This is a genomic window from Athalassotoga sp. (assembly GCF_049965695.1).
GTDB lineage: Bacteria > Thermotogota > Thermotogae > Mesoaciditogales > Mesoaciditogaceae > Athalassotoga.
On the sequence record NZ_JBMFWB010000001.1, the window covers coordinates 57,672 to 115,342 of the forward strand.

55 protein-coding genes, 3 tRNA genes and 2 riboswitches (2 of these 60 cut by a window edge) are annotated in these 57,671 nt (G+C 40.5%); of the genes, 26 read left to right on the forward strand and 32 right to left on the reverse strand.

The window, feature by feature from the left end:
* The 9 genes from ACP5NR_RS00295 to ACP5NR_RS00335 all read right to left on the reverse strand — a co-directional run.
* Positions 1-133 carry the 5' portion of a 16S rRNA (uracil(1498)-N(3))-methyltransferase gene (locus ACP5NR_RS00295; protein ID WP_428005296.1) on the reverse strand. Its footprint begins 545 nt before the window's first position, so 133 of the gene's 678 nt are visible here — the first part of the coding sequence; its start codon is at positions 131-133; its stop codon lies off the left edge, out of view.
* The gene (serS, locus tag ACP5NR_RS00300) at positions 134-1,408 is read right to left on the reverse strand and encodes a serine--tRNA ligase (RefSeq protein WP_428005297.1); all 1,275 of its coding nucleotides are present in this window, start codon (positions 1,406-1,408) and stop codon (positions 134-136) included.
* Between the two features lie 27 nt (positions 1,409-1,435).
* Entirely contained in the window at positions 1,436-2,611 is a 1,176-nt protein-coding gene (locus tag ACP5NR_RS00305; RefSeq protein ID WP_428005298.1) for a YncE family protein, read from the reverse strand.
* A gap of 39 nt (positions 2,612-2,650) precedes the next feature.
* The gene (gene tpiA / locus ACP5NR_RS00310; protein WP_428005299.1) at positions 2,651-3,382 is read right to left on the reverse strand and encodes a triose-phosphate isomerase; all 732 of its coding nucleotides are present in this window, start codon (positions 3,380-3,382) and stop codon (positions 2,651-2,653) included.
* Positions 3,383-3,402: 20 nt separating this feature from the next.
* Positions 3,403-4,605, reverse strand: a complete 1,203-nt coding sequence (locus ACP5NR_RS00315) for a phosphoglycerate kinase (RefSeq protein WP_428005300.1) — start codon at positions 4,603-4,605, stop codon at positions 3,403-3,405.
* 11 nt (positions 4,606-4,616) lie between these two features.
* Entirely contained in the window at positions 4,617-5,621 is a 1,005-nt protein-coding gene (gap, locus tag ACP5NR_RS00320; protein WP_428005301.1) for a type I glyceraldehyde-3-phosphate dehydrogenase, read from the reverse strand.
* A gap of 29 nt (positions 5,622-5,650) precedes the next feature.
* On the reverse strand, positions 5,651-5,974 hold the full coding sequence (locus ACP5NR_RS00325) for a YbaB/EbfC family nucleoid-associated protein (RefSeq protein ID WP_428005302.1): 324 nt from the start codon (positions 5,972-5,974) through the stop codon (positions 5,651-5,653).
* The gene (gene dnaX, locus ACP5NR_RS00330) at positions 5,974-7,362 is read right to left on the reverse strand and encodes a DNA polymerase III subunit gamma/tau (protein ID WP_428005303.1); all 1,389 of its coding nucleotides are present in this window, start codon (positions 7,360-7,362) and stop codon (positions 5,974-5,976) included. The genes ACP5NR_RS00325 and dnaX overlap by 1 nt, the downstream gene beginning before the upstream one ends.
* Positions 7,363-7,613: 251 nt before the next feature.
* Positions 7,614-8,267, reverse strand: a complete 654-nt coding sequence (locus ACP5NR_RS00335) for a DUF1361 domain-containing protein (protein ID WP_428005304.1) — start codon at positions 8,265-8,267, stop codon at positions 7,614-7,616.
* Positions 8,268-8,654: 387 nt separating this feature from the next.
* Here ACP5NR_RS00335 and prfA point away from each other — a divergent pair, with 387 nt between their 5' ends.
* The 19 genes from prfA (at position 8,655) to ACP5NR_RS00430 (ending at position 28,700) form a co-directional block, all read left to right on the forward strand.
* The gene (gene prfA / locus ACP5NR_RS00340; protein ID WP_428005305.1) at positions 8,655-9,707 is read left to right on the forward strand and encodes a peptide chain release factor 1; all 1,053 of its coding nucleotides are present in this window, start codon (positions 8,655-8,657) and stop codon (positions 9,705-9,707) included.
* Between the two features lie 5 nt (positions 9,708-9,712).
* Positions 9,713-10,615 carry a hypothetical protein gene (locus ACP5NR_RS00345; RefSeq protein ID WP_428005759.1) on the forward strand — a complete coding sequence of 301 codons (903 nt, stop codon included), beginning with the start codon at positions 9,713-9,715 and terminating at the stop codon, positions 10,613-10,615.
* 4 nt (positions 10,616-10,619) lie between these two features.
* Positions 10,620-10,835 (forward strand): hypothetical protein, encoded by a 216-nt coding sequence (locus ACP5NR_RS00350; protein WP_428005307.1) that lies wholly within the window; start codon positions 10,620-10,622, stop codon positions 10,833-10,835.
* Entirely contained in the window at positions 10,813-11,556 is a 744-nt protein-coding gene (locus tag ACP5NR_RS00355; protein ID WP_428005315.1) for a class I SAM-dependent methyltransferase, read from the forward strand. Before ACP5NR_RS00350 ends, ACP5NR_RS00355 begins: the two co-directional genes overlap by 23 nt.
* On the forward strand, positions 11,553-12,461 hold the full coding sequence (gene miaA / locus ACP5NR_RS00360) for a tRNA (adenosine(37)-N6)-dimethylallyltransferase MiaA (RefSeq protein WP_428005308.1): 909 nt from the start codon (positions 11,553-11,555) through the stop codon (positions 12,459-12,461). Before ACP5NR_RS00355 ends, miaA begins: the two co-directional genes overlap by 4 nt.
* Complete coding sequence (gene hfq, locus ACP5NR_RS00365; protein ID WP_428005309.1) at positions 12,461-12,730, forward strand: RNA chaperone Hfq; 270 nt, start codon at positions 12,461-12,463, stop codon at positions 12,728-12,730. The genes miaA and hfq overlap by 1 nt, the downstream gene beginning before the upstream one ends.
* A complete protein-coding gene (gene hflX / locus ACP5NR_RS00370) occupies positions 12,727-13,956 on the forward strand; it encodes a GTPase HflX (protein ID WP_428005310.1) in 1,230 nt (409 codons plus the stop codon). The genes hfq and hflX overlap by 4 nt, the downstream gene beginning before the upstream one ends.
* Positions 13,946-14,263: a hypothetical protein gene (locus tag ACP5NR_RS00375; protein ID WP_428005311.1), complete on the forward strand. Its 318-nt coding sequence runs from the start codon at positions 13,946-13,948 to the stop codon at positions 14,261-14,263. The genes hflX and ACP5NR_RS00375 overlap by 11 nt, the downstream gene beginning before the upstream one ends.
* A complete protein-coding gene (gene metK / locus ACP5NR_RS00380; RefSeq protein WP_428005312.1) occupies positions 14,260-15,450 on the forward strand; it encodes a methionine adenosyltransferase in 1,191 nt (396 codons plus the stop codon). Before ACP5NR_RS00375 ends, metK begins: the two co-directional genes overlap by 4 nt.
* Complete coding sequence (mnmG, locus tag ACP5NR_RS00385; RefSeq protein WP_428005313.1) at positions 15,451-17,286, forward strand: tRNA uridine-5-carboxymethylaminomethyl(34) synthesis enzyme MnmG; 1,836 nt, start codon at positions 15,451-15,453, stop codon at positions 17,284-17,286.
* A 131-nt stretch (positions 17,287-17,417) separates the two neighbouring features.
* Complete coding sequence (locus ACP5NR_RS00390) at positions 17,418-19,025, forward strand: hypothetical protein (protein ID WP_428005760.1); 1,608 nt, start codon at positions 17,418-17,420, stop codon at positions 19,023-19,025.
* Between the two features lie 14 nt (positions 19,026-19,039).
* On the forward strand, positions 19,040-20,422 hold the full coding sequence (locus ACP5NR_RS00395; RefSeq protein WP_428005761.1) for a C1 family peptidase: 1,383 nt from the start codon (positions 19,040-19,042) through the stop codon (positions 20,420-20,422).
* Positions 20,423-20,520: 98 nt separating this feature from the next.
* Complete coding sequence (locus ACP5NR_RS00400) at positions 20,521-21,564, forward strand: acyl-CoA dehydratase activase-related protein (RefSeq protein WP_428005461.1); 1,044 nt, start codon at positions 20,521-20,523, stop codon at positions 21,562-21,564.
* Complete coding sequence (locus tag ACP5NR_RS00405; RefSeq protein WP_428005460.1) at positions 21,503-22,657, forward strand: acyl-CoA dehydratase activase-related protein; 1,155 nt, start codon at positions 21,503-21,505, stop codon at positions 22,655-22,657. The genes ACP5NR_RS00400 and ACP5NR_RS00405 overlap by 62 nt, the downstream gene beginning before the upstream one ends.
* A 13-nt stretch (positions 22,658-22,670) precedes the next feature.
* The gene (locus tag ACP5NR_RS00410; RefSeq protein WP_428005762.1) at positions 22,671-23,711 is read left to right on the forward strand and encodes an acyl-CoA dehydratase activase; all 1,041 of its coding nucleotides are present in this window, start codon (positions 22,671-22,673) and stop codon (positions 23,709-23,711) included.
* A gap of 3 nt (positions 23,712-23,714) precedes the next feature.
* Positions 23,715-25,463 (forward strand): radical SAM protein, encoded by a 1,749-nt coding sequence (locus tag ACP5NR_RS00415; RefSeq protein ID WP_428005458.1) that lies wholly within the window; start codon positions 23,715-23,717, stop codon positions 25,461-25,463.
* Positions 25,460-25,969, forward strand: coding sequence for a TIGR03936 family radical SAM-associated protein (locus tag ACP5NR_RS00420; protein WP_428005457.1), 510 nt, complete (start codon positions 25,460-25,462; stop codon positions 25,967-25,969). Before ACP5NR_RS00415 ends, ACP5NR_RS00420 begins: the two co-directional genes overlap by 4 nt.
* A complete protein-coding gene (locus ACP5NR_RS00425; RefSeq protein ID WP_428005456.1) occupies positions 25,970-27,760 on the forward strand; it encodes a chloride channel protein in 1,791 nt (596 codons plus the stop codon).
* A 391-nt stretch (positions 27,761-28,151) separates the two neighbouring features.
* Positions 28,152-28,700, forward strand: coding sequence for a hypothetical protein (locus tag ACP5NR_RS00430; RefSeq protein WP_428005455.1), 549 nt, complete (start codon positions 28,152-28,154; stop codon positions 28,698-28,700).
* Between the two features lie 2 nt (positions 28,701-28,702).
* Here the strand turns inward: ACP5NR_RS00430 and ACP5NR_RS00435 are convergent, their stop codons facing one another.
* The 6 genes from ACP5NR_RS00435 to ACP5NR_RS00460 form a co-directional block, all read right to left on the reverse strand.
* Positions 28,703-32,239 carry an SNF2-related protein gene (locus ACP5NR_RS00435; protein WP_428005454.1) on the reverse strand — a complete coding sequence of 1,179 codons (3,537 nt, stop codon included), beginning with the start codon at positions 32,237-32,239 and terminating at the stop codon, positions 28,703-28,705.
* 4 nt (positions 32,240-32,243) lie between these two features.
* Positions 32,244-33,395, reverse strand: coding sequence for a C1 family peptidase (locus tag ACP5NR_RS00440; RefSeq protein WP_428005453.1), 1,152 nt, complete (start codon positions 33,393-33,395; stop codon positions 32,244-32,246).
* Positions 33,392-34,552: a PQQ-binding-like beta-propeller repeat protein gene (locus ACP5NR_RS00445; RefSeq protein ID WP_428005452.1), complete on the reverse strand. Its 1,161-nt coding sequence runs from the start codon at positions 34,550-34,552 to the stop codon at positions 33,392-33,394. The genes ACP5NR_RS00440 and ACP5NR_RS00445 overlap by 4 nt, the downstream gene beginning before the upstream one ends.
* An 89-nt stretch (positions 34,553-34,641) precedes the next feature.
* A tRNA-Met gene (locus tag ACP5NR_RS00450) sits at positions 34,642-34,715 on the reverse strand.
* Between the two features lie 4 nt (positions 34,716-34,719).
* Positions 34,720-34,796 (reverse strand) — tRNA-Met (locus ACP5NR_RS00455).
* A 10-nt stretch (positions 34,797-34,806) separates the two neighbouring features.
* Positions 34,807-34,895 (reverse strand) — tRNA-Leu (locus tag ACP5NR_RS00460).
* Between the two features lie 315 nt (positions 34,896-35,210).
* Between ACP5NR_RS00460 and ACP5NR_RS00465 the strand changes: the two genes are divergently transcribed.
* Complete coding sequence (locus tag ACP5NR_RS00465; protein WP_428005763.1) at positions 35,211-36,176, forward strand: DMT family transporter; 966 nt, start codon at positions 35,211-35,213, stop codon at positions 36,174-36,176.
* Here the strand turns inward: ACP5NR_RS00465 and ACP5NR_RS00470 are convergent.
* From ACP5NR_RS00470 to ACP5NR_RS00505, 8 genes are read right to left on the reverse strand one after another with little or no spacing between them, the layout of a single operon-like run.
* A complete protein-coding gene (locus tag ACP5NR_RS00470) occupies positions 36,110-36,490 on the reverse strand; it encodes a hypothetical protein (protein WP_428005764.1) in 381 nt (126 codons plus the stop codon). The two genes, ACP5NR_RS00465 and ACP5NR_RS00470, sit on opposite strands and share 67 nt — an antisense overlap.
* Before the next feature lie 57 nt (positions 36,491-36,547).
* Positions 36,548-37,180: a hypothetical protein gene (locus ACP5NR_RS00475; protein ID WP_428005765.1), complete on the reverse strand. Its 633-nt coding sequence runs from the start codon at positions 37,178-37,180 to the stop codon at positions 36,548-36,550.
* Between the two features lie 3 nt (positions 37,181-37,183).
* Entirely contained in the window at positions 37,184-39,070 is a 1,887-nt protein-coding gene (locus ACP5NR_RS00480; RefSeq protein ID WP_428005766.1) for a proton-conducting transporter membrane subunit, read from the reverse strand.
* Between the two features lie 5 nt (positions 39,071-39,075).
* On the reverse strand, positions 39,076-39,519 hold the full coding sequence (locus ACP5NR_RS00485) for an NADH:ubiquinone oxidoreductase (protein WP_428005788.1): 444 nt from the start codon (positions 39,517-39,519) through the stop codon (positions 39,076-39,078).
* Positions 39,520-39,523: 4 nt separating this feature from the next.
* A complete protein-coding gene (locus ACP5NR_RS00490; RefSeq protein ID WP_428005767.1) occupies positions 39,524-40,735 on the reverse strand; it encodes a Ni,Fe-hydrogenase III large subunit in 1,212 nt (403 codons plus the stop codon).
* Complete coding sequence (locus tag ACP5NR_RS00495; RefSeq protein WP_428005768.1) at positions 40,732-42,090, reverse strand: proton-conducting transporter membrane subunit; 1,359 nt, start codon at positions 42,088-42,090, stop codon at positions 40,732-40,734. Before ACP5NR_RS00495 ends, ACP5NR_RS00490 begins: the two co-directional genes overlap by 4 nt.
* Positions 42,091-42,093: 3 nt before the next feature.
* Positions 42,094-42,729 carry a hydrogenase 4 membrane component (E)-like protein gene (locus ACP5NR_RS00500; protein WP_428005769.1) on the reverse strand — a complete coding sequence of 212 codons (636 nt, stop codon included), beginning with the start codon at positions 42,727-42,729 and terminating at the stop codon, positions 42,094-42,096.
* 4 nt (positions 42,730-42,733) lie between these two features.
* A complete protein-coding gene (locus ACP5NR_RS00505; RefSeq protein WP_428005770.1) occupies positions 42,734-43,672 on the reverse strand; it encodes a respiratory chain complex I subunit 1 family protein in 939 nt (312 codons plus the stop codon).
* 18 nt (positions 43,673-43,690) lie between these two features.
* Positions 43,691-43,750: riboswitch (Fluoride riboswitch) on the reverse strand.
* Between the two features lie 114 nt (positions 43,751-43,864).
* A riboswitch (Fluoride riboswitch) is annotated at positions 43,865-43,927 on the forward strand.
* Between the two features lie 30 nt (positions 43,928-43,957).
* On the opposite strand from ACP5NR_RS00505, the gene ACP5NR_RS00510 reads away from it, so the two are divergent.
* The 6 genes from ACP5NR_RS00510 (at position 43,958) to ACP5NR_RS00535 (ending at position 50,253) form a co-directional block, all read left to right on the forward strand.
* Positions 43,958-45,481 carry a MutS-related protein gene (locus ACP5NR_RS00510; protein ID WP_428005771.1) on the forward strand — a complete coding sequence of 508 codons (1,524 nt, stop codon included), beginning with the start codon at positions 43,958-43,960 and terminating at the stop codon, positions 45,479-45,481.
* Positions 45,478-46,992 carry a MutS-related protein gene (locus ACP5NR_RS00515; RefSeq protein ID WP_428005772.1) on the forward strand — a complete coding sequence of 505 codons (1,515 nt, stop codon included), beginning with the start codon at positions 45,478-45,480 and terminating at the stop codon, positions 46,990-46,992. The genes ACP5NR_RS00510 and ACP5NR_RS00515 overlap by 4 nt, the downstream gene beginning before the upstream one ends.
* 152 nt (positions 46,993-47,144) lie before the next feature.
* Entirely contained in the window at positions 47,145-47,600 is a 456-nt protein-coding gene (locus tag ACP5NR_RS00520) for a PadR family transcriptional regulator (protein ID WP_428005773.1), read from the forward strand.
* Position 47,601: 1 nt separating this feature from the next.
* Entirely contained in the window at positions 47,602-48,549 is a 948-nt protein-coding gene (locus ACP5NR_RS00525; RefSeq protein ID WP_428005774.1) for an ATP-binding cassette domain-containing protein, read from the forward strand.
* 5 nt (positions 48,550-48,554) lie between these two features.
* On the forward strand, positions 48,555-49,646 hold the full coding sequence (locus ACP5NR_RS00530; RefSeq protein ID WP_428004957.1) for an ABC transporter permease: 1,092 nt from the start codon (positions 48,555-48,557) through the stop codon (positions 49,644-49,646).
* Between the two features lie 232 nt (positions 49,647-49,878).
* A complete protein-coding gene (locus ACP5NR_RS00535) occupies positions 49,879-50,253 on the forward strand; it encodes a S1 RNA-binding domain-containing protein (RefSeq protein WP_428004956.1) in 375 nt (124 codons plus the stop codon).
* A 3-nt stretch (positions 50,254-50,256) separates the two neighbouring features.
* Here the strand turns inward: ACP5NR_RS00535 and ispE are convergent, their stop codons facing one another.
* From ispE to ACP5NR_RS00580, 9 genes are all read right to left on the reverse strand, one after another.
* The gene (gene ispE, locus ACP5NR_RS00540; protein WP_428004955.1) at positions 50,257-51,057 is read right to left on the reverse strand and encodes a 4-(cytidine 5'-diphospho)-2-C-methyl-D-erythritol kinase; all 801 of its coding nucleotides are present in this window, start codon (positions 51,055-51,057) and stop codon (positions 50,257-50,259) included.
* 34 nt (positions 51,058-51,091) lie between these two features.
* Positions 51,092-52,522: an aminomethyl-transferring glycine dehydrogenase subunit GcvPB gene (gene gcvPB, locus ACP5NR_RS00545; RefSeq protein WP_428004954.1), complete on the reverse strand. Its 1,431-nt coding sequence runs from the start codon at positions 52,520-52,522 to the stop codon at positions 51,092-51,094.
* Position 52,523: 1 nt separating this feature from the next.
* The gene (gene gcvPA, locus ACP5NR_RS00550; protein ID WP_428004953.1) at positions 52,524-53,864 is read right to left on the reverse strand and encodes an aminomethyl-transferring glycine dehydrogenase subunit GcvPA; all 1,341 of its coding nucleotides are present in this window, start codon (positions 53,862-53,864) and stop codon (positions 52,524-52,526) included.
* Between the two features lie 88 nt (positions 53,865-53,952).
* Positions 53,953-54,324 carry a glycine cleavage system protein GcvH gene (gene gcvH, locus ACP5NR_RS00555; RefSeq protein ID WP_428004952.1) on the reverse strand — a complete coding sequence of 124 codons (372 nt, stop codon included), beginning with the start codon at positions 54,322-54,324 and terminating at the stop codon, positions 53,953-53,955.
* Positions 54,325-54,341: 17 nt separating this feature from the next.
* Entirely contained in the window at positions 54,342-55,442 is a 1,101-nt protein-coding gene (gcvT, locus tag ACP5NR_RS00560; protein ID WP_428004961.1) for a glycine cleavage system aminomethyltransferase GcvT, read from the reverse strand.
* Positions 55,443-55,471: 29 nt separating this feature from the next.
* Positions 55,472-56,167: a class II glutamine amidotransferase gene (locus tag ACP5NR_RS00565; RefSeq protein ID WP_428004951.1), complete on the reverse strand. Its 696-nt coding sequence runs from the start codon at positions 56,165-56,167 to the stop codon at positions 55,472-55,474.
* Between the two features lie 3 nt (positions 56,168-56,170).
* Positions 56,171-56,404: a putative signal transducing protein gene (locus ACP5NR_RS00570; protein ID WP_428004950.1), complete on the reverse strand. Its 234-nt coding sequence runs from the start codon at positions 56,402-56,404 to the stop codon at positions 56,171-56,173.
* A 95-nt stretch (positions 56,405-56,499) separates the two neighbouring features.
* Positions 56,500-57,216, reverse strand: a complete 717-nt coding sequence (locus tag ACP5NR_RS00575; protein WP_428004949.1) for an ABC transporter ATP-binding protein — start codon at positions 57,214-57,216, stop codon at positions 56,500-56,502.
* Positions 57,209-57,671, reverse strand: the 3' portion of a protein-coding gene (locus tag ACP5NR_RS00580) for an ABC transporter ATP-binding protein (protein WP_428005775.1). It continues 380 nt past the right edge of the window; 463 of the gene's 843 nt are visible here — the last part of the coding sequence; the start codon falls outside the window, past its right edge; the stop codon is at positions 57,209-57,211. The genes ACP5NR_RS00575 and ACP5NR_RS00580 overlap by 8 nt, the downstream gene beginning before the upstream one ends.

Here is a 57,671-nt window from a genome sequence, read left to right on the forward strand (position 1 = left end):
AGAGTTCGCCTTTTCCATCGGTGAACAGAATCTGAGAACCAATTTTAATTCTCATGACTTTCATGTGATTTATTTCATGATCATCGAACTCAACGATCTTATCTTTTATTTCCCCAAAAAATATTTCCGACACCTATATCTCCGTTTTTCCTCCCATGTATGGTCTTAACACTTTTGGAACCTCTATTTTCTCGTCTTTTTTCTGATAATTTTCAAAGATCGCGACCAGAGTTCTACCCACGGCAAGGCCTGAACCATTGAGTGTGTGCGCAAATTCAAGATCACCGCCGGCACGTCTTATCCTGACGTTAGAACGTCTTGCCTGAAAATCAGTGACATTGCTGCACGAAGATATTTCTTTGTAATCGTTGTAAGACGGTAACCATACTTCTATATCGTAAGTTCTTGATGACACAAAACCTATGTCTCCCGTGCAAAGTTCAATGACCCTGTAAGGCAGTTCAAGGTATTGAAGCACTTCTTCCGCATCGTGAGTTAAACTTTCAAGTTCGTCGTAAGAATCTTCTGGTTTGGTATATTTGACAAGTTCAACCTTATCGAATTGATGTTGCCTTACCATGCCTCTTACGTCTTTGCCGTAACTTCCCGCTTCCCTTCTGTAACATGGGGTATATGCGACGTATTTGAGTGGCAGATCCTTTTCATCTATTATTTCATCTTCGTGCATTGCTGATAAAGGCACTTCGGCAGTCGGTATCAGGAAAAGATCGTCAAGAGTTGTCGAATAAGATTCTTCCTCAAATTTTGGAAGTTTACCGGTATTGACCATAGTCTGTCTTAAAACAAGATGAGGCGGAAGAATTTCGGTGTAGCCGTGTTTTGAAGTGTGAAGATCTATCATGAACGAAACAAGGGCTCTTTCCATCAAAGCGGCATCACCTTTTAATATCGTAAAACGAGATCCGGAGATTTTAGAAGCCCTTTCAAAATCCATCAATCCTCTTTTAGGCCCAAGATCCCAATGAGCCTGAGGCGTAAAATCGAATTTTGTCTGATCTCCCCATCTTCTTATCTCAACGTTATCACGCTCGTCTTTCCCAAATGGAACTTTCTCGTAAGGAATGTTGGGAATAAAAAGCATGGATTCACTGAGTTTAGATTGAAGTTCTGAAAGTTTGTCTTCTTCGACCTTTATCTCATCTGAAAGTGATTTTCCTCGTTCAAGAATGCGATTAACCCCACTTTCATCTTTTGCAGATTTAAGTTTTGCGATTTCTTTGGATATGGAATTTCTCTCCGCACGCAATGAATTAAGATTTGTGAGTATTTTTCTCATTTCTTCATCGATTTTCAAGATATTATCGATTTCAGATTCACCAACGCCTCTTCGGCCGAGGAGCATTTTTACCCTTTCAGGATCATCGCGTATCAGTTTTATATCAAGCATTAAATCCGCCTCCTTTCATGATTTATATCAATTTATAACGCTAATTGTACCATTTCCATAATTTGAAACGTATATCTCACCGTTAGGATCTATTGCGATTCCAAAAGGTTCCGTTCCAACGGATACTTTTTTGATTACCGATCCTGTTTTTGCGTTTATGAAGATCAAAACATTATCTTTCGCGTCTGTGACGTAAATGGCGTCCACAGATGAATCAAAGGCTATTCCGTCAACACCGTTGGCAATATTTACGGTTTCTACGACACCTGATTCTTTTATTATGCTTATCGTACCATCCGAAACGTTAAGCACATAAAGCATCCCATCCTTAGGATTTAAGGTCATAGCGGCAGGATTCATTCCAACATTTAAAGTTTTCATCACCATGCCTGTTGAACCGTTCAAAACGCTTACCGTGTTACTGCCGGAATTGGCAACGTAAACTACGTTGTTTGTTTCATCAACAACAACGTCTGAAGGACTTTTACCGACGTTTATCGTCTCAAAAACATCGTTTGTTTTCCCATTTATGACGCTTACCGTGTTATCGAAGTTGTTTGCAACGTATATCCTATCGGTTTTTTGATCGATCGCAATCCCCAACGGTTCATTGCCAACCTTTACGTTTGACACGACTTTATCGCTTTTTTCATCGATAACGGTGATTGTGTTTCCGCCAAAATTCGAAACGTATATCTTTCCGTTGTTTTTATCAAGTGCGATTCCCCATGGAGTCATTCCGACGCTTATCCTGGATAAAATGCTGTAATTGTTAAGATCGAAAACATCAACGGAATTTTCTCCGGAAACAGTTACATATCCCTTGCCGTTTTTGGAATCTATCAAAATATCTCTTGGCTTTTGACCAACAGGAAAAATCGTCATTACCCTTTGTTGAATTCCAAAAAAATCAACGTTACTTCGGCTTTCATTGACTGTAACGCTCGGTGTAAACCTCCATCCGGGCATGATAACACCTACCGTCACTTTACCTTTGAGTCCGCTTTTTATCCAGTAACCTTGATCGTTCGTGTAAACAGAAGAATAATTGCCACTAAAAACTATTTCAGCATTCCCTATTGGTTGTCCGTCAAAATTCATGACGTAGCCTGAGACGGTGTAAGTTTGCATGTAAAACCATCCCAAAATCAAGCCGGCAACGATCGCCAATCCTACCAGGACGTATGTCAACAAATCATTCACAATTCATTTCCTCCAAAGGTGATCCTTTCGTGGATCACCTCAACAGAACTTTGAAGCCGTTTTGTAAATTTCAATGAATTCATCTAACTTAAGAGAGGCTCCTCCTATGAGTCCGCCATCTACATCCGGAAGCAGGAAAAGTTCCTGACAATTTTCTTTGTTCATGCTTCCGCCGTAAAGGCAGGATATCTTTTCAGACCTGTCTTTGGAGTACATCTCTCCAAGTCTTTCGCGCACGTAAGCCATCGCTTCCTGGGCCTGATAAGGCTGGGCAACGACTCCCGTTCCTATCGCCCAAACAGGTTCGTAGGCTATCACAAGTTTATCGGGATCTTCGATTTTAACATCTTCAAGGTCTTTGGTAAGTTGATCTTTTAAAACATCAAAGGTCTTACCATTTTTTCTTTCGTCAAGAGTTTCGCCTATGCACAAAATAACTGTCATTCCTTCCGAAAGAGCAACTTTAACCTTTTCATTTATGAATTGATCTGTTTCTCCGAATACATGTCTTCTTTCCGAATGACCTATTATAACATGATCGATGCCCATGTCTTTAAGCATCGGAACGCTTACCTCACCTGTAAAAGCGCCTGATCTTTGAGAATGTACGTTTTGAGCGCCAACAACAAATTCAGATCCTGTAAAAATCTCTTTTACAACGGAAAGAGACACAAAAGGCGGGAAAACCCATACTTTCGTGTCTCCGTTTAATTTTAAGTTTTTAAGCAATTCTCTTGCAAAAACACGTGCCTCAGATGGCACCTTGTTCATCTTCCAGTTACCGGCTACTGTCAGCGGACGTTTTTTTTTGCGTCTGAAATTGAAGCAATTCCGGGTAATTCTTTTCCCTCCAAAAATTCAAGAGATGCTCCGCCACCAGTTGAAACGTGAGAAACTTTTTCAGAAAGGCCAAATTTATCCATAGCCGAGGCGCTGTCTCCGCCGCCAACGACGGTAGTCGCGTTCTTCATTTCAGCAAGTGTTTCTGCTATCGCCTTGGTACCATTGGCAAAATCGTCTATTTCGAAAACACCCATCGGGCCATTCCATACGACGGTCTTTGCACCACTCAATTTTGATTTGAAAAGTTCAACCGTTTTAGGACCTATGTCAAGTCCCATCCATCCATCTGGAATGCCGTCAGATAAGTTAAGCGTTTTCTTTTCGGTTCCGCTTTTCAATTCTTTTGCGCAGATGGCATCAAGAGGAAGTACAAAATCAACTTTGAGCCTTTTTGCATTTGAAAGGATTTCTTTTGCAACATCCAATTTATCATCTTCACATTTTGAAGCACCGATCTTATAACCTTGGGCCTTTAAAAATGTGAACATCATGGCTCCGCCGATTAGAATTTTATCTGCTTTTTTAAGCAAATTATCTATGACGCCTATTTTGTCCGATACTTTTGCGCCACCAAGTATGACAACATAAGGTTTTTCAGGAGAATAGGTGACTTTTGAAAGCATGTTGATCTCTTTTTCCATCAAAAAACCCGCAACAGATGGCAGATATTGCGCAACCCCGACGTTTGAAGCGTGAGCCCTGTGAGCAGTTCCAAATGCATCGTTGACATGAATGTCTCCTAATTTGGCAAAAGACTTTGAAAGTTCAGCATCGTTTTTCTCTTCGCCCGGGAAAAACCTTGTATTTTCCATAAGCACCACATCACCAGGTTTCATGGAATTGACAAGGCCTTCGGCTCTTGAACCTATTGTGTCATGACAAAATGTTACTTTTCTCCCAAGCAACTCTTCAAGTTTTTTTGCCACCGGTTCAAGAGAAAATTGTGGATCCGGTCCTCCCTTTGGCCTTCCAAGGTGAGAAAGCAGTATAACTTTCCCACCTTTGTCTATGACATATTGGATTGTTGGCAACTCCGCTTTTATTCGGGTGTCATCCGTTATAACACCTTTTTCAATTGGAACGTTGAAATCAACACGCATTAAAACGCGTTTATTCTTCAGATCAACATCCCTTATCGTCAATTTGCCCATAAAAACCACCATCAAAGAAGTTTCTGAACCATTTCTATCAAATCAACAGCCCTGTTTGTATATCCATATTCGTTGTCGTACCATCCAAAGACGTTGACAAGTTCTCCGTTAACCTTAGTAAGCAAAGAATCGAAAACGCAAGAGTGTGTTTCTCCTATTATGTCACGAGACACTATTTCATCTGTGCAGTAAAGCAGAGCCTTGCCCATCGGTCCTTCGGCAGCCTTTTTGAATGCGGCGTTAACTTCTTCAACGGTCGTCGGTCTCTTAAGTATAACCTTGAGATCGGTTATTGAACCTGTCGAAACCGGCACTCTCAAAGCCATGCCATCCAATTTTCCCTTAACAGATGGTATAACAAGGTGAATGGCCTTTGCCGCACCCGTCGTCGTGGGTATCGTGTTCATTGCGGCAGCCCTTGCACGCCTGAGATCTTTGTGAGGCAAATCAAGAATTCTCTGATCATTCGTGTAACCGTGAACGGTTGTCATGAATCCTTTGACGATTCCAAAGTTATCTTCAAGCACTTTGACAAGGGGAGAAAGAGAATTGGTGGTACAAGAACCTGTAGATATTACAACATGATCCTTTTTCAACGCTTCATCGTTGACATGGGGATTTATCGTTGAATCGGCACCATCCGCAGGAGCAGAAATTATAACCTTCTCGGCCCCGGCCTGAATGTGAGCCATCGCCTTATCTTTGCTTGCAAAAAGTCCGGTAGATTCAACGGCAAGCCTCACACCAAGTGCTTTCCATGGAAGTTTTGAAGGATCTTTTTCCGCAAATACCTTTATCTCTTTGCCATCGACTATTATTGCGGTATCTGTGTAGGAAACTGTTCCCTTGTATGTGCCGTAATTCGAATCATATTTGAAAAGATGAGCAAGTGTCTTTGTATCGGTTATATCATTCACGGCAACAACGTTGATAGGTCTTTTTTCCTCGAGAATAACACGAAGAATTTGTCTTCCGATCCTTCCAAACCCGTTAATTCCAACTTTTACTTCTGACATTTTAACAACCTCCTTGATTTGTTGAACTTTTAAAATCCAGGTATTTTCATACCGCCAGTGGCTTTTTCCATCTCTTCATTTGAACGCGCTTTCGCCAAATTCACGAATTCGTTGAAAGCACTTATGAGAAGGTCTTTAAGCATTTCCGAATCACCGAGCAAATCATTCGAAATGTTTATCTCCTTCACTTCATAATCGCAATTACCCTTTAGAGTTATCGCTCCGCCACCGACCGTTGCACTTACCTCTATATTTTTAAGATTTTCTTGAACTTGAGTGATTCTTTTCTGCATTTCCTGTGCTTGCTTCATTATGTTTCCCATATTTCCACCAAAACCGAAATTTTTTGCCATTACTCTCCTCCTTCTGGAAGAATCTTCCCTCCAAATAAACTCAACACTTTTATGATGGGATCCCTAAGTTTATCGTTCATTGAATCTATTGGAATCTTGGAATACGCAAAAACGAATCTCACATCTCTTGAAGTTACGCTCTTGAAATCATCGGTTATCATCTTATCTTTTTCTTTCAGAATTTCGTTCTGCAATAAAGTATAAGAGACGACAAGTATTCTATCTCCCAGATCTTTCAAATCCGCTTCAGAAAGCGCAACGTAAACGGAAAGATCTTTCTGCACATAAAATTGAATCAGCCTTTCAACATCAGTCTTTATTTCTTGATCAACTTTTTCAACCTGTCTAACCTGATCTGCCAAAGGCTGAACATTTGCTGAAGAAATTTTTTTGTACTTCAAAGCCTCAAATGCACTCATTACCTTGAAAAGATCGAATTGCTTTTCTTCATACCTTAAAATTTGGACAAGATCTCCTGCAAATTTTCCTATTGAAACCAAACCATCATCTTTTATCCTCTCTGAAGAATATTCTACCACACTTCTGAGAAAATTCATGACGTCCGTTCCCTGATTTTTTATTGAATCAACGACATGGATCAAAGCGTCAACGTTACCATCGAGAATTGATGTGATGTAACTTTCAACTGTTTCTATTGGACTATCTCCAAGCACAGAAAAAGTATCCGCGAGCGTTACTTTTTCGTTTGAAAACCTCGCGATTTCTTCGAGCATGCTTAAGGCATCTCTCATTCCACCCGCTGCCTCTTTTGAAATATGATCCAGCGCTGCGGCTTCGTATTCGATATTTTCGGCTTTACAAACATCTTCAAGTTTTGAACGTATGATATTTGGTGATATTCTTCTGAATTCGAGCACCTGACATCTTGATATGATTGTTTCCGGTACCTTTTGAATTTCCGTCGTTGCAAGTATGAAAATTGTTTTTTCCGGAGGCTCTTCAAGCGTTTTTAAAAGCGCGTTGAAAGCCTCTCTTGTAAGCATATGAACTTCATCTATTATGTAAACCTTGTATTTGAGTTTTGAAGGCATGTAAAAAACGCGATCCCTTATCGATCTTATCTCATCTATGCCTCTATTCGACGCGGCATCCATTTCTATCACGTCAAGAGTTCTTCCCGTGTCTATTTCAACACATGAATCACACACATTGCACGGATCGTAGCCATCAATGGGATGATCGCAATTCACACTTTTGGCAAGAATTCTTGCAACTGAAGTTTTTCCCGTTCCACGTGGGCCACTGAAAAGATAGGAGTGTGAAACTTTTCCGCTTTTAACCGCGTTGGAAAGCAACAATTTCACATGATCCTGTCCCAAAATCTCTTCAAAATTTTTAGGCCTATATTTTAAGTAAAGTGTGCCCATTTATTTCACCCATCTTTATTTTATACTAAACCAGTTTTAAATTCCGAATCATCGCTGCGGCAGGTGTCCCACTCGATGTCTGTCCTCGCTCCGCTGCGAAGGCCATCGAGAGGGCATCCTGCCCTTCGCTTAAATTAAATGAACATTCGACTTTTAAAGTTATTTAAGTATAACACAAAAATAGACATCAAAGATTAGGGACTGGAGAAAAAAACGGCAAATAGCAAACGGTAGGTGGCGCGTATATGAACCTAAATTTGATCAAGCATGTAAAGAGAAAGATATATCAAAAACCAAATTATTCCAAAAAAAGATGAAAATTCGATGATTTTAAAAAATTCAAAACCTTTGACAGTTGAAAATATGCTTAAAATTTCCCAACTGTTTAATCTCAAAAATCTTCCAACGTAGATGCCAAATCCTGACATCATGGAAACAAAGATGACGAATATCCACGACACAATTTTATTTCTATCGTCAAAAATCCTGTGGATTATGAAAAGCGAAAAAAAGCCGATGATTATCCCTGTAAATGTTGTCAGAATAAATTGGGCTAATTCAAACCACGGAATAAATCTAAAACTGTAAGCGAAAACATGATCTTTTAACACCATATAATCGCTGGGCTGGATGTGAATTATATCCGTCATAAGATAAGGAGCATTGGGATAGAAAAAAAGCCATATAACCCCGAAAAGCATCATGAATGTTGATTTAAGAACAGGTCTTATGCCAGATCTATAAATTAAAAAAATCAAAAATGAAAGTAAAAGTGGAATCCATGCAAGAAAAAGATTTAAAAGTAGAAAAGATGTTTGCCCGTTTTTGTAGAAAACCATCTCATACGTTATAAGCATCACAGTTACAATCGTCAGAGAAAATGGAATTAAAAATATTTTTTTCAAAGTTTCATACCTTTCGTATTCGATCCGTAATTTCCGGTATAGCAGAAGTCACCTCACGGCATCATGCTCTCTGCCTCCGTCCGCCTTTTCCACGCGCTACCGGCTACCCGCCACGTGCTGTTTTGCTGATTACCGATCACGCGTTACTCCTAACTGCTTTTTCTCTAATCTCTTTTTTACTTTTATCCTATTTGTCAAGTCAATCAATTATATACTGAACCGACTTTAAATTCCGAATCGTAGCGATGGCAGGTGCCCCCACTCGATGTCTGGTCCTCGCAGGCTGCGGAGGCCATCGAGAGGGCATCCTGCCCTCCGCTTTGGTAAACAAGCATTCATCTTTTAAAGTGAATTATGATATAATTTCACCGAAGGAAGGTATCTTTGATGATAGAAACTTTGAAAAAATTTTATGACAAATATCAAGAACTCAACAAAATTCTTTCCGATCCCGAAGTCATGAAGTCTCCAGAAGCAGTTATAAAATATTCAAAAGCACTTTCAGAAGTGGAAGAACCGGCAAAGATCTATGAAAGTTATTTAAAAATAAAAAACGAGATCGAAGAATTACAATCTCTTGATTCTACAGATATTCATGACGAGATCATCAAGGAAATTTCTCAAAAGAAATCTGAACTCGAACAAATCGAAAACATGTCCGGTGAATTCATAGAATCTCTTGATTCTGATGTCGGAAGAAACGTCATAGTCGAGATAAGAGGTGGTGTCGGAGGACAGGAAAGCGCTATTTTTGCAGGAGATCTGTTGAGAATGTATTTAAAATATGCTGAAAAGCACAAACTCAGCGCTGAAATTCTTGACTCACATGAGACAGAACTTGGCGGTTTCAAAGAAGTTATATTTTCTGTCTGGGGAAAAAGCGCATACAAACTTTTCAAGTACGAAAGTGGGGTTCACAGGGTGCAGAGGGTACCTGTAACGGAAGCATCCGGAAGAATTCACACTTCAACTGCAACTGTTGCAGTGCTTCCAGAAGCAACAGAAGTTGATGTTCAGATAAACCCTGATGATTTAAGAGTTGATACTTTCAGATCATCTGGAGCCGGAGGTCAGCACGTCAACAGAACCGAATCGGCCGTAAGGATAACACACATTCCAAGTGGAACTGTTGTCGTGTGCGAATCTGAAAGATCTCAGATTCAAAACAGAGTCATAGCGATGAAGATATTAAGAGCAAGACTTTTTGAGATCAAAAAGCGTGAAGAAGAAAGCAAAATGTCTGACATGAGAAGAACTCAAATAGGAATGGGTGAAAGAAGCGAAAAGATAAGGACTTACAATTTTCCGCAAAACAGGGTGACAGATCATAGAAATGGTTTTACGGATCACAGACTTGAAGAGGTTATGAATGGCGATTTGGACGAAATAGTGAAATCGTTGACAGAATGGGAAATGCAAATGATGGCAAAGGAAGGGTGATTGGCGTGAAAAAAAGTTTCTTCTTTTTTGTGATCGTGGCAGCAGGTATTCTTGCTTTGATACTTTCTGGGTGTTTTCAGATGCAAACTACAATTTCTTTTGATTCATACATTCAAACGACACCTTTTTCATCGATATCTCATATTTACATATTCATAAAATCGATAAATGCCAACAACAACAGTATAGGTGTTCCAAATTTAAACCAAGAATACGATCTTGTTCCTTTAACTAACATCAACAACTTTTACACGGCAAATCAAATTCCAGGCCTTCAAAATCTTGCATTCAGCGGAAATGGACCCTTTTCTATCAACTCAATTTCAATGAACATAGGGCCAGTTGCGACCGTCGTAACCGGAAACGGTTCTCAATACTTTATACCGGTTGCAACGACGATAACTGTTCCGTTTTACAATTACAATAACCAATCGATGCAACAGGCGCCCTTGCAAATAAACGCAGGACAGAATAAGACGGCGTTGATTTTATGGAATCTTTCACAATTGTTTGGTTCATCTCAATCTCCCGTCACTTTAAGCGCAAGCGGTTTCGATATGTCCAATCTTATAACTTTCAACATCATCTACAAAGCGTCCAACGTTACCTTAAGCGATCCATCACTTTACACAGGTTCCTATCCGGCTTACAGATTTGCGGAGATCTACGACTCTTTGGTTTACGGCAATAAAACCTACAGTCTTACGGCTCAGGGATACTGGAACACACTGACAGACGCTTACGATTTCACATTTTATCCATTTGCAGCACCGACATCGAATGGATACACGGTATCTTTTTCAATTAAAAGTGCGACGGAAACTTTTCTTCCAAGTGCGACAGTTACAAGTATTCAAAATACCGTCACCATTCACGCAAGTAACATAACGATAACACCGACCGATTGATTTCATGAAGAAAAAGATACTTATCGTTGTACTTTTGATAATAGCCGGATGGCTTGTGTATTTTGATATCACGTCGTACATTTCTTACGTGAAAACCAAAAATGAATATGAAATTGTCCTTAAAAAATATCAAAATACAAAAAATGAACTGGATTACATCCAACAAACTATGAAGGAGTTGCAATCTCAAATTGCGAATGGTGGTAACCACAGCCCATAAACCAGATAATCAACAGATAAATAGAGCAAAATCACTTTCTGTCCAGTTAGGATGTAAGTATATTCCAAGACGTCATTTCAGATTTATCGAAGATGAAGTTGTCATAATAACGGAAAGAAATGGGATATCTGCCATGAAGGATGGAAAACATCTTTTTTTCCATCCTTCTTTGGCTGTTTTGAGAAAATCCAATTTCGAACTCGGTCAGAGAGATTATCTTATAGAATCACTTTCTCTCAAAGGAAACGAAAAGGTGCTCGATTGTACTTTAGGACTCGGAAGCGAGGCTATTTTGATAGCCCATTTTTTACCCGAAGGAAAGGTTAAATGTCTTGAAAGTTCAAAGATAGTGAAAATGATCGTCGAAAATGGTTTACAAGAAGAAAATTTACCGGACTGGGTAGTCGATGCCTCTAAAAGGATTGAGATATATGAGGGTAACTACAAAGTGTTCATAAGAAAATCGAGAGAGCAATTTGATTGCATCTACGTTGATCCGATGTTTGAACATCCCGAATTAAAATCGGTGGCAATGAACAGTTTAAGGCCTTTTGCCGATTATTCCGGAATAACAAATGAGGACTTGGAAATAATGAAAAAGATCACAAAAAGGATCGTCGTCAAGGCAAGGTGGAATGACTCGATCTTTGAAAAATACAAGTTTGACAGAGTGGTGGGCAGTTTAAAAAGCAACATAGGTTATGGAGTGATTGAACTTTGAAGATACCGCTGATAATGGGACCTACTGCCGTTGGCAAAAGCGATTTTGCCGTTAAACTTGCAAAGATCATCGATGGAGAGATAATCTCAGTCGATTCAATGCAGATTTACAAATACATGGATATTGGGACCTCAAAGGTAGATATGGAAATAAGAAAAGAAATTCCCCATCATATGATAGACATCGTAAAACCTGATGAAGATTTTGACGCCAAACAATTCAGAGATGAGACAATAAAGGTAATTGACGAAATCATATCAAGAAACAAATATCCCATTCTGGCAGGCGGTACAGGTTTTTATTTTGAGGCTTTAAAATATGGCATTTTTGAAGGCCCTTCCAAAAACAAAGAAATAAGGGAATCTCTTTTGAAAATAGAAAGAGAAAGCAACGGATCGCTTAGAAGGATACTTTCAAAGATTGATCCTGTTGCTTTTGAAAAATTCGATGCCAGTGATCTCACAAGAATTGTAAGGGCGATAGAAGTTTACGTACTTACCGGAAGACCGATATCCGAACTCTGGAAAGAAAGATCCGAAGATGAAAGATTTACAATTTTTGTGCTTTACAGAGAAAGGAATGATCTTTACAGGCGAATAAACGAAAGAGTTGAAAGTATGTTTGATCATGGATTTGTGGAAGAAGTTCAAAATTTGCTGAAAATGGGATATTCTAAAGATTTGAAAGCCATGAGATCCATAGGATACAAAGAAGTGGTACAATATCTTGAAGGAGAGATCGGTATCAACGAATGTGTTGAAATGGTTAAACTTGCCACACGTCATTATGCCAAAAGACAATTGACATGGTTTAGAAGATATGAAGATGCGGTGTGGATAAATCTTTCGAATGGAGAGGAACTATCCTTGAACAAGGTGCTTAAAATCATTGAATGGGGGGCCTAATGGTGGAAAAACAAAATTTACAGGACAGATTGTTGAACTATTTGAGAAAGCGAAAGATCGAAGCCAAAGTTTACCTCGTGAATGGATTTCAGGTGAAAGGACTTGTCAGATCCTTTGATAATTACACGGTTCTCATTGAAAGCGGAAGGCAACAAAATATGGTCTACAAACATGCCATAAGCACGATAATTCCCGTTGAATATGTTGAACTGGGCGAGGCCCTTGGCAAGGAAGTTTTGGAAGAGGAGGAAAACGAAGAACAAGGTTGAAAAAGGCGATATTGTTGGGTGCAACTTATTCAAAATGGCTTAACATAGAAAAAAGCCTTGGTGAACTTGCGCTGCTTTTAAAAAGCATTGACATCGATCCTGTTATGAGTTTCTGGCAAGTTTTGAGGACACCGCTTCCTTCTTATTTGGGAACCGGAAAACTGAACGAAATCGCCCGTTACATAAAAATGTACGAAGCCGATGGAGTTGTGACGGATGATGAACTTAACTCTGTTCAAAGGACAAGCCTTGAAAAAATGCTTAAAGTCGAAGTTTTAGACAGAACTCAGGTAATACTGAAAAACTTTTCAAGGAGTGCGACAACGCAGGAAGGAAAAATAGAGGTAGAACTTGCAACTTTGGAATACGCGCTTTCCCATCTTATAAAGTCTAAAGACATGTCGCGTCTCGGCGGTGGCATAGGAACAGTTGGGCCGGGGGAATCCAAACTCGAAATGGATAGAAGGACTATAAAAAGAAAAATCTCTTTGTTAGAGACAGAAATTGAAAAAATATCGAGAGAGAAAATGACCAAAAAGAGCAAACGAATCTCTTCAATAATACCAAAAGTATCGATAGTGGGTTATACCAATGCCGGAAAATCGATGCTTCTGAAATCGTTGAGTGGATTTGAAATCAAAAGTGAAGACAGACTTTTTACAACTTTGGATCCTATAACAAGAAAAGTGTGGATAGGAGAAAATCTTTACGCCTTGTTTTCCGACACCGTCGGTTTTATATCAAAACTTCCAACTCAACTTGTTAAGGCTTTTAAGTCAACACTTGACGAGATAAAAGACGCCGATCTCATTTTACTCGTTATCGATGGATCTGATGATGATTTTGAAAAGAAAATGCAGGTATCGATAGACACTATATCCGAAATAGGTGTCACAGATATACCGATTTTAAAAGTCATAAACAAAATAGACCTTTGCGATTCGAATCGTTTATCCGCTTTGTCAAGAGAATATCCCGATACCATTTTTGTTTCGGCACTGAAACGACTTTACCTTGATGAATTACTTTCAAAAATTCGAGATGAATTGACGAAGGACTATATTAATCTCGAAAAGGAAGTTGACGCATCTCAATGGCAGAGGATCATCGGAATGGAAGGAATAAGAATAATGAATTTTAATTCATCTGACGGGAAAGTACATGCGAAACTCAAGATCAATCCCGTTATTTTATCAAAAATAACAGAGGTTCAAAATGTGGTTTAACAAAAAGCCAAAGGGCAAAGGCCCCCTGTACTTTGAAAAAGAAGGAATTTTCATGTACACGCAAAGCAAACAGGGCACTTTGTTTCGCACGATACTTAGAAAAGGATACGATTTTCAATCGAATTACGATGAAGGACCGGCCATAATTTTGGATAAAGAACTTGTCGGCCAGCGATCAGACGATCTTTTGAGCGTTCATGTTGAATTAGATGAAAATTACAATGTTATATCTTCAGAGATAAACGGAGGTAAATTCCTGACTCCGGAAGAATATGAAGAACTTTCAAAGAAGGAGGAACCAAAGTGAAGAAACTTTTCACAAGCGAAAGTGTTACTGAAGGCCATCCGGACAAGATAGCAGATCAGGTTTCGGATGCAATTTTGGATGAGGCAATAGCGCAGGATCCGGAAAGCAGAGTTGCCATTGAAACCTTTGTGGTCAGAGGAGAGGTTATGGTCGGAGGACAGATGACGACGAAAGCGTACATAGACATTCCGTCCGTTGTGCGCAAGACCGTACTTGACATAGGATACACAAGGGCCAAATATGGCTTTGACGGTGAAACATGCGCGGTTGTAACGGCCATAGACGAACAATCACCGGATATAGCCCTTGGAGTAGATGAAGCCTTTGAAGTAAAAGAGGGAGAGAAAGTTTCAGATCCTCTTGAAAAACTCGGTGCGGGAGATCAGGGTATAATGTTTGGATATGCAAGCGATGAAACTCCTGAATATATGCCTTTGAGCATATCTCTTGCCCATAAACTTGCAAGAAGACTTTCCGAAGTTAGAAAGACAAAAACTCTTGATTTTCTAAGGCCTGACGGTAAAACTCAGGTAACAGTGGAATTCGATGATGACGGAAAACCTATTGCGGTTGATGCCGTTATAATATCCGCCCAGCACGATCCGAATGTTTCGAGAATCGACCTTGAGAATGGAATACACGAAGAGGTTATAAATAAAATAATTCCTCATGAGTATTTCACAAAAGAAACCAAGATATACATAAATCCAACGGGACGATTTGTGATAGGCGGCCCTATGGGTGATACAGGACTGACCGGCAGAAAAATAATAGTCGATACCTACGGCGGAGTTGCGCCTCACGGTGGCGGTGCTTTCAGCGGAAAAGATCCGACCAAAGTTGACAGATCGGCGTCTTACATGGCAAGGTATGTTGCAAAAAATATAGTTGCCGCCAAACTTGCCCATAAATGCCTGATTCAGGTTGCTTACGCCATCGGTGTTGCAAGACCAGTTTCGATTTTTGTTGATACTTACGGAACCGGTGTTATTCCGGACATGGAATTGACGAAGATCGTGAATCAAATTTTTGATTTTAGACCCGGTGCCATAATAAAGAATTTGAATCTCAGAAAACCTATCTACAAACAACTTGCCGCTTACGGTCACCTTGGAAGGACAGATCTCGATCTTTCTTGGGAAAAGACGGATAAGATCCAAAATTTAAAGGCAGCGGTGAAAGTTTGAATGGAAGAATATGATGTAGTCGTAATAGGTGCAGGACACGCAGGGGTTGAAGCAGCCCTTGCAACCGCAAAGCAGGGTTTTAGAACCCTGCTTTTGGGTATAAATCTTGATAACGTTGCATGGACACCATGTAATCCTGCGGTTGGAGGACCAGCAAAAGGAATAATCGCAAGAGAAGTCGATGCACTGGGCGGCGCGATGGCAAAGATAACAGATGAGGCCATGATAAACATAAGAGTGTTAAACACCTCGAAAGGACTTGCGGTTCAAGCGCTAAGGGCTCAGGTGGACAAATATCTTTACTCAAAAACGGCAAAACAAATTCTCATGGAACAGAAAAATTTAACTTTACGCCAGGGAGTGGCGACTGATCTGATCGTCGAGGAAGGAAAGGTCGCCGGTGTCGGCACATCCCTTGGCATTTTGTACAAATGCAAAGTTGCGATAGTCACCACTGGCACATTTCTTGGCGGGAAAATTTTCATAGGGCCAAACTCAATGCCGGCAGGTCGCCTTGGAGAACCTCCCGCAGAAGGTTTAACTGAGAGTCTCAGAAAATACGGTATAAATATGAAAAGGTTTAAAACCGGTACGCCACCGAGAGTTTTAAAATCATCGATTGATTTTTCAAACCTTGAAAAGCAAGAAACGGCAGACGAACCGCTGGCATTTTCATACTCAGATGATCCAAAAATTTTACCCAAAAATTATCCTTGTTTCATAACAAGAACAAGCACCGTAACCCATGACATAATAAGAGAAAATCTTCATTTCTCTCCAATGTACGGAGATGTCAAACTCATCCATTCGGTCGGACCACGTTATTGTCCTTCAATAGAGGATAAGGTCGTGAAATTTCCAAATAGAGATTCCCATCAACTTTTCGTCGAGCCGGAAGGAATAGATTCAATGGAATATTACATAAACGGCTTTAGCACATCCCTACCTTACGATGCTCAGGTAAGAATGCTTCACACGCTTCCGGGCTTTGATCATGCGGTGATAATAAGACCTGCTTATGCAGTTGAATACGATTACGCGGATCCGACACAACTTTATCCAACCCTCGAATCCAAAATGGTTGAAAATCTTTACTTCGCAGGGCAGGTTAACGGCACAAGCGGTTACGAAGAGGCCGCAGGACAGGGCATAATGGCCGGATTGAATGCCGGATTGAAGTTAAAAGGAGAAGATCAGATTGTGCTTGGACGTCACGAGGCTTACACCGGCGTTATGATAGACGATCTTGTCTTCAAAGGTGTAGACGAACCTTACAGGATGCTTACCTCAAGGGCTGAGTACAGGTTGCTTTTAAGAGACGACAACGCACACTTGAGACTTACGAAGTACGGTTACAGTGGTGGCATAGTTGACAAAGATTTCTACGAAAGAGTTCTGAAAATCGAAAAAGGTGTAAATGAGACGATTGAAAGATTTAAAACGGTTAAAATCAAAATATCAAAGGATTTCAAAAATTTGGACATTCAAAAAACGCTTTCGCTTTTCGAACTTTTGAAAATTCCGGGTGTATCTTACTCGGACATAGTCGAATTCGATCCCCAACCAATTACCGATGCAGAATTGATAAAAGAAGTTGAAATAGAAGTTCACTACGGTGGATATATATCTAAAGAAATTCAGGAAGCACAAAAACTTTCAAAATTGGATAAGATAAGAATACCTCCAGATTTTGACTTTTCAAAAGTTGTTGGAATTTCAACAGAATCAAAACAAAAACTCATCAAAATGAAACCCATGACACTCGGCCAGGCTGCAAGAATTCAGGGAGTTACTCCAAGCGATTTATTTCTTCTGAGTTCAAAGATAAAGGGTTAATCTGTAATCGCATCATCCACACATTACGTTTTAATGAATAAATTTTCCAATTTGTTTTCATAAATCTTAATTGACATCTTGCTTTAAGATGAAGTATAATTTTCATATCTTGATGAAAGGGGATGAAGTAATTGAAACTAAGGGGTAAAATAATTTTACTCTCTCTTTCTGTACTTGTGATAGCCATTGTCTTGAGTGGATGTTTTCTCATGCCTCCAACCGTTAAGTTCACCGCTCCAACATCGCTCAACAACTCGGCCTATCCGGTTAATTCTCCCATAACCTTTGCATGGTCAGGCGAAAGTGGACTTACGTACACGTTAACTTTGTCCGCCTCTGGTGTTGGTCCAATAACGTTGCTGTCCAATTCAAATCTAACCACTTATCAAACATCGATAGCGACCCCTGGTGTTTACACGGCCCAAATCGTGGGTAAAACAGGTTTAGGTGGAACCGGCAAGGATACCACAACCTTCAACGTTACATCTTTGAAAGTCACGAATGCCGCTACAGTTTACGCTACAGACAATGTCTCTGTATCGTGGAAATCTCTTGACAACAAACCCCACACGTATCTTTACTCTATAACAAACGGTGCAACGTGGATCTCAACGACACAGACAACTGCCACCTTTACAGGATTGTCAGATGGAAATTACACCTTCATGGTACAACTTGCCAATGCTCACGTACCTCCGACCGTTTACAATTTTGAAATTTTGACCGCAGGGCCAACGATAGGAATAGCCGTTTCCGACAGAACCGAAGGTGGCTTTTACGGAATAGGCTCTCATCCTCAGGGTAGATATGCAGAAATAAGTTGGGCTTCCGATCAAAAATTGGGTGCTTTACTTGTGAGATTTTACCTTTACGGGCCTTTGGGGACGGGTATAAGATACAGACTCAACATATCGCCGACCGGCCAGTGGGTTGTGCTTCCGGCAACATCGACGGCCCAGCAATGGTATTTGATTCCTCATCCGAACACGAATACCGACATGATAGTTTCGGCAACAGGTCCTGGCAGTTTGCAGGTCTACGATATGAGTGGAAATGCTTACAACGTACCTGCGTTCCAGTTAGGCCAAACCTATGCGATAGGTATGTTACCTATAAACTGGCTTGGAACACAAGGGTCTTTTTCAATAGCCCCATTTGTGCTCAGCGAAAGATACGGACTTTCGAATATGCCACAGATGTACGTGGGATACAACACAACTTCAGTTGCAACAGGCGGGTCTTTTGTTGCATCTGTTTACGATCCGAATTTAACAGCGTATGCATCCGGTACTCATGAAATAGTCAACGATAACGTCGATCATACCGACATCACGACGAACAACGGTTTGATGTACATGCAGTTCTCCGTTCAACTTGCTACGGGTCTTCAACTTGATAACGTTACATTCCCGGACATGATGGCAGGCAAAGTTAACCTGTCGACGTACAAATACGACGCAAATAGTGGAATTTTGACGGTTTACAGAGGATTCGTAAATCCAGTCCCAGATGCTGTGACTGCAACATCTGCAACTGACGTAGCCGTCCAGATTCAGTGCACGGTGCCTGCAACTTACAGCGGATCTTACGCGTATGCCAGTATAATATATGAAGGCTACTTTGGTTACGAAGGATACAGTAATCTCAATCCCGTTTTCAAAGACAACTCTTTGAGAAACATAGACGGTGTTGTGATTTTGAGATCCGTGCCCGTAGTTTCCGTTAGCAGTGCACAGTAAACGGGGTGATTGATATGAAAAAGATTACGTTTATCTTGATCGCTTTGGTTTTAGTATCGGCCTTTGCGTTTGGAGTTTCTTTAGGTGCGCAGACGGTTATGAGTACAGCCACCGTTGAAGCGATAAACGCCCAAAATGCCCAAGTTGGCCTTCCATGGATAGCCGGACTTAACGGATTTAACGGAAAGACAATAGGACAATTGGCTGTCATGAACGGATGGAGGCCTTTGCCAAAGGATTTTGTTTCCGCATTTCTTACCAGAAAGTTAACGACAACAGATGACATGCTTATGGGATCTTACACGATGTTCAATCCATTGACGATGAATGGATCGAACCTTCCGACCGCTTACGATCTCAGCAACCAATTCGTGCAATATCCCGGTATTTCTTACGTTACACCTGTCAAAGATCAGGGATATCATGGCACATGCTGGGCTTTTTCTACAACGGAAACCTTTGAAACGGCCCTTGCCATGCAAGGCGTCGTATCTCCATCGGCCATACCTGTCTTATCGACACAATTCGCCGCATATCATGACGTCGATTGGAACCTTTTAAGTGCGGCAAATGGATGGGTAGTTCAGGATTCTAATTACGATGCGGGCGGAAGTCAGTATTTTGCGATGTACAACGCTGTAAGGTACGGAATGCCTCCTGCCACTGATTTCCCGACGATATCTTACGAGAATTCTCCGTGGATAGAATGGGATCCTCAAAATTCGAACTGGCAAAAAGATTTGATTTATTCGCAGGGTACACTTTTACTGCTCAGCGCTCCCGAAGAGGCTTACTACTACAACGTGAGTTACGATCAATACATAGATGCGATAAAGACGATGATAATGAAGTACGGATCCGTCAGTGTCTCTTTCGCAGTGCCGGCGGACTTTTTTGGTTACGCGGGTGGTGTCTATGTTCCTGTAAATCCAGGAACTCCTTCTAATCCTTACGAAGGTGGCCATGCCGTTCAGATAGTCGGATGGATAGACAATTATGTTGCTTCCAATGGCCAGACTTACAACGTATGGATAGTTAGAAATTCATGGGGCACCAGTTGGGGCATGAATGGATACTGGCTGCAGCCGTGGGTAACGCCTCAGGAATATGCCTCAGGAAATGTGCCGGCATGGAAATTCGAATCTTACGGTAACTGGTTCTTCGTTCCGATCTTCAAAACGGTCAACGCCGCTTATTCTCAGGCCGATTTCAACAACGATGGATACGTCAACATGACAGACTGGAACCTGCTCGTAGGTGCCATGCAGCAGACAAATCCGTCTTCTGAAACTATATCCAAATACGATATAGGTGTGCCAAAGACCGGAAAGATAGGCGGAGGATCTTTGGAACAATTCATGTACTTGTGGAATCTCGCAACCCAGAGCGGACACTAAAAGTTAACAAAACAATAAAGGGCGCTAAATGCGCCCTTTATCATTTTAACTGACTTTATGGTAAAATATTCTGTGTTTGTGAATAGAGGTGGTAGAGATTGAAAATAGGAATTCCAAGAGCGTTATATTTTTACGTGTATTATCCAATGTGGTACGGATTTTTTTCATCGCTTGGCCATGAGATAAAGTTGTCAGTCCCGACGAACAAGGAGATCATAAATTTAGGTGTTTCTCATTCCGTTGATGATATATGCATTTCTGTTAAAGTTTTTCATGGTCACGTTAAATATCTGCTCGATAAAAAGGATGTGGACTTTGTTTTCGTTCCAAGGATTGCGAGCGAGGAGAAATACAAGTACACATGTCCAAAACTGGCCGCTCTTCCCGATCTTATGAGAAGCGCTTTTGTGAGGGATGCAAGTAGAATTTTAACGGCAACTTTCTACACAAGGCAGGGAGAAAAACCGATCATGGAAGGATTTGAAGATATAGGAAAACAACTCGGAGATTCGGACGAAAAGATAAAAATGGCCGTTAAGATGGGTATAAAGTACCAAAAACTTGCCGTTAAATCTTTAAGATCAGGTCATACTTTTCTTGATGTTGTAAAAAACATACGTGATCTCGATTCATTGATAAAGAAGCCGGTTCAAAAACAACCTTACACAGTGGCACTTGCTGGATTTCCATACGATGTTTATGACACTTTTACCAACGGAGATGTCATATCCAAACTCGAAGATTCCGGAGTCGGCATAGTCACAACTGACATGTTAGATCCAAAAGTTTACAAGCATTACTCCAAATACATGATAAAAGACCTTTTCTGGTATCAGGCAAACGCGGCGGCAAAAGGTGGGATGTACTACATAGATGCACCTGATATCGATGGCGTTATAAGCATATCATCTTTTAATTGCGGCATAAGTTCTATATACCAAAAATTGCTTGATCTTTACTCCAAAGAGATGGGAAAGCCTGTTATGCATATAATAGTGGATGAACAAACGGGAGACGCAGGTCTTGCAACGAGAATAGAAGCATTCATCGATCTCATACGCGTGAAAAGAGGTGATGGTCTTGTCGCACAAACGAATAACTTACACGGTACCGAGGATGGGGTACACGTACGCAGCCTTTGAAAGTTTCTTCCAAATACTCGGATACGACGTGATAATACCTGAACCAACAAACACAGAAACCATAAAGGAAGGCGTTTCCAATTCGCCGGAATACATGTGTTTTCCGTTTAAAATATTGTTAGGACAGTTTGAAAGGGTGCTTGAACAGAATCCGGACAGATACTTCAAAATGGTTTCTCTCGAAAGTTACGGACCTTGCAGATTTGGATATTATAGTCCATTGTATTACAAAATTTTAAGAGACAAAGGCTTTACGAATTTTGAAGTTGTAAATGTCGAAGGAATTTATCCGCCACTTTACAGAGGCATACCGAGATTTTTCAAAAAACTCATAAAACTGACAGGATTGCATGCACCATGGACGGTTGTCAAAGCCTTCGTTATAGCCGGATGGAAAGTGTACGCAGTTGAACAACTCGAGAAAAAACTTTATTACCTTATTCCAAGAGAAAAAGTTTCCGGATCGACTGAAAAGATCTTCAACGGAGCGGTTGAAAAAATAAGACATGCACCAAACAAAGTTAAGGCCATCAAAAAGATTTTAAAAGATGAAATTGAGAAGATGGATAAAAATCCCCACGTCGAACGAGACGATCTTCCCAAAATAGGTCTCGTCGGAGAGGCTTACATATTGATGGACTACAGCAATAATCTTGACATAGAGAAAAAATTGGCCTACATGGGAGTAGATGTGGACAGATCTTTGAGAGTTACAAACTGGACGCTTGATAGGCTTATAAAGGCAAAATCTCATAAAGCCCACATGCTTGAGGTTAACAAAGGATATCTTGACTTTTTCATAGGCGGAGATGGACAGGAAAGTATAATGAATACCATCCTTTACAAGAAAGCCGGATACGACGGCGTCATTCAGGCCCAGCCGTTTGGATGTTTGCCCGAGACAGCGGCGAAAGAAATACTCACAAAGGTAAGTGAGGATTACGACATCCCAGTCTTAAGCCTCGCTTTCGATGAACAAACCGGAGAAGCCGGATTCGTAACAAGACTTGAGGCTTTTGTCGATATGATAAAAAGCAGAAGACAGATAAAAACAGACGAAAAAAGAAAAGAGTCTGTAACGGTTAAAAGTTAAAGAGGTGAAAGAATTGTCAAAACAGGTTGCGTTGGGAATAGATGTTGGTTCGGTTACGACGAAAGTCATCTTCGTCGATGAGAATGACGAAATAATAGAAGGTCTTTACATTCGAACGAAAGGGAATCCGATAGATACCATAAAGGCAGGTATGATAGAGGCATACAACGTCATCACTTCAAAATTCGGTGATATAGAAGTTATAGCCGTTGGTACAACAGGAAGTGGAAGGCAACTTGCAGGCGTTGTTGTCGGAGCCGACATCATAAAAAACGAAATATCCGCACACGCCTACGCTGCAATTCACGAAGTGCCCGATGTATCTACGATCTTCGAAATAGGCGGACAGGACTCAAAGATAATCTTCATAAGAAACGGTGCAGTTATCGATTTTGCCATGAACACGGTTTGTGCGGCCGGAACAGGATCTTTTCTTGATCATCAGGCTGAAAGAATCGGGGTAGATATAGAAAAGTTCGGAGATTATTCGCTAAGGGCCACAAATCCGGTTAGAATAGCCGGCAGATGCACGGTTTTTGCAGAATCCGACATGATTCACAAGCAGCAGATGGGAGCGACTTCCGAAGATATAATAGCCGGACTTTCCGAAAGCCTCGTTAGAAATTACCTTAACAACCTTGCCAGAGGAAAAGAATTGCTTCCAAAATTCGTTTTCCAAGGCGGTGTCTCCGAAAATATAGGCATAGTAAAGGCCTTTGAAAATGCAGTTGGATCAGAGGTCATAGTGCCAAAGAACAACAAACTCATGGGAGCATGGGGCGTTGCGATGCTTGCAAAGAGAGAAATCGAGATAACAGGCCAAAAGACGAATTTCAAAGGCTTCAAAGTGACAGAACTTGAACACAAAACTCGAGTCTTTTACTGCGATGGTTGTGCAAATAACTGCGAAGTTTACGAAGTTATAGAAAATGGTGAAACCATAGCCTATTGGGGCGACAGATGCGGAAAATGGTCTAACAGATTGACGTCCAGAGTGAGAAGAACCGAAAGGGCGGACAGAAGGCAATCCGAAGAAATAAATAGCGAGAAGTGAACGGTGAATAACAAAAAACATTCAAGTGTGCTAAACAAACTTGTCGGTATTCTTGACAAAGTCGAAAAACCCAGCAGATACATAGGGAATGAGTATAACTCGATAAAAAAAGATGCCGAACTTTCGATGTGTCTTATCTTTCCCGATCTTTATGATGTCGGGATGTCTCATTTTGGGGTAAAAATTCTCTACGATATCATCAATAAAAGTGATTTTGCGAAATGCGAAAGATCTTATTTGCCATGGTTCGATATGCAAAAAGCGATGATGGAGAATGACGTATCTCTTTATTCGTATGAAACTTACACTCCGATAAAAGAATTCGATGTGATAGGTTTCACACTTCAGTACGAAATGTCGTATCCCAACGTTTTAAGATCGCTAAAACTCGGTGGCATACCGATAAAAAATTCTCAAAGATCTGACGCCGATCCTTTAGTCATTGCAGGGGGACCGTGTGTTTTTAATCCTGCACCGATGGAAGAGTTCATAGACGCATTTCTCATCGGAGACGGGGAAGAGGCAACGATAGAAATGCTTAGGGCAATAAAAAAAGGAAGATCGCGATCGGAAAAACTTGAATTTTTAAGCACGGTAGAAGGAGTTTATGTACCGGGTTATAATTACAAAGTCAGAAAAAGAGTCATTTCTGAAATGAAAAACGATTGGGCTCCAACAGATCAGATAATTCCGTACACCGAAATAGTTCATGACAGAGGTGTGGTCGAAATAATGAGAGGATGCACAAACGGATGCAGATTTTGCCAGGCCGGCATGGTGTACAGACCCGTACGTGAAAGAAGTGCCAACGACATCTTTGAAATCTCTAAAGAAATAATTAAAAAAACAGGATACGAAGAGTTGAGTTTGTTATCTTTGAGCAGTGCGGATCATAGTCAAATAGAAGATGCAGTTTCTTTGCTTAAAAACATCAAAGATACTTCCATTTCGATACCATCCACACGTGCAAATGCCTTCACAGTGGAAATCGCAAAAGCCATCGGTACGATTCGAAAAAGTGGCATAACGATAGCGCCAGAAGCGGGCACGCAAAGGCTAAGAGATGTCATAAACAAAGGTATAACGGAAGAGAATATTTTTTCGGCTGCAAGAATGGCACGGAACAACGGATGGAATAAGATAAAACTTTATTTTATGATCGGACTTCCGACTGAAACGGACGAAGACGTTAAAGCCATAGGAGTTATGCTTGATAAGATAAAGCGCATGGGCTTTCATGAAGTTTCCGCAACGGTAGGAGTATTCGTTCCAAAAGCACACACTCCGTTTCAATTTGATGCGCAAATAATGCCGGATGAGGCCTTCAGAAGATTTAAACTTTTGAACTGGACAAGAAGATTCGCGAAGTTGAGTTTCACCGATCCATACAAAGCAATTATAGAAGGTGTACTTTCAAGAGGAGACAAAACTGTTGGAGAAGTTGTTGAAGAAGCGGAAAAAAGCGATGTTATCTTTGCCGACTGGGATGAGATGTTCGATCCAGATAAGTGGATGAAAATTTTTGAAGACAAAAAAATAGCACTTCAAAAAATCATGGAAGCAAAATCTTTTAAAGATCCTTTCCCGTGGGATTTTGTAGATTCCGGAATTTCAAAAGGATTCTTATGGTCAGAACATTTGAAGTCTTTAAAAGCAGAACTCACGCCCGATTGCAGAAATGGATGCACCGGATGTGGTGTATGTCAGAAATTCAACGTTGATAACGTGATACAGGAAGGTATTGCAAGGTGAAATATCTTTTTTATTACAAGCGCACCGGACTTTTGAGGTATCTCTCGAATCACGAAACCATGAGAATGATCGAGAGAATTCTGAGAAGAACCGGCGGTGAATTCAAAATGACCGAAGGTTTTCATCAAAGAATGAAATTGTCATTTGGTCAGGCTTTACCGACAGGTGTAATAGACAGATCTGGCCTTTTTTTGTTATCGACAGATGAAATTTTAGACGGAGAATTTTTAAAAGTTGCCAACTCAATTTCACCTTTAGGATTTGAGATATCAAAAACAGAGATTGTGAATGACAAATTTGAACTTGGCAAATCGATAGATGGATACATCTTCAAATTGATCTTCTTAAGAGCGCCTGAAGTACATGACGGATGGAAAATAGAAGAAAAAGGAAAAATCTGGGTGGCAGGATTTTTTAACGTTTTTAATTCTCATTCACCGAAACCAGATGAATTCGGACAATACCTGACCATCAGGGATAGCGTCATTTTCAAGGGTGGGATTTGATTGTTTTTCAACATTTTTAAAAAATTAAAAAAGATCACCACGAAACGCATATCCGGCTTCTCTTATTTTGGGAAATGGTTAATACTTGGAATAATAATTGGGGTTTTAAGCGGATTCGCAGCGACTTTACTTTATTACTCGGTTGAAATATCCGAGAAATTTTTTCTCGGATACTTGCTTGGTATGAATATTCCACACACGATAAGTGATGGAGGAATTCTTAATTATTCTGTCGATAGAATATACCTCATTCCCATTGTCGTAATCGCCGGAGCTTTTATCTCCTCTCTCTTAGTTTACAAGTTTGCTCCTGAAACTGAAGGAGACAGTAAAGCGATAGAAGCATATCATCAAAAGCAAGGAAAGATAAGATGGCGTGTTGCACCTATAAAGCTTATAGCCTCTGCGCTTGTTATAGGATCCGGAGGAAGTGCAGGAAGAGAAGGACCAAGTTCCCAGATTTCGGCAGGACTCGGTGCCATGGTTGCGGATATACTAAAACTCAATTCCGAAGACAGAAGAAAAATGGTTGCAATAGGCATAGGCGCAGGTATAGGAACGATTTTCAAGTCTCCTATTGCCGGAGCACTTATATCCGCAGAAATACTTTACAAAAGGGATTTTGAACCTGATGTGATATATCCCGCCATTGTTGCTTCTGCAACAGGATATTCTATCTTTGGAATTTTTTATGGCTTTACACCCATCTTCGGATATTATTTAGCGCCTTTTAATCCTGTCAGATTGCCGATGTATGCCGTATTAGGAGTTGTAGCAGGTTTAATGGCAATACTCTACCCAAAATTTTTCTATTACATGCAGGATAAGTTTTCTGAATGGAAGGTTAACAGATATTTTAAACCTGCAATCGGCGCTATTGCAACAGGATTGATCGCTTTGCTTTTTCCAGAGATCATGGCGAGCGGTTATGGATGGGTTCAAATTTTGATGGATCAGAAATTTGACTTACTTCCAACCTTTGGAATGCCGGTATTGCTTGTGCTTTTTGCGATACCGTTTATCAAGATTTTTGCCACCTCCATGACGGTTGGTTCTGGTGGAAGTGGAGGATTATTTGCACCTGGGATCTTTACGGGTGCTTTCATAGGCGCAGATGTAGGCATTATCTTCCATTTGATTTTTCCGGCACAGGTACCTACAATCGCACCGTTTGTGATCGTTGGAATGTTAGCCTTTTACGGTGCGACGGCAAAAATCCCGGTTTCAGTTATACTCATGGTCGTAGAAATGACAGGAGGACTGCAATTGTTGCCCGCTGAAATGATAGCGGTTTCAATTTCTTACCTTGTGTCTGGAAATTACACGATCTACCGTGCTCAGGTTCCAACCAGAAAAGATTCACCCGCTCATGCCGGTGAATACAACATGCCGATTTTGACAAATCTTAAGGTTACCAATATAGAAAATTTCAGAAATATCTCGATTCATCCAGACGCAGACGTGAAAGAGGCAAAAGCATTGATGACGCAAAATTCGGTTTCGTCTCTTGCCGTATCAAATCAAGGCCATTTTCTCGGAGCAATCTACATGTACGATATTTATCAGTTAAACGATGGAACGGTAAGGACTTTTATGAAAACCGGTGTTCCATCGATCAAGCCAAATGCAAATCTTGAAGAGGCATGGGAGATAATGAACACAAATAAAAGCACATGGGTGCCAGTGGTGCTTAACGGTGCCTTTCTTGGAATAATAACCATGACGGATATCTTAGATGTTTACAAATCAAAGTTGAAATCTCTCGGTATATCAGGAGAAAGTAGCGGATAAAGCAGCATATAGCAAAGGGCCTATGAGGAAAACAGCGCATAGTTCGTAGCGGGTAGCGCGTAGAAAAGACAAACTGGCGGCGAAGAGCATGATGCCGTGAGGTGGCCTCCGCAGCGTAGCGAGGACCAGACACCGAAGGGCGAATGCGAGAGCCGACGCACAAAAAAGACATTAGAGATTGGAGATTAGAGAAAAAGCAGTAATGCGTGAAAAAAACAGTGACGCGTGATCAGTAATCAGCAAAACAGCAGGTGGCTCGTAGCCGGTAGCGCGTAGAAAAGACAAACTGGCGGAGGAGAGCACGATGCCGTGAGGTGGCCTCCGCGTCAGGATGTTAAAATTGAAATGGTATGGTATAATTCAATAAATGAATTAAGGATGGTGCTTTAAAATGATGAAATTTTTTACCGTACTTTTGATAGTTGTGGTTTTGGCAAGTTTTGCGTTTGCCTTTAATTTCCAAGTCGGAGGCGGAGTCGAAGTTGCAGATTTTTGGACATCTGGCGTGGCACTTCCAACGATCAACACATCATTTGCCTTTCCGATTTCAAATAATCTTTCTGTGACAGGGCAGATCGGATCTGTTTTAACACAACAGATGAATTACATAACCACCTTACCTTCCACTCAAAGCGCCGCATTGCTTGCCCTTATCGGTGTGAGATACACGACAAAACCAGCCTCAAGTGATATTTCAGGGTTCGTGGGGTTTGACGCGGGATTTATGTCAAATTTTGTATCTTCAAATGCAGGCTTCTCACCGATAATCGGTGTAAATGGCGGATACATATTTCCGATAGTCAGCGGTTTTGAAGGATATGTCAAAGGGGCACTAAGGTTTATGATGGCAACGGTTCCAACGTCAGGACAAATAGGAAATACATTCCCGTTATCTTTACCGATTGTTGAAATATCGACGGGATTGAATTTTTCCTTTTAACCTCAATCGAGTTTGAAGAGATCTTTAAGTTCATCGTTTGAAAGATCTCCTATCCATTTTTCGCCGGCTGCTATAACAGAGCCGGATATTTTTCTTTTCTCTCTCAACATTTTGTCTATCTTCTCTTCAAGTGTTCCAGAAGTTATGAGCCTGTGAACGATTACATTTTTATCTTGGCCGATTCTGAAAGTTCTGTCCGTTCCCTGATCTTCTACGGCAGGATTCCACCACAGATCATAGTGAATCACGTGATTCGCGGCGGTCAAATTAAGCCCCGTTCCGCCCGCTTTTATCGTTAAAATCATGAAAGGCTTTGAATGTTTGGTTTGAAATTCGTTTACCATCAAATCTCTTTTCGTTCTCGAAAGTTCCCCGTTAAAAAATAAAGGTGCTATGCCGAATTTGGTATAAATCATTTCAACCAGCAAATCTCCCATCTCTTTGTACTGGGTAAAGATCACTGCTTTCTCATTCACGTCTAAAATGTCTTCTAAAATTTCGATCATCCTTTCTGCTTTACCGGACGATTCTATTTTAGGTGTTCCGTGCTTTGCGTAATGAACGGGATGATTGCATATCTGCTTGAGAGCGGTCAAAATTCTGAAAATAGCGCCATTTCTCGATGCTTCATCATCGGCATCGTAAAGTTTCTTCATTTCATTTTTGGTGACGAGTTTGTAAAGAGCAGCCTGTTCTGCTTTCAATTCGACATGATCGTCGACAATTATCTTATCCGGCAGATCTTTTATTATGTTTTTGTCCGTCTTCATTCTTCTCATCATGAAAGGAGAAACGATGCGCTTCAATTCATCGATCTTACCTTCGTTTCCGTCTTTTTCTATGGGAACGGAATATGTTTTGATGAACCATTCTTTTTTGCCAAGATACTCTGGCATCAAAAAATCGTAGATGCTCCATAATTCTGTCAACCTGTTTTCAATGGGAGTACCGGTAAGCGCAATCTTTGAATTTGCTTCTATTGATTTTACTGAAAGGCTTTGAAGTGTTGCACTGTTTTTTATGTTTTGGGCTTCATCTATTATCACGTAAGACCATTTTACGCTTTTTAACTTGTTGGTATCGCTTCTTGCGACACCGTAAGACGTTATTACGATATCACTCTCATCAACATTCAAAACTCTGTCTGTGCCATGATAGATAGAGGCTTTTATAGAAGGAGCGAACTTTTCGATTTCGTTCTTCCAGTTTCCTATGAGCGTGGTAGGACATATCACGAGAGCAGGGGCGTTAAGTGTTCCAGTTTCTATTTTTTTGAGAATAACGGATATCACCTGAACTGTTTTTCCAAGCCCCATATCGTCCGCAAGGCAAACACCTAAGCCTTTTTCGGTGTTGGAGTAAAGCCACTGAAAACCTCTTATCTGGTATTCTCTAAGTACGCCTTTAAGGAATTTAGGAGGACGGATTGAGGATAACTTTTTAAAATCGTCGAGAAATTTTTTCAGGTTGTCATCGAACTCTATTTTTACGCCCCATCGCTCTTTGGAAAACAAAAGCCTCAGTGCTTCCACGTTCGAAGAGGGCGACGGATCTGTCTGCACTTTTTCTATGATCGCTCGCATTTCATCAGGATCGATGAAGACGTACATATCTTTGAGCGCCACTATTCCCTTGGTTTTGTTGTAAAGATTAGCAAGTTCTTCAGGCGAAAGTTCTTTATTTCCTACTTTTATCTTCCATCTCAATTCAAAAATACTGTCGAGTGTAAGATAGGATCTCACATGATCTTTTTTGTTTTTTGTAAGTGCACTCAACGCAAGTTCGGGTTTCCATATCTTTTTCAATTCTTTCGGAAGTAAAATTTCAACACCCAAAGACCTTAAAACATGTTGGCCGTTTATTATGAAGTCTTTCAAATCTTCTATTTTAAGGTTTTCAACCTCACCTGTTCTGGAAGCCTGAGCAACAAGAGGACTGTACTTTGCTATTATTCCCAATTGCTTGAAAATTCTTGCACGCTCATCTTCAACATTGCCCATTTTCAAAAATTCGTCGAATTCAATCGGTAATTCAAGCGGATCTCCTTTGCTCTCAACAAAGAGTTTCAAGTCAAAGTTGTCTTCCTCTTTGCTAATTCCAACGACAAGGGTATATTTCCCGCTATGAACGTCCAAAACGCTGAGCCAGTTGGAAATCGTCACAAATGTTTGCTTTTCTTCAAATTTTTCAGCCCTGTAAATTTCGCCGAAGAAAAAAGCATTTATGAGTTTGTCGTTAAATTTTTTCAAATGTTCAGATCTGCTTTTGACTATTTCATTTATCATCAAAGTTGTCACGTAATTACCGATCATATCACGTCTTAAAACCTTTTCTTCATCGTTTATCACGATATCCTTTGGTGCAATAGAAGAAAGATAATTCACGAATTCGGTCTGCGAAAAAGCCGGAACAAAATCAATTTTGAAATCGCCTTTTTCGTTAATTTTCGATATTTTTGGCATTATGAGTCCGTTAGACACGAGTTTTTGCGCAAAAACAAAAACCCTCTTGAAAAAGGCTGAATAAGTGCTATCGTTTTCATTCACAACCATCGAAATACTTCCGAAAAAATCGTAAAGTTCTGAAAGTTCTATGACCTTGAAGGTCGATTCATCATTAAATCCCGTTGCAACGGATTTGATGACATCTTTATCCGCTTTTTTTCTTTTCTTCATATTTGAAGCGGCCGTACGCACTTTTCCGATCTTTATATCTCCGGTGTAAATGACAAGCGGATTTGCAGTTGAAAACAGTACCTTGAAAGTCACATCTTTGAAGTAAGTGTTTTCTTTTCTTACATCTTCGAGATCTTCGTTTTCTGATTTTAAAGATTCATAAAAGTCTTTGAGCATTGCCTTGAAATTCGCCGCTTTGTAAAACAGCGGATTGTCATCCAACAAATCTATTACTTTTAAAAAATCATCATTTTCTAAATTCGGTTTAACTTCTTCAATCTTTTCAGGATCCGAGGATTGATCTTCGTCTACAAAAACGTACTTTTCGGATGGAGATTGGCTCAAACCGGAAATATTCATCATCCATTCTTTCGATATCCCTCGCATTTCAAAGAGCAAAAATGGATCCTTGTCTATTTCGGAGGCGATGATATAATAGACAGCCGCGAGATGTTTGCAAGGATTAGCCCAATCTGGACACGAACAATTTGCCTCTATTTCATCCCACGATCGTGGAAAAAGATGGACGCCTTTTGCCATCAACAGTTCGTTTAATTCTGGAGGAATTTTACCGACAAAGATTTGTGATGCCAAATCCGGCCTTTGTTCTATTATCAATTTAAGAACATTTCTTTCTTTTTCATCAAAAGTTTTGAGCGTCATGTTTTCATGGTATGGGGTAGGCCTTGATCCCTGGACACGAGCCTGAATCTTTCCACCTTTAATCTCAATCTTGAGCACATGGCCATTCTTTGCGTAACTTCTTCCTCTCGGAAGCCTGTTTTCATCTACATCTATTCTTTCAATGGCCTTAACCCACTCTCGTCCCCACCATGTAGATCCAAATATGTATCTCTCCGCCATTCGATCATCCTCCAAAGTAAGGTACATACATACTGTTTCCCTCTATCTGCCAATTTGGTACAATAGATAAGTTGTCAAATTGAGTTTGCGTGATCATAGGTTGCCTCCAAAAACCATTGTCTCCCCATGAAGTACCCCATGAATTTTCAAGAATCCAGACCGGCCCGTAATCTACGCCACCGTATGTCCAGTTATCATCCCACCCCACAAGAAGAACTGCATGTCCTCCTTCAAAATAGGCCGTAGATGAAGGGCCTGGATACACCCAGCCATTGGGACCGGCAGGTTCATTCAGCTGAAATGTATCGAAATCAGAGTAAACATCAAGTTGAACGGCAAGTCCTCCGTATTTCATTATTGCACTTTTTATCGTGTTTATGAAAGTTGTGTAGTTTGAAAATTGCCAGGGATTTATGACAAAAGTTGAAATTGGCTGCACAAGATCCTGAGGCCATGAATCATTTGCAGGATCCCATAAAATGTACGGATACGCAACCTCATCGCCTTGAGAATTCAAATAATATCCGTAATAGGGGAAATCGGTAGCCAGAGGATCTCCACGTCTTACAAGATCGTAGAAAGCAAAAAATAAATTTCCACCTTCATCTTCATTTGTTTCCTGATAAGAAAGGCTGTTATTGCCGCTTATATTCCAATTGGCATTGTTGTAAGAGACAAATTGAGTTGAAAATGTCGGAGAAGATGGATCCGATATGAAGGAATACTTTGATTGAATCTCGGAACCAAGTTGAACTACCATTGCACTTTCAAGCGATTCAACTGTTGCGAATGCCCAGCACGTGTTGTTGTACCATTGGTCTCCGACATTGGGGATGTTTCCACCTTTGGAAAACGTTAAAAGCGCAGAATTGTAATCGCTCGGCAAAGATGAAAGCACAGGGCTAACAAGTACTTGTTGTGTCGAAGCGATCTCATTTTGCGAAGCGATGAGTTGAGGTAGAACCATCTGGCTCGAAGGATTAAAAGTCCGTACCCCACTAAACCATTGTTCAAGGAAGTCTTTGGGCATGAATATATTTCCAAGTGCAGGTCGAATTTGGGCAATATTTTGACCGGCATTATTTGTGCTTAACATACAACTCGAAAGTAAAAAAGCCAGAATTATTATTGAAATCAAAAGAATTGCCTTTTTCATGATTGTCTCCCAGTATGATATTGATCATGCATGAACATAGGCCAACCTTCGGATGCGATAGAATCGTTAGGTGTAGATATCTCATAGAATTGCCCATTATCACAACCAACATATATTTTACCATCATAAAACACAGGATTTGATTCGACGTTGTATCCAAGATTTACATAACTTACGATACTTCCGTTTGAAGGTTCAATCGCATAAAAATTGTAGCCGGATGCGACATAAATTTCATTATTTCCGATTATCGCAGAAGAAGATATTCCGCCTATTGGCGTATCAAGATTCACATTCCATACAGTCTGACCTGTTTGAGAATTTATCGCATAAAAATTACCTTTTACAGTTCCGATGTAGACAATCCCACTTTGAGAAATGACAGGACTTCCGTAAATTTGAGATCCATCTAAAGGATTTTCCCAGCGCAAAGCACCATTTGGACTGAAAGAGTACAGTGCGTTAGATCCAACGTAGATATTCCCATTCTGGCCAATTGCCGCCGTTCCGTAAATTGGGCCATCGCTTTGATATTGCCAGACAACATTTCCGGAATTTAGATTGACGGCATAAAAAATGCCGTTATCAGAACCTACGAAAAGATCCGTTCCGTTTGTTACAGGACTGGCCCATACGGCACTGCCATTTTCACCGATCGTTACGAGATATGCTTTTGTCATGCCATCTTCATTTATCCTGAAAATGTTGCCGTTATTATCAACGAGATAAACATTTCCGTTCACGATAAGCGGTGCCGATATTATGGAATAATATGAAATTGACATTTTTTTGTAAGTTGTAAAGGGATATGATGCGTAAAACAACTCGCCGGAATTGTTGACGGCAAAAACCATGTCATTCGTCGAATCTATTGATGGAGAAGAGTATATTGCCGCATTACTTTGGTAACACCAGGAGGCTTCGCCTGAAATAACAAAAAGTCCGCTTTGACCGCCTATAAAGATATCTCCATTCGCAGAAACTGCGGCAGAAGAATATATCTGTCCGCTCACCATCGCATTTTGAGAATCAGTCAGTTGAAAACTTTTGGTGATACTCATCGTGAAAGTATTCGTTGGCACCTTCATACATCCAGAAAGTGTAAAAGTAACGATCAAAAAGCTAAAAGATAAAAGCAGGATATTCAATTTTTTCAACATAAACACTCCATTTTACTGTTTTTGAGTTAAACAAAAAGCCCCTATTAGGGGCTTCCTACATCTCTAAAATCTATTATTTAAACGTCTGGCGGCACTGGGATTCGAACCCAGGACAATACGGGTATGAACCGTATGCTCTGACCAGCTGAGCTACACCGCCAATCTGGTAGCGGGGGATGGATTTGAACCATCGACCTTTGGGTTATGAGCCCAACGAGCTACCAGCCTGCTCCACCCCGCATCGTAAGAATTGGTGCCGAGGATCGGACTCGAACCGACACGAAGGTATCCCTTCGACGGATTTTAAGTCCGTTGCGTCTGCCAATTCCGCCACCTCGGCCACAAAGAATATGATATCAAACAAATCAAAATATGTCAAGGGCTCGAATTGAGAATGACAAACAGTGACATACCCATTGTTGTGACAAAAATCAAATTTGGTGTACAATTATTTCTGAATGAAGTGAAATTCTGTCAAATGACAGATACCGAATCGTCGCGATGATAAATAAATATACTTAAATAACTTTAAAAGTCGAATGTTCATTTAATTTAAGCGAAGGGCAGGATGCCCTCTCGATGGCCTTCGCAGCGGAGCGAGGACAGACATCGAGTGGGACACCTGCCGCAGCGATGATTCGGAATTTAAACTTGGTTGAGTATATATTCAACTTTTGAAATGGAGGATTACGTCATAGAAAAAACTTCTCAATCTAAATTCATGCCAGTATTTTTACTTTCCTTACTCGTTGTAGTCTGGGGAACCACATTTCCGATAGAAAAAATAATGCTCGAAACGATCTCCCCATTTACACTTAATCTTGTCAGATTCTTAATTGCCGATGTGTTGATGTTGATCATATTTTTTCCATCCATAAAGCGCGATTTTTTTGGTACATGGAAAGATGGCCTTATGTTAGGTGCCACAATGGGCGCAGGTTTCATTTTTCAAACATGGGGTCTTGTTTACACCACGCCAGCAAAAAGTGGCTTTATAACATCTATGTACGTTGTTTTGGCGACTATTTTGTCATTTATATTCGAAAAAACAAAGATTAGTTTTAACACGATCCTCGCTTTGATAATCGCCGCGGCAGGCATATACATGACAGAACTTTCTGGAAAGGTCTTTGAAATGAACTTTGGAGATTTCCTGACATTTCTGTGTGCCATAGCCTTTGCCTTTCAGGTACTTCTGATGACAATTTTGACAAAAAAACATGAAGGTAAGGAGATAACACTTACCTTCTATCAATTTTTGGTCATAACGGTTGTAAACATTCCGTTTTACGCTTTTTCCGGTCACAATGACAAATGGAATTTTCCGGATGTGATCTTTATCCTTTACATGGCAATTGTCGCAAGCATAATAGGTATCATCATTCAGGCAAAATACCAAAAGAGAATCGGAACTGTCTCTTCTTCATTCATTTATGCCGGAGAACCTGTCATGGCAACCATTTTTTCCGTTTTGATGCTTAAATCAACTTTTTCAAAGACTGAGATTATCGGCTTTGTTATGATAACTTTTGCCGCAATATGGGCTCAGATATTTCATCTGTCTTCGTCATCGTCGCCTTCGTCATACTCGTCTTCCTCATCATCTTCTTCATCTTCGTAATAGTCTTCGTCGCCTTCTTCATCCACATAATCCCATATTTCATCTTCGGAAGTTATAACTCCATCCTCTATGAGTTGTTTGACGATACCAGAAGCCTTTTGAAGGCGCTCTTTGTACTCTTTTAAAATTGTCTTCGCCTCTGATTCGGTCATGCCTCCCCACACAAGATCTTCGAGAACGGAATTTTCTTCCTCAATTGAATAGCCACTTTCATCGTCCCAAACGACTTCAGGAGTCGAATAGTCATATATTTCACTGTCGTTTACGAGAGAAGAAACTTCATCAATCTTTTCTTTCAAATTTTTATCCAACATGATTACCTCCAACTTGAATTTGTCGAGAAAAAATTATACACCAAAATTAAAAGACTTTCAAGACAAAAATTTAGATATGATTCTCCATGCTTCGCCTTCCATCAAAAAAACAGATTCTTTAGAATATCTGTAGTCACTTTTCCTTACAAATTCTTTCAGAGAGTTTATGACCTTTTCCATTTTAGATATTTGGACTCTTTTGAAATTTGGATTTATCTCGGATTTTGTCAATTCATTTGTATGCTTGAGACATACCATCGAAATAGAATTTTCGTACCTTTTGAGTCTCTCTTCGTTTGATATGTACTGTGCGAAAAGATCCAAATATCTTTTTTCCGAATCCTTTTCTATTGCGCACATCTGACAATTCTCCCCAAACTTTATCGATTCTCCATCTAAAGCGTGCATTATTTCATCAGATATCGTTCCGTAAAGTACCGAGACACCGAGTATGCCAAGTTCCGGGTGGGCCCTCAGATGATCTTCGACCATTTTAAGATGCTTTGGACAAAAACCGGGCCCGGATGAAAATTTTTTTCTCTCCGACGGATCGTTGACATTTTCGTAAAATAACGCATCTATGTTATCATCCACACTTTCTGAAGTAAGTTCGCATATTGGACATCCGACCTTGTTAAGAAGTTCATCTATCTTTCCAAGCAGATATCCGGATTCTGTTTCTTTTTTCATATCTCACCTCACAATTAAAAAGATCACGACCAGCACGGCAAAGATGTATGCCACGTACGCGTTTATATTCCCATTCATAAGCACATTCGAAAGCACCTTTTCTACCTTTAAAACCGCATATTTTAAGGCATCGTAAAAAGCGCTTACGAAATCGACGATCTCTATGTGTGCCTCATTTTCCGAAATCTTCTCTTTTGTCATGTACACCTTTTTAAGCACGATCTCGAGTATTGCCGAATAGGCCGGTGCGCTGAAATATTCTCCCTCTTCAATGGGCAATCCCCCGTTCCACGAATCGACATGTCTGACCTTTTGCCTTCTTTTAAGGTAAAAGGCCAAAGGAAAGATGAAAAGCACGGCGGTGACTATCGCGAAAAATGCCGGCGAGACGACTCCGAAGATAGGCACGGATGAAATCATCAAAAACGGAGAAGGCACACCGAAAAGCCCCGACGTGAACTGAGAATACCCAAGATATCTTAAAACAAAAGTGACAAAAATTCCAAATCCGAATACAAGGATCACAAGAAAGAGTTCGGAGATTCTCATCATTGTGGATGATATGTGTCTGGCTTTTTTGCCGTGATCGTATCCCAAAGCCGTGTAGCCCGCAAGTTTGACCATCGAAAAGGCCGCCATGCCTATTGCCAGCGCGATGAATACGCCTCCGAAAGTCGTCACGAGGCGGGCAAGCGTGTCGGAAAATTTGTACGATTGGAAAAACGATTCGAGCAGCATCCATTCACCGACAAATCCGATCAGCGGCGGAAAAGCGCTGAAAGAAAGTCCCGAGATCAAAATCCCGAGCGCAGGAATCTTGCCGACCGCACTCCATGCACCTCTTAAATCGTCTATGTTATCCTCGTCGAGCGCTTCTTTCGCATGGCCGACTGAAAGGAAGAGCAAAGATTTCGAAAACGTATGGGAGACGGCGATCAAAATCGCCGTTGCCGATGCGAAGGCCGCCATGACGGCAAGATTCGGATCACCGCTTGATGCCACGGATATACCTATTGCGGCCAGTATCATCCCGTTATTTTCAATCGTGGAATAAGCCGGAAGAGTTTTGAGTTGTTTTGCCGCAACGGCATGGAGGGCGCCCCAAAAGGCAGAGGTTGAACCAAACGCAATGGCAAGAATTCCCCACCATTCGAAGTTGTAAAGGTGCAAATTGGGCATCAGAGAAAGTGCCATGAAGATGCCGTAGACTCCCATCAGGGTGAGTGGGGCACTCAAGAGCGCGGAAACGTTTGACGGTGCCTTCGCATGTGCTCCTATAAGCCATGTGTGAAAGGGAAATATACCCATTTTAACGACGAACGCAAAGGTTGACATGATCAAAAAGATCACGGTGCCAGAATTTTGAGCGAATGAAAAATTCCCGTTTTTCAAAAACAAAGATGCGAAGGCCACTATTAAACTAACCGTTGAAAGTTCTCCGAATGCCAAAAATTCAAAGGCTTCTTTGAAGGAGCCTTTATGTTTGAGAATTAAAAGGTAAGACGAGATCGTCATCATCTCCCAGCCTGTTATGAAGGTAAGGCCGTCTTTTGCCATCAATATGATCATCATGCCAAAAACAGAAAGGTTTAACCACAGCGCCATATCTTTCGGGTAAAACTTTCCGTAATCTATTGAATAGATCGATATTGCTATCCATGATATCGCCGCTATGGTCATAAAAATTCCGGATGTATGGTTCATCCCAAGTTCCATGTACACTTTGGGCAATATTTCTACTTTGCCGAGAGTGAATGGATAAAATGTTCCGATTATGCCCTCTGTCAGCGCAAAGGCGGAACCTATTGCCGACAGAGTGTAAGAAATCTCTTTTTTGAACGCGAAGACGATTCCGGCAAAATAAAGTCCGAGCGCAACGTATGCCATCATATCGATCAATTCCTTTCCATGATCTTTAAAAGTGTGCTCAAAATATCTGAAGGTTCAGGATTTTTAAGCCTTCCGACGACATTGGGAAGGTCTAAATTCTGCTTATCTTCCTCTTCGATAAGAAGAATTCCGAAAGGCTTTGGCATTTGTTCTATCGTGTTCATCAAAGGTATGATCATCTTTTCTGTCGGCGCCCCGAGCACGATAAGCAGATCCGCATGTCTTGGCGAATCCGAAAAATATATTCCGAACCTGTGCGTGTTGTATTGAGCACTTTGAAGCGCTTTCATTTCGAAGTTCAAAAGATTTGAATTTCCAACATCTATCGTGTAGATGTGCATCGATCTCTTGAAAATTTTCATCGACCTTACCTTTTCTTTCGATGGTTGAAGCGTTTTTTCCGTTAAAGATCTCTTCAATCCTCTTGTCGGCCACCATATCATATTCATCACCTCAAAGCGCTCCATCCGCAAAGTTCATTCCGAATGATTCGACGGCAAATTGAAAGTCCGTAAAGATATTTCCTCTCAAAGCATTCGCAATTCCTTTGAAGGCAAAAAAGGACGGCGTTACGATGTAGATGTCCGATATCTTTGAATCTTTCACGTCTACCATGTACGCGACGGTCCCGCTCGGAGACTCGCAATAACCCAGCCCTTTTTCGTAACCGGTCTCGTTATTTTCATCCGAACTTTCGATCTGCTCTAAAATTATCCTCTGACTTTCAAAGATCTCTTCTGCCCTTACTTCCATCCTCGCAAGACTATCCCCTTCATTCTTTGTGGGGATCTTTAAATTCTTGTATTTTGGATCGTTGAGCCTTAGGTCCTCCTTTATGCCGGTTGATCTCAATGTGGGACCTGTTATCCCGATGTTTATCGCTTCCGAAGAGTTCAAAAGGCCTGTTGAATAAAGCCTGTCCAAAAAGTTTCCGCTCTCGAGCGCCCCTTTGTAAAGTTCGCCGAACTCGGACGTTATCCTTTGAAGATCGGATTTCAGATTTTCAAATCTTCTTTCGTCAAAATTTTTTATTCCTCCTATATCGTTAAAATCCTTTAGATATCTCGATCCGCTGAAATTCTTGTTCATCCTTAAACTCTCCTCGAAAAGATAACTCATATGAGACGTCAAAACCTTTTGTGCGGCCGCCTGGGCAAGTTGGTAAATGACGTAAAGATGATTGTAAATCCGTTCGAGTTCAAGCGCTATTGTTCTGAGTTTTTCGCTTTTCGGCTCCGTATCGATGCCGATCGTCGATTCTACGGCTTTTGTGAATGCCAAGGAGTGTGAAAAAGCGAAATTGCCGCAGATCTTTTCGACCATTTTCAGAGCGGATTTGAAATCGAGGCCTATAATCCTTTTTGAGATATTTCTATGCTTGTAGGAAAGATCGATGTCGACAGAGAGAATTCTTTCGCCGTAGGTGTAAAGGTGATAAATGCCCGCTTCCCCAACTCCGGATGTAACGGGACCATATCTGAAATCGAAGACTCCATCGCCGGTCTTCACCGCATCATCCGAACCTATTATCAAATCGCGAGATTTTACAAAAGCGTAGTTCGGCGTGTAAATGTTTTCGGGATCGATCTCGATCGATATGACCCCGTCTTCCTGGACGATGTAATAATCGACGTCTTTGCGAAATGTCCCGAGCAATATCTTCATTTTATCACCTTGCTTATAAAGGGAATGAAAAAGATCACGGCTACGGAAAAGACGGTATCGATTATCGGAACGAGAGTTCCTATTCTTTTTCGATCCATCTTTTCTCCTTCAGAGTCGGAGAAGATCATTTTCCCGACTTTGAAGTTCATCGAAATGAATGCAAGTGCCAGAAAACCTACTAACAATAAAGTCCACCCTATATTCAACACGGAGAGCAAAACAAGGATTATCATGATCTCTCCGAAGAAGGTTCCGAATGGCGGCATTCCCGTTATCGCCATCGCATCGAAAAGCAGAGTGTAAGCGGTGGACGGCATACGTTCAGCGACGCCTTTAACTTCATCTATCTTCACAGTTTTATACCTCGATAAAAGATTTCCGCTCAGGAAAAAGGTTGAAGATTTCGCAAAGGCATGTGAAATTATCAACACAAAAACACCGATAAGAGCGTATCCTCCCAAAGAAATTCCGATCAGTGCCATTCCCATGTTTTCCATCGTGGAATAGGCGAATAACCTTTTGTAATTCGTCTGGACCGCCATAAGACTTGCGGCAATGATGACGGTCAAAAATCCGAGCACAAGCGCAAAAGTTTTAACGTATGCAACGGGTGTGAACTGTATGACTCTGATTATCGCGTAAAGCGCCACGGGCAGTAAGACGCCGGAAAAAATCGCGCTGACCGGTGCCGGTGCCTTCCCGTGAACATCCGGAAGCCACGTGTGCATCGGGAAGATGCCGGCCTTTGTGCCGTACCCTATTATGGCCATCATGCTGCCGAGAGGAAGGAGCGCGGAAAATGCATTCATCGTCAGCAATTTGGATATATCAAGTGTGCCTGTCGCGGCGTATATCAGCACGTTTGATATGAAAGAGATGACTAACCCGCTTGAGACTATTATTATGTATCTCCATGTCGCCTCTGTCGATGATTCGTCGTTTTCTACCGCAACCAAAAGCGCACTCGTGACGGTTGTCGCCTCTATACCGACCCAGACGAGGCCGAGGTTGTTTACCGAAACTGAAAAGAACATTGAAAATGCGAAGAGATTAAGCAAAAGATAGTAAAACCTTTTTTGAAAAAGCGGTTCATCGATGTATTTTAAAAAAGTCGTTGAAAAGATGACTGTCATCGTGTAAACAATGGAAATCGTCAAAATCATGATCTTCGAAATTCCGTCCAAAAACAGGAAAGTATCCGATACGTCTGGCAGGAAAAGAATCACGATCGAAAAGATGACGGTAGAGACAGACGCGATCACGGAGATCACTTCTTCGAATTTTTCGATCCTTGCAAGACACAGCAAAGCGCCTATCAAACTTGCAGCCATTGGCAAAATGTAGATTATACTCATTTTCTATCCCCTTAATTCATCAAAATCGTCTGATTTTTTCGAAGTGCTTTCCCTCATCCTCATTACGATTCCAGAAATCATGACAACTCCTATGAGATCGAGAACCGTTCCAGCCTCAACGCTGAAGGGAAGGTCAGGAAAGAGGTAGCCTGTGAACAAGAAGGCGGCATTCTCCATGACCATGTATCCGATCAACTGAATAAAGGCATTTTTTCTCGATATTATGAGGAAGGCACCCTGGAAGATGAGCACGACGGGGATCGCACCCGACAGAACACCGACGAAATTCAACATCGTAACGTCGTAAAGCACGTAGGCAAAGATCGCTATCACAAGAGAAATTATTATCGAGAATGCGGTTCCCATCGCAGGCTTTGATTCTCTTTCTCTCCACGGATCTCTTGCAAGCCTTCTTAGAATGAAGGTCGGGATGAAAAACCCTCTTATCGCCGCAGTCAGGATGGCAAGAATGAACACAAGGTAGGAATGCTGAATGAAACTGAGGTAAAACAAAAAGATCGAGATGATGTACGATCCGATCGAAAAGGTTTTGACGATCTTCGTGACATATACCTCCCATTGCATGAAGAGCACAAGCAGTATTTCCGAAAAGCCTATAAGCATGAAGAAATCTTTCATATTATCACCTCGAGACGCTGAAGGCAAGAAAACTTAAAAAGGCCAGCGAAAAGGCTATTGAAATGTAGTCAAAATTTTTCAAAAGTCTGAACTTTGAAACGCTCTCTTCGAAGAAAGCAAAAACTATCGCAAGACCCGTTAATTTTAAAAGTTGAATTCCCATGTATATCAAAATGGCTCCCCACTCCATTTTCATTGGGACCCAGAAAGGTATGGTGTAGACATTTAAAAAGACACTCATCAAAAGGAATTGTTTTGCATATCCTCCCCATTTGAAAAATGCGAGATCGGGTCCGGAATACTCGATCTCCATCGATTGATCTATAGATCCGAGTTCGGCGGTCGAATGTGATTCGATGGGAAGTTTTCCCGTCTCAACGAGTAAAACCATGAAGAAAGCCGCCGCTACAAACCAGTGAACAAGAGACAGATACCACGTCGTTGAAGTCTGGAGCACGTTGTTTATGACGTAAGGGTTGTTTGTTTGGGAAATCACGCCGAGCATTATGAAGACCAAAACGGTTATGGGCTCTGACAATGCGCTGATGCTTGCCGATCTTGATGTGCCGAGATGGGCATAATTGCTTCTGCTGTCCAAAGCCATGAGTTTTTTGAATGTCGCGGCTGCACCGAAAGTGAGACCGCCTCCTATGAAGTCGACAACGGGACCGAATTCCAACGGGAAGGCAGTTATTATCGGAAGTACAAGCGTCAGCAGCATGTAAAGCGCGAACGTGACGTAAGGACCTATCCTGAAGATGGGAGAAGATTTTGCGGGGACAAGATTTTCCTTTTTAAAAAGTTTTATAAGGTCATAATAGGGTTGAAAGATACTCGGTCCTTTTTTGGATTCGATTTTTTCTTCTGTCGTAGAGATTATTCCCGCAATAAGCGGAGCAAGCGCTAAGACATATATAAGCTGGATTACACTGAGAATTAACACAATACACCTCCCACCTGAAAAATGGTAGGAGTCATTGGCTTGTAAGCGGTTTTGGCAGACTCCACTGCCGTTCGTCCGATTATACAATATTCATTGTTTAAAAGAAGTTAATTGATTTTTTCTAAAATGCGATAAAATGTGGTATATCCCTATTTTGGCATCGTTCTCTATCGCTAACGAAATGTGTTATAATACAATTAAAGGGATGAGGCTCCCTGATAAATGCCTTTGAAGGCTGATGGCTTCTTTGAGAGAAGCCATTTTGTTTTTTTAAGGAGGGTCAAAATGCTAAGCATACTTTTTAAAAATGAAAATGACAGGGTTAGGGTCAAGAATGCTCAAATGCCAGAATGTTTTGGAGATCTAAATCTTGATCAAATCGTGAATTCCATTACATCCAAAAAAATATGCGATCTTAAACCGTATTTTTACGTCAAACTTGAAGATGTCGATTCGATAAAGTACAGGCAAGAAGTTATGAGCGATCTCCTCAAAAACGAAGAACTTTTTGAAAATGTGACAAAGTTTGAAGATAAAATGCGGACGATGAAGAAATGTTTTGATCAGTCCGATAAATTATCTTACAAATACCAAAAGGAAAGATGGTTCATTGATGGAGTTGAAATCTATTGTGATGCCGTTCAAGACCTTTCAAAATCCCTTGCCGTCGATCTTAAATCGAGAGGCTTTTTGGATTTTTCTGATTTTTTGAAAGATTACGTTGATTCGGACGATTTTAAATCTCTTGTCATTCAAACCAAAAAATTAAAAGATGAACTTTCGCAGATAAGATACACCCTATTTGTAAGGGGAAGCGCGATTAAAGTAAGAAGGTATGATTCTCAGAAAAATTACAGTCAAGAAATAGAGGAAATATTTGAAAAGTTCAGACAAGGATCAGTAAAAAGTTACTCCGTTAAATTTAATGGATTGGTGGACATGAACCATGTTGAGGCTAAAATACTCGACTTTGTGGCGATGCTTTATCCTGAAATTTTCAAAGAACTTGACGGATATTACGTAAAGAATGCGAATTTCATGAACGAAGTCATTTCTGAATTCACAAGAGAAATTCAGTTTTACATCTCTTACCTCGAGTACATATCTCAGTTCAAAAGAAACGGACTTGAATTTTGTATCCCGCAAATCACTCAAGAAAAAGAAATATATGCCCGCAGCACTTTTGATCTTGCACTTGCCGGCAAATTGGTAAACGATCAAAAGGTGGTTGTAACTAACGATTTTTATCTTAAGGATCAAGAAAGAATTTTCGTTGTAACCGGTCCCAATCAAGGCGGTAAGACAACCTTTGCGAGAACTTTTGGGCAACTTCATTATCTTGCAAGTATCGGCTGTCCTGTGCCCGGAAATGAGGCAAAACTCTTTTTGTTCGATCAAATCTTTACGCACTTTGAAAGAGAAGAAAACATAAACAATCTTCGTGGAAAACTTGAAGACGAACTTTTCAGAATAAATTTGATTTTGAAAAAGGCAACGCCACGCAGTTTAATCGTAATAAATGAAATGTTTTCTTCCACAACTCTCGAAGACGCACTTTTTTTGAGCAAAAAAGTTATGACCGTTATATACGATCTTGATATCTTGACGGTGTGGGTTACGTTCATAGACGAAATAACCTCCATGAACGAAAAAGTTGTAAGCATGGTAAGCACCGTGGATCAGGATAACCCATCCGTAAGAACTTACAAAGTCTTGAGAAAACCATCTGACGGTTTATCTTATGCCATATCGGTAGCGGAAAAGTATCATCTGACTTACAAATCTTTGAAAGAGAGGATAAGATCATGAAAGTCTTTTTGATGTTTAGAAATCGAGATTTTGATCTCGAAGGACAATTTCCTCCATTTGCCGATGATCTTGTTCAGGATTTAGAATTGAATACCCTATTAAATGCCATATCAAACGGTGATGAGTTTATTTTTAATGTTTCAAAAAGGGCTTTGCTTTCAAGCGTTAATTCTGCAGAAATGCTACTTTATCGCCAGAACATCATAAAAGATTGCCTGAGAAATCCATCGACGGTAAGAAATCTTTATTCCATCGCAGTGGAAGGAATTGAACAGGAGAAAAAAACATATTTTGGATTTTTCAGTAAATATCCCGATGCCATCTTACACAGCGCGATGGAACTTTTACATCTTTTTATCTCGACTTTGAGAAAATTAAGAAAAATCGTCGATGATGAATCTTCAAAATTTGAATCGGAGGGGTTTAAACGCTTTTTCAAGATGATCCAGACCGAACTTACAGATGAATATTTTGAATTGATTGAAGAACATCTGAGATATTTGGAATTCAAAAACGGGATGCTTATAGGCGTTAACCTTGGTAATGGAAACAAGGGAGAAAATTACATGATATTAGAGCCCAACGAGAAGAAAGAGGGATTTTTGGATCGCATCTTTTCAAAAAAGGAAGAGTCTTACACCTTTGCAATAAGTGACAGAGACGAAAGAGGTGCCGAAGCCCTTGGCCAGATAAAAGATAGGGCCATAAATTCAGTTTCAAACGCTATCGCCCAGTCTGCCGATCACATTTTAAATTTTTTCAAAATGATGCGAGTCGAACTCGCATTTTACGTTGGAGCCCTCAATCTTTACGATCGAATTACCAAGATTGGGGAACCGGTTTGTTTTCCAGATGTCAAACAATCGAATGAGCGCGTACACAATTTCGAAAATCTCTACGATATTTCTCTTGCCATCGTTAAGGGAGAAAAAGTAATCGGAAATGAAATTGATGCGGATGGAAAAGCACTTATCGTGATAACCGGCGCAAATCAAGGCGGGAAATCCACATTTCTAAGAAGCATCGGTATTGCCCAGTTGATGATGCAATCTGGATTGTTCGTACCGGCACAAAGATTCAGCGCAAACATCTCTAACGGGATATTTACCCATTACAAGCGCGAAGAAGATAAGAAGATGGATAGCGGTAAATTCGATGAAGAATTGAAAAGGATGGACAAAATCGTTAATTACCTTAAGCCCGATTCAATGATATTGTTTAACGAATCATTTGCCGCAACAAATGAAAGGGAAGGATCCGAGATAGGGCGACAAATAACGTCCGCACTTATCGAAAAAAACATAAAAGTCTTCTTTGTCACACACATGTACGAACTGGCTCACGGATTTTACAAAAACAGATCTGATGGCTTTCTCTTTCTGAGGGCCGAAAGAAGCGAGGATGGAAACAGAACATTCAAAATTTTGAATGGAGAGCCCTTGCAAACAAGTTATGGCGTTGATCTATACAAAAAGATATTTTCCGATCAACGATCTTCTATTGAAGTTTAAACTTACCGCACTTCGTGCAACAAATGACTTTCGCCGCAAAGAGATTGTGCCTATAACGGCAATCTAAACTTAATTCACATTTGTTTAAATTTAAACAAAAAAAGGTCTATAATCTATATAGATATATCTTAATAGATATTAGGAGGTTTGATGTGAAAACTGCATACCCAATGATGAAGATGATGCTTTTGAATTTTTTATGTGAAAATAAAGAAGGCACAGGATACGATTTTTTGAAATACGCGAAAGAAAAAGGCATGCCCGCATCTGCCGGCACCGTTTATCCGCAGTTGAGTGATTTGCTTGATAAAAAGTTGATAGATCAAAAAATAGTCGGAAGAAGGAAATTATACAGTCTAACTCCCGAAGGGAACGATTTTGTGAAACAGTTAAGGGAAAATACGGATACCATCAAGTTAATGATGCGAAAAATAGGAATAGTTGTAGGCGAAAAAAATCCTTCGATGCCGGAAGAAATAAAAACTGCCGTGAAAAATTTGCTTTACGTGCTTTACGATCTTTCAAGTAAAGATTTCAACGGTAAGGTTAGCATGAAAGAAAGTTTAAAATTGATAGTTGAGGTTGAAGATATTTTAAGGAGGTTTTGAAATGGATAAGAAAAAAGCAATTGTTGTTAAAAATCTTAAGAAATATTTCAAAAACGTGAAAGCCGTAGATGATATTTCTTTTGATGTGAATTACGGAGAACTATTTGCGCTGCTTGGACAAAATGGTGCCGGAAAAAGTACGACGATAAGAATTTTAACCAATCTTGCAGTTCCAACGAGTGGGCACATAGAAGTTGCCGGTTACAACGTTTTAAAGGATCCAACAAATGTCAGAAAAAATATAGGACTTGTAGCCGAAAAAATAATACTTTATGATAACTTAACGGCTATGGAAAACATAAAATTTTTTGGAAGACTTTACGGTATGAAAGATACGGTTATAGAAGAAAATGCTCAAAAATTCTTGAAACTTTTCGATATATGGAATTTTAAGGATATGCTTATATCCAAAATGAGCACAGGTATGAAACAAAAGATAAACCTTGCAAGGGCACTTGTGCCAGATCCGCAGATAATATTTTTAGACGAACCGACTTTAGGCCTTGATCCTGTTTCGACAAAACACATAAGAGATTTCATAGTTGGCTTGAGAGGAGAAGGCAGAACGATCGTCTACACGACACATGTGCTTCACGATATTGAACTCATGAACGTGGACAAAGTCGCCATAATGCGAAAAGGCAAGATAGTATCAATAGGTTCTTTAAGCGACATAAAAAAACACTTTAAAAAGGCCGAAATTGTTGAGGTTGAAACAGACAGGACGCTTTCTTCAAATGAAGTGAAGGGAAAGATCCTCGATCAAGATGATGGATATATGAAAATAGAAGTTGAAGATTTGAATCAATTTATGAAAGACATATCGAAGTTAAACGTCCAAATAAGGAGTTTTAAGTCACTTGAACCTTCTCTTGAGGATATATACGTTGAAATATCCGAAGGAAATGATGTCGAAGAACAAAGCGAAATGGTAAACGTTAAGGAGTGAGATGAATGAGAATATGGGACATTGCGTGGAAGGATTTAAAGACATTTTTAAGAGGAAAAACAAGGGTCATTTTTTCGATCTTGATGCCGATTATAATGATGTTGATGCTTGGTTTCATTTTTCCAAAAACAGGTGGATCTTATTCCGGAAATATAGGAATTTACTCACAAGATCTGATCTTCAACGCAAAAGTTGAAAAATCATTGCCTGCAACTGCCACAAACAAGATGATTTTCTATAATTCCAAACAAGATCTTATCGATGCACTTGCAAGTGGAAAGATAATGGTTGGCGCCGTGATACCGAAAGATTTTTCGTTATCAATAGCACTTAACAGACCTGTGACCATGGATGTCATACCAAGTCCTGCAAATCCTCAAGCAGGTATAATGATGGGACAGGTGCTGGTTGGGATGTTCGGACAGGAAGGTGCCAGCAACGTCAAACAAAATGTGCAATCTAACCTTATCAACGCGGATGGGACGCCATTTAACTATTACGATTTTACAGTTCCGGGATTGATGGCCATGATTGCCATAATGAGCGTCATGACAGGACTCGCTTCGGCTATAACACGTGAAAGAGAACTTGGAACTTTAGATGGCGTTATGGTTACACCTATAAGTCGTGGAAGTATTGTCATCGGTAAAGTGCTTGCGCAGACTATAAGAGGATTTGTAACCGCCATGATAATTTTGGCAATCTCATGGCTATTCTTTGGAGTTCACTTCACTGGCATATCGCTGTTATGGACGATCTTCCTGCTTTTGTTGGGCACATTCAGTTTCATAGGAGTGGGGGTTATGATAACGGCTGCAATGAAAGAACAGGAAACGGCCATGATAACGATGACAACGATAACCTTTCCAATGATGTTTTTCTCGGGCGTCTTCTTTCCGATTCAGCAAATGCCTCATTTCATGCAATACATAGCCTATGTTTTCCCACTTACCTATGCGGCAGATGCACTTAGAAACGTGATAACCTTGAACGTCGGATGGAACTTTATATGGGTTGATGTCGTTGTACTCGTCGGATTTGCACTTGTAACATCTCTGATTGCAACATTCACATTCCAAAAATTGACACAGGATTAATTTTAGAAGAGTGATGCGTGATCGGTAATCGGAAAAACGGCGCGTGGCGGGTAGCCGGTAGCACGTAGGAAAAACAGACATCGAGTGAGGCACCTGCCATCGTTATGATTCGAATTTAAAACTGGTTCAGTATATTTGATAAATTTGTATGACTTGAAAATAGGTTTGTTATGATATAATTTAGATATCCAATTTTGAAGGGAGGAAACTTCTGGTTTTTCAGAGGATTAGCATGAGCGTTAAGGCCGGACAGATTGTTGAAGGAACAGTTACAGCTATAAAAAACTTCGGTGTTTTCGTCAAAGTCGAAGGCGAGGGAGAGGGATTAGTTCACGTTTCTAAGATAGCCAGTGGCTATGTGAAAGATCCCGGTGAGTACCTGAATGTTGGGCAAAAGGTAAAAGTAAAAGTGTTAAGTGTTGGAGAAAATGGAAAGATGGATCTTTCCATAAAAGATGCGGGTGAGGTTATAAAAAAGAAAGACGCATCTCAGCCAAAAGAAAAGGAAGACAAGCAAACCGATTTTGAGCAAAAAATGTCTAAATTCCTGAAGGAAAGCCAACAAAAATCAAGCGATTTGAAAAAAAGATCCGACAGGTACGGTTAAAAATTAATCTAAAATCAATCGAGGGCGTGCTGTGAAATGTACGTCCCCTTTTGTTTTATGAAGATCGAATCCAAAGAACGCGGATCCCGAGCCGGTCATCAAAATAAATTCTTTATCTTTAAGATGTGCTTTAGCCTGAGAAGTTATCTCCGGATGAATTTGTTCTGCCATAACCTGAAAGGTGTTGTAAAGATTTGAAGAAACTTTTTTTCGATCTCCTGTTTTTATTCCCGCATACAGTTCGTAAGGATCTCCGCTTTTTCCGCAAAGGTTCATCTCATCGACAAGTGCGTACATCTGTTTCGTCGGAAATCCAACTTGTGGAATGTAAAGATCTATTCCAAGGTCAAGCGGATCAAGTTTATGGATTTTTTCTCCAACTCCTTCAACAACAGCACAACCACCTTCCACAAAAAAAGGCACATCGCTGCCTATCAACCTCGCCATTTCCATGATATCTGAAATTTTTTCATTCTCGCACAAATACCATAACAGCGCTGCAGCATCGGCACTGCCTCCGCCTAACCCCGAAGGAGACGGGATGTGCTTTTCAAGTTTGATCTTTAACTTTGGATGTATGCCGGTTATCCTTTCAAAAATATCCATGGTTTTGAAAAGTGTGTTTGAACTGTCCCATGGCAAATTCATTTTGGACGAAAATGTCGTTTCATCACTTTTCTCTACTTCCAAAAGATCGTAAAGAGATATGTTGTGCATAAGCGAAATTATATCGTGAAATCCATCATCTCTTTTTGAAAGTACAGAAAGGTACAAATTGACTTTTGCGTAAGCCTTTATAATCATGAGAAATGCCCCATCGCAAGGATGGGGCGATTTTTCACTTCCATCTTAGAATGAGTTGTTTTGCAGCCCTTACATCGTCGAGTCTCCTTACCGGAGTAATGTGAGGCGCTTCTTGAAGAAGTTTTGGATTTTCTTTTGCTTCCTTCGCTATTTTTTCAACAACTTCGACGAATTTATCAAGGGTCATCTTTGATTCTGTTTCTGTCGGTTCTATCATAAGGTCTTCATGGACTATCAATGGGAAGTACACCGTCGGCGGATGGACACCGTAGTCCAACATTCTTTTCACGAAATCTAAAGCCTTAACCCCATGGCCTAACAAAGGTTCAGTCGTTGCGACGAATTCGTGCATGCATGGCTTTGTATCGTAAGGCACTTCGAGTATCTTGGAAATTTTTGCCCTTAGATAATTGGCATTTAAAACTGCCATTTCGCTTGCACGTTTAAGTCCATCTCCTCCCATCGTCAAAATGTAAGCATATGCCTTGACAAGTACAGAGAAATTCCCATAGAAACTTCTAACACGTCCTATGGTGTTTTTATGTGAGTAATCGAGAAAATACTTTTCACCCTTTTTACCAACAGTTGGAACAGGAAGAAAACTTTCGAGAAATTTTTTCACACCTATCGGCCCGGCACCAGGGCCTCCCATTCCATGAGGAGTGGAAAAAGTTTTGTGCAAGTTGAAGTGAACCACATCGAATCCGAGGTCTCCCGGCCTTGCCTTTCCCATTATGGCGTTGAAGTTTGCACCGTCGTAGTAAAGCAAGCCTCCGGCATCGTGTATTATCCTGGATATTTGAAGCACATTTTCATCAAAAAGTCCAAGTGTGTTCGGATTTGTAAGCATTATGCCGGCAGTGTGAGAATTAACGATTTTCTTTAATTCGTCTATATCCACCATTCCATTTTTGTCTGATTTTATTTCGATTGCCTTATACCCGTTCATCGTTGCCGTTGCAGGATTTGTACCGTGTGCGGAATCGGGTATTATCATCTCATCTCTTTCAAAGTCTTTTTTGTGTTCGTGATAAGCACGTATAACGGCAACCCCCGTGTATTCTCCGTGGGCACCAGCAGCGGGTTGTAACGTCATGGCATCCATCCCGCTCATGACTTTCAAGGCTTCTTGAAGGTTGTACATCAACTCGAGAGCACCTTGAACTGTATTTTCATCCTGATAAGGATGTATCTTTGAGAAGCCGTCAAAAGCAGCCGCGGATTCGTTTAGTTTGGGGTTGTACTTCATCGTGCATGAACCAAGCGGATAGAAACCAATGTCTACGGCATAATTCAGCCTTGAGAGGTTTGTGTAATGTCTTACAACATCTCCTTCCGTGAGTTCAGGAAGTTTTGGAGGTTCGACTCTTTTGAATTCACCAGATAGGTTGTAATTGTCAACATCCAATTTGGGTGGTATAAAACCTCTTCTTCCGGTCGTGGAAATTTCAAATATCAACTCCATATCACATCGCCTCCAAAACGGAGATCAATTTTTCAATTTCTTCCGATGTATTTGCCTCTGTCGCACAAAATAGCACATGTCCTTTCATGCTGCCATCGGCCTTCGAAAGATCGAGAGGTCCGATAATTCCATTTTTGAAAAGCACTTTTTTCATCTTCGAAATATCGAGATCGGTTTTAACGACAAATTCGTTGAAAAATTCTCCGGAGAATGCACGAACGAAATGACCGGTTTTTTCAAGACGCTTAAGTAAATAATGAGATTTGGAAATGTTCAGTTCTCCTATCTCTTTCAAGCCTTTCGGTCCAACGAGAGAAAGATATATCGAAGCGTAAAGCGTTCCAAGTGCATGATTCGAACATATGTTAGACGTAGCCTTTTCACGCCTTATATGCTGTTCTCTTGCCTGGAGTGTCATGACGAAACCGCGTTTGCCGTCAACATCGACGGTTTCTCCAATTATTCTGCCAGGCATTGTTCTTACAAATTTCGTATCTTCCCTGATGGCAAAAAATCCAAACGAAGGCCCTCCAAAATTCATGGATATTCCAAGAGTTTGTCCGTCTCCGACGACGACATCCGCACCGAGTTTACCGGGCGCTTCAAGTATGCCCAAACTTATGGGATTCGAAATGACTATAAGAATTACATCCTTAGAAATTTCTCTTATCGACTTAAGATCCTCTATTACCCCGTAAAAATTCGGATATTGAACGACAACGCATGATGTTTTATCGTCAATTTTTGATTTCAAATCCTTCAAAGAAATCTTACCATCGGAATCATGTGAAACCTTTTCGATTTCTATCTTCGGTCCGGCAACGTAAGTTTTCACTGTTTCAATGTATTCCGGATGTATCGTGTCTGCCACGAGCGCTCTGTATTTTTGCGTGTACCTTGAAGCCATCAAAACCGCTTCCGCCAAAGATGAAGCGCCATCGTACATCGATGCGTTTGCTATTCCCATTCCGGTGATCTCGCATATCATCGTCTGAAATTCAAAAAGTGATTGAAGTGTGCCTTGAGAAACTTCAGCCTGATAAGGTGTGTATGCAGTGTAAAAATCACCTCTCGAGGCTATTTGGCCGACAGCCGAAGGTATCACATGATTGTATATACCGCCTCCGATGAAAAATGCATACTTATCAGCACTTGCATTCATAAGTGCCATTTTTCTCAATTTTGACAAAACGTTGAATTCGTCCATTCCGTCCGGCAGATCTATTGAATTTATGAGTTTTTCCGAAGGTATAGTTGAAAACAAAGATTCAACGTTTTTAACGCCTATCGTTTCAAGCATTTCTTTCAAATCTTGATCTGTATGGGGAATATACGGTTCCATCTGAATTCCTCCTTTTTAGATTCCAAATCCATGATCCGGCAGGATCGGAATCAAAGATGATTCACATTTAAAATCGATCAAGCATAAATCAACGTGTTTCATCGACGAATTTATCGTACGCTGTTTTATCAAGTAAAGCGTCAAATTCTTTTGGATTAGAAACCTCTATTTTTGCGATCCATCCGTCACCTTCGGCCGATTTGTTTATCAGTTCGGGAGTGGTTTCAAGTGCTTTGTTAACTTCGACAACTTTTCCGCTTAAAGGTGCATAAACATCACTTGCCGATTTAACCGATTCAACTGAACAAAGCATTTCTCCGGCTTTAACGGTTTTTCCGACATCCGGCAGGTTGACGTAAACAACGTCTCCCAATTGATTCTGGGCATGATCCGATATTCCAACTGTTGCAACTTTCCCTTTCAGTTCAGCCCACTCGTGAGTTTTCAAATACTTCTTCATTTTTGTTACCTCCTGAATTATTTAGATTTAACGCTTCCTCTGTAAAAAGGCGTTTTTATAACAGTTGCTTTTATTTTCTTACCATGAATATCCACGGACAAATTATTTCCCATTTTGGAATGATCGGCATCAACGTAACCAAGTGCAAGTGATCTGTTAAGAGTTGGTGATTTTGTTCCGCTTGTGATATGACCTACCTTTTGATCTTCCGAAAAGATCTCGTATCCGTGCCTTGCTATACCACCATCTATTTCAAGACCTCTTAATCTTTTGGTCACACCTTTTTCTTTTTGCCTTTCAAGTACTTCTTTCCCATTGAAAGAAGGCTTTGTGAAATCAACAGTCCAGCCAAGACCGGCCTCAAGTGGCGTTGTCGTATCATCTATGTCATTGCCGTAAAGCATGTAACATGCCTCAAACCTTAAGGTATCTCTTGCGCCGAGTCCACAAGGCTTTACATCGTTGTTTCCTATTTCGATCAATTTTCTCCACATCGCAATTGCGGCTGCCGGATCGAAATACAATTCAAAACCATCTTCTCCTGTGTATCCCGTTCTTGACACTATGCAGTTTATGCCGTTAATTTGCCCTGTCGTGAAATTATAAAAGGATATCTTCGAGAGATCGACTCCTGAAATTTTTTTCAAAATCTTTTCTGCCATCGGTCCTTGAAAAGCTATTTGGGCATAATTATTCGAAACATTTTCTATTTTCACTCGATAATGCCGCTTTTGAGATTTAATCCATTCGTAATCTTTGTCGGTGTTCGAAGCATTTACCACAAGAAGCACTTTTGTGTCTGAGAATTTGTAAGCGAGCAGATCATCGACTATCGTTGCATTTTCATAGCACATGGGGCTGTAACATATCTCTCCGTTTTTAAGTTTCGAAACGGAATTCGTTATGAGGTTATCGACAAATGGTACTGAATCAACATCTTCAACCAAGATTTCTCCCATGTGAGAGACATCAAAAATACCCGCTTTTTCTCTAACCGATTTGTGCTCTTCGATTATCGAGGTGTATTGAAGTGGCATTTCCCATCCACCAAATTCAACTAACTTGGCTCCCAATCTTTTGTGCTCAGACCATAGCGGTGTTTTCTTCAATTCCATGATCTTACCTCCTCACACTCTATATGAAAATTTCAAAACAGATTTCCAACTTCGAAGTCGACCGTAAATTCATTTTTTTTCGCCAAAAGGTACTCTCCGTTTTTAATGGCGATCCATCCACCACCAGAGGGCTCGGTTGAAATTGAAAGCGAATTTTTACACGCCTCGTAAAATAGCGTGTGATAATTATCATCGACCTTTTTGACATATCTCCATCCCATAAGCATTTCGTCGTTGACAATTATGGCATTCAAAGACGTGTATTTACCTTCTGAAATGTCTATCAAGGTTTTAACCGTTGTTCTTACCGATTCAAGTAGATCCTTATCTTTCAAGTTTTCAATGAACATTTTAGCGTAAAACTGCGTGTCTATTTCATCTTTCCTTTTCGATTTTGAAAGGTTGTAGATCGTTCCATTGTGGGCAAAAGACCATATTTTGCCTTTTTCATTATATACGAAAGGATGAGAAAACAAAACATTTGCTTTTCCAAAACTTGCTTTCCTTGCGTGCAAAAGCGCAGATTTAGCGATTTCATCGATCTTCCCATTTTCCCATATCGGCTTTGAACTTTTCTTTATTGAAAACTCTTCATCGTTGTAACACACGCCGCCCCACCCGTCACCATGCGGTGCATCTTTACCGTGAAGAGCCTGTGCCTTTAAAATTTCAAAGTAAGGTGTAACAGGTTTACCTTCTGTTGAGATAAAACCTACCATTCTGCACATCTTTTACTCCTTGTGCTTTTTAATTTCGTCAAGGAGAGATTCGGCTTCTTCCAATTCTTCGGCCTTAACAAGTAATTCTTTGGGACCACTTTCTCCGAATATCATGGATCCGCCATAAGGAACAGTTGAATCTCGAATCTTGGCTTCAATTCCATTTTCTTCAAGAAAGCCCCTCGTTATTTCAGCCGAAGTACCATTTTCAAATATATCCAGCACTGTCCACTCTGTTTTTTTCATGATGTCTTCCTTTCAAAAATATACACGCTAAAGAAATGATACCACAAAAATAAAGAGGCCGAACACAGCCTCCTAAAAATGGACGGTGGAAAAAATCAGTTTATGCCTAAGTAAGCATGCCTTACGCCGGCATTTACAAGCAAATCTTTCCCATTTCCTTCAAGAACTATTTTACCCGTTTCAAGCACATAGGCGTAATCGGCATTTGCAAGGGCCATCGATGCATTCTGTTCAACAAGCAAAATTGTTTTACCTTCTGTTTTTATTTTGTTTATGACGTCAAAAACCATTTTGACAAGTAAAGGTGCAAGGCCGAGAGATGGCTCATCCATCAGAAGTATTTCTGGATTACCCATCAAAGCCCTCCCTATGGCTAACATCTGTTGTTCACCACCCGAAAGGGTACCTCCGGCTTGCTTTAATCTCTCTTTTATCCTTGGAAATAACCCAAGCACGAGATCAAAGTCACGCTTTATTCCATCGACGTCTTTTCTTCCAAACGATCCTATCATGAGATTTTCTTGAACCGTAAGATTCGGAAAGATTCTTCTGCCTTCTGGAACGAGTACTATGCCATTCTTAACGATTTCATCTGTCCTCGTTTTTGTTATATCTTTTCCTTTGTAAGAAATTTTTCCCTTTTTGGAAGTCACGACATTCATTATCGCGTTCAAAGTCGAACTTTTTCCGGCACCGTTAGCGCCTATAAGCGTTACCAATTTTCCCCTTTCAACGCTCAAATCTATTCCTTTTATGGCATTTATTGCTCCGTAATGGACTTTTAGACTTTCTACTTTGAGAATTTCATACATATACCTCATCTCCAAGATAGGCTTCTATGACTTTTTTGTCATTTTGGACTGTTTCCGGATTTCCATGAGATATGAGTTTACCGTAATCAAGCACGTATATCCTTTCGCATATGTTCATGACGAATTTCATATCATGTTCTATAAGTAAAATTGTCAGAGAAAAGTCTTTCATGATTCTTCTTATTGATTCAAGCAATTCCTGACTTTCTTGCGGATTCATGCCCGCGGCTGGTTCATCGAGGATCAGTAAAGTTGGATTTGTGGCTAAAGCACGTGCAATTTCAAGTTTCCTTTGCTGTCCGTACGGCAATGCGGAGGCCTTAAAGTCTGCATATTTTTGAAGTTCCATTTTTTCAAGCAAATTAAAGGCTTTTTCTTTCATTACTTTTTCAACTTTGACGTAATCGGGGGTTTTAAGAATTGCGCTGAAAAGCCAGGGTCTCCATAGCGATTTG

Excerpts from the sequence above, each read along its gene's own strand:
- mnmG (WP_428005313.1), top strand. The coding sequence starts at position 15,451 with ATGGAAGAATATGATGTAGTCGTAATAGGTGCAGGACACGCAGGGGTT.
- ACP5NR_RS00440 (WP_428005453.1), bottom strand. The coding sequence starts at position 33,395 with ATGAAAAAGGCAATTCTTTTGATTTCAATAATAATTCTGGCTTTTTTA.
- prfA (WP_428005305.1), top strand. The coding sequence starts at position 8,655 with ATGATAGAAACTTTGAAAAAATTTTATGACAAATATCAAGAACTCAAC.
- ACP5NR_RS00485 (WP_428005788.1), bottom strand. The coding sequence starts at position 39,519 with ATGAATATGATATGGTGGCCGACAAGAGGATTGAAGAGATCTTTAACG.
- ACP5NR_RS00570 (WP_428004950.1), bottom strand. The coding sequence starts at position 56,404 with ATGAAAAAAACAGAGTGGACAGTGCTGGATATATTTGAAAATGGTACT.
- gcvH (WP_428004952.1), bottom strand. The coding sequence starts at position 54,324 with ATGAAGAAGTATTTGAAAACTCACGAGTGGGCTGAACTGAAAGGGAAA.
- gcvPB (WP_428004954.1), bottom strand. The coding sequence starts at position 52,522 with ATGGAGTTGATATTTGAAATTTCCACGACCGGAAGAAGAGGTTTTATA.
- dnaX (WP_428005303.1), bottom strand. The coding sequence starts at position 7,362 with ATGGGCACACTTTACTTAAAATATAGGCCTAAAAATTTTGAAGAGATT.
- ACP5NR_RS00470 (WP_428005764.1), bottom strand. The coding sequence starts at position 36,490 with ATGTTGGATAAAAATTTGAAAGAAAAGATTGATGAAGTTTCTTCTCTC.
- ACP5NR_RS00395 (WP_428005761.1), top strand. The coding sequence starts at position 19,040 with ATGAAAAAGATTACGTTTATCTTGATCGCTTTGGTTTTAGTATCGGCC.
- ACP5NR_RS00565 (WP_428004951.1), bottom strand. The coding sequence starts at position 56,167 with ATGTGCAGAATGGTAGGTTTTATCTCAACAGAAGGTAAACCTGTTACA.
- ACP5NR_RS00495 (WP_428005768.1), bottom strand. The coding sequence starts at position 42,090 with ATGAGTATAATCTACATTTTGCCAATGGCTGCAAGTTTGATAGGCGCT.
- ACP5NR_RS00510 (WP_428005771.1), top strand. The coding sequence starts at position 43,958 with ATGCTAAGCATACTTTTTAAAAATGAAAATGACAGGGTTAGGGTCAAG.
- ACP5NR_RS00325 (WP_428005302.1), bottom strand. The coding sequence starts at position 5,974 with ATGGCAAAAAATTTCGGTTTTGGTGGAAATATGGGAAACATAATGAAG.
- ACP5NR_RS00480 (WP_428005766.1), bottom strand. The coding sequence starts at position 39,070 with ATGATGGCATACGTTGCGCTCGGACTTTATTTTGCCGGAATCGTCTTC.
- ACP5NR_RS00355 (WP_428005315.1), top strand. The coding sequence starts at position 10,813 with ATGGTGGTAACCACAGCCCATAAACCAGATAATCAACAGATAAATAGA.
- ACP5NR_RS00490 (WP_428005767.1), bottom strand. The coding sequence starts at position 40,735 with ATGAAGATATTGCTCGGGACATTTCGCAAAGACGTCGATTATTACATC.
- hfq (WP_428005309.1), top strand. The coding sequence starts at position 12,461 with ATGGTGGAAAAACAAAATTTACAGGACAGATTGTTGAACTATTTGAGA.
- ACP5NR_RS00430 (WP_428005455.1), top strand. The coding sequence starts at position 28,152 with ATGATGAAATTTTTTACCGTACTTTTGATAGTTGTGGTTTTGGCAAGT.
- gap (WP_428005301.1), bottom strand. The coding sequence starts at position 5,621 with ATGTCAGAAGTAAAAGTTGGAATTAACGGGTTTGGAAGGATCGGAAGA.
- ACP5NR_RS00500 (WP_428005769.1), bottom strand. The coding sequence starts at position 42,729 with ATGAAAGATTTCTTCATGCTTATAGGCTTTTCGGAAATACTGCTTGTG.
- ispE (WP_428004955.1), bottom strand. The coding sequence starts at position 51,057 with ATGATTATAAAGGCTTACGCAAAAGTCAATTTGTACCTTTCTGTACTT.
- ACP5NR_RS00530 (WP_428004957.1), top strand. The coding sequence starts at position 48,555 with ATGAGAATATGGGACATTGCGTGGAAGGATTTAAAGACATTTTTAAGA.
- tpiA (WP_428005299.1), bottom strand. The coding sequence starts at position 3,382 with ATGAACAAGGTGCCATCTGAGGCACGTGTTTTTGCAAGAGAATTGCTT.
- ACP5NR_RS00515 (WP_428005772.1), top strand. The coding sequence starts at position 45,478 with ATGAAAGTCTTTTTGATGTTTAGAAATCGAGATTTTGATCTCGAAGGA.
- ACP5NR_RS00435 (WP_428005454.1), bottom strand. The coding sequence starts at position 32,239 with ATGGCGGAGAGATACATATTTGGATCTACATGGTGGGGACGAGAGTGG.
- serS (WP_428005297.1), bottom strand. The coding sequence starts at position 1,408 with ATGCTTGATATAAAACTGATACGCGATGATCCTGAAAGGGTAAAAATG.
- ACP5NR_RS00525 (WP_428005774.1), top strand. The coding sequence starts at position 47,602 with ATGGATAAGAAAAAAGCAATTGTTGTTAAAAATCTTAAGAAATATTTC.
- ACP5NR_RS00575 (WP_428004949.1), bottom strand. The coding sequence starts at position 57,216 with ATGTATGAAATTCTCAAAGTAGAAAGTCTAAAAGTCCATTACGGAGCA.
- ACP5NR_RS00535 (WP_428004956.1), top strand. The coding sequence starts at position 49,879 with ATGAGCGTTAAGGCCGGACAGATTGTTGAAGGAACAGTTACAGCTATA.
- ACP5NR_RS00375 (WP_428005311.1), top strand. The coding sequence starts at position 13,946 with ATGTGGTTTAACAAAAAGCCAAAGGGCAAAGGCCCCCTGTACTTTGAA.
- ACP5NR_RS00315 (WP_428005300.1), bottom strand. The coding sequence starts at position 4,605 with ATGGGCAAATTGACGATAAGGGATGTTGATCTGAAGAATAAACGCGTT.
- ACP5NR_RS00350 (WP_428005307.1), top strand. The coding sequence starts at position 10,620 with ATGAAGAAAAAGATACTTATCGTTGTACTTTTGATAATAGCCGGATGG.
- ACP5NR_RS00475 (WP_428005765.1), bottom strand. The coding sequence starts at position 37,180 with ATGAAAAAAGAAACAGAATCCGGATATCTGCTTGGAAAGATAGATGAA.
- gcvPA (WP_428004953.1), bottom strand. The coding sequence starts at position 53,864 with ATGGAACCGTATATTCCCCATACAGATCAAGATTTGAAAGAAATGCTT.